We start from the raw sequence: 57,671 nt of genomic DNA on the forward strand, positions 1-57,671 counted from the left end.
CTTCGGAAATGTAGGGGTACGGGGGAACCGGCCGCTGGGGGCGGGCCGGGGGGCCGAGCGGTCCGCGGCTCAAAGTGAGTCCGAACGTATGCCCGGACTGCCGGAAATCTCCCACGATGGCCCCGGCCGACTCGTCGAGCCGGCCGACGAAACGCGCATCACCCGGCGCATCCGGGATGCCGAATTCCACCCGGCCGGGTTCGGCCACGACCCCGGTGAGCGGGCGGCGGGTCATCCCCTGGGCGGGGATATCGATGACCCCGCTGTGGTTGCCGGTGATATCCACCGCCACCGCCACGGGCGCCACGGGCGCCCCGGGCACTTCGATGGCACCGTGCCACTGCCCGGCCAGCCGTTCGTCGGCCCCGCGTTCGGCGCAGCCGACGAGGACAGCGACGACCACCGAGACAACCGCAACCAGTAACGCTCCCCTGCGACGGCGCATGATCCGACTGTATCCCCGCGAGCCCGCGTAACCGGCGCCGAGTACCGGACACGCGGCCGGACGGTTCGCCCGGAGCCGGTGTCAGCCGAAGAACGCCTGCGCTTCCTCGTAGCGGTCGGCCGGCACCCGCTTCAGCTGTTTGGTGGCCTCGTGCAGGGGGACCAGCCCGATTTCGGTACCGCGCAGCGCCACCATCTGCCCGAAGTGCCCGGCGTGCACCGCCTCGGCGGCGTGCAGGCCGAACCGGGTCGCCAGCACGCGGTCGTACGGGGAGGGGCTACCGCCGCGCTGCACATGCCCCAGGACGGTGGTGCGGACCTCTTTACCGATCCGGCGTTCGATCTCCACACCCAGCTGCTGGGCGACGCCGGTGAACCGTTCGTGCCCGAATTCGTCGATACCGCCCTCGCGCAGGGCGAACCCGGAGTCGGGGGCCGGATGCGCCCCCTCGGCGACCACGCAGATGAAGTGTTTGTCCCCGCGCTGGAAGCGGCGTTTGATCAGCGCGCAGACCTCCGTCACGTCGAACGGCTCCTCGGGAACCAGGGTCAGATGCGCGCCCGCGGCCATCCCGGCGTGCACGGCGATCCAGCCGGCGTGCCGGCCCATGACCTCGACGAGCATCACCCGCTGATGGGATTCCGCGGTGGTGTGCAGCCGGTCGATCGCCTCGGTGGCGATGGACAGGGCGGTGTCGTGACCGAAGGTGACGTCGGTGCAATCGATATCGTTGTCGATGGTCTTGGGCACGCCGACCACCGGCACGCCTTCTTCGGACAGCCAGCTGGCAGCGGTCAGGGTGCCCTCGCCGCCGATCGGGATCAGGGCTTCGATGCCGTTGTCGTCGAGGGTCTGCTTGATCCGCCCGAGCCCCGCGCGCAGTACATCCGGGTTGGTCCGGGCGGTCCCCAGTATCGTGCCGCCCTTGGCGAGCAGGCGATCGGTGCGGTCATCGTTGTGGATTCGGATCTTGCGATCCTCGAGTAACCCGCGCCAGCCGTCTTCGAAGCCGACGATCGCGTCCCCGTAGCGGCCGTTCGCGGTGCGAACGACAGCGCGGATCACCGCGTTCAGTCCCGGGCAGTCCCCACCTCCGGTCAGGATTCCGATGCGCATGGCGCCCATCTTGCCCGTTCTCGGCCGCCCGCGCCGCTCCGGCCCCGTGAACGTCCGGTAACGGCCGGGAACCGCGTGACCCGAGCGGTATCAGGCCGCGCAGGAACCACCGGTGAATTCGCTCAAATGCTCCGAGACGAGTCCGGCCATCTCGTCGAGAAGATCCATACCGTCGGCGAAAGTGCCCGAATCAGCTTGTGCGGCAAGGGCGATCGCGATGGAGCCGCCGTTGGCCGGGATCAGCCCGAACTGGCGCACCAGATAGGCACCGTCCGGGTCGGGGCCCCAGCCGCCTTTGAACTCGGCGGTGCTGAACACCGATCCCAGACCCCACTGCTGGTTCACCGATACCGAACCCATCAGTTCGACCACCTTCTTCGAACCGGGCAGGCACGGCAGTTCGGCGGCGAACCGCACCTGGTCGGCGAGCGACCATTCCGACTGCCCGAACGACGAATACTCCGATCGGCTGCTCTTCTCCTGGACCACGGTGACCATGTCCCCGCCCTCACGAAGGACGGCCTGCACCGACTGGGCCGCCTCCCGCGGGGTGCCCAGCGCGGACCACAGGGCATCGGCCGCCGCGTTGTCCGAGGCGGTGATGGCAGCCGAAGTGGCGTAGGCCTGCCCGCCCGGATTCTTGCGTTCGGCCGCCACGACCAGCGGAACCTTCATGGTCGACCAGGCCGGCCCGGTGGTCCAGTCGCCCAGATCCACCAACTGGTCCCCACCGACCGGCATGATGGCCAGGCCCAGCTTCCCCTTCTCGGACTGCTCCAGGGCGGCGAAATCGGCGGCGAGAGTACCGGGAATGGTGATCGATACCGCGTCGTCGGCCGCTACCGCCGCCTGGGTGATCGAGGTGGACAGCGGGCGCCGTTCGGTATCGGCGCCGCATGCGGGCACGAGGACCGCGATCGCGAAACATACGGCGAGCGCGCCCAGCCGCCGGGCCGGTGAGAGTTCCCGTTTCGTCTCGGTCGACACTTCGCTCCGCATGACTCTTGCGATCTCCCACAGTCCCGATGAATTCGTACCCGGTCGAAAAACCGTACTTTAGCGGCGACCCTAGCCCGGCCCGGATCGGACCGCGAAATATACGGTGGGGCGGTCCTTTCCGGGCTCGTCGGCAGGTCAGTAGATGTAGACCACCGCGTTGTTCCCGCCACGGCAGGTGACCAGGCCGGCCTCGGCGACGCATTCGAGTGTGTAGGACCGGCCGGTGACCGGGCTGGTCGCCTCGATCGAAACCGGATCCCCCTCGGCGGAGACCACCGTGAGGTCCAGGTAGGCCTGCCGCACCGCTTCGGCGAATTCACAACTGGTCACCGTGGTGCCGGCCGCCGCCGCACCGTAACGCGAACCGCCGGCCGCAGCGGCCGAACAGGTTTGCGCGCCGGCCGGTAGCTCGGCGCGCGTAGTGGTCGTGGCGGTGGCCGTCGTGGTGCCGGAACGGGTCGGGATGGGCGCGGCCGTACTGCGCGCGGGGGTGGTCGTGGCGGCGCCGGGGGTATCGGCCGCGCTCGGCGCCGGCTGGTCACCGGAACCGAGGAACTGGATGCCCAGCACCGCGAGGATCACGACGAGCGCGAAAACACCGATACCGGTCAGGATCGGCACGGCCTTCGACCGGCCGGGCTCTCCGCGTGGCGGCTCCGGCCGCGCGGCGGCGTTCGCGGCGTAGCTGTCCCGGTACCCCGCTTCGTACGCGGCGGCGTAGGGATCGTGCGGCGCGGCGCCCGTGGCGCCGGGTGCGGGGTCGTCGGCGCGGTAGCCGTACAGGCCGCCGAGACCGGGTGAGGTGCCCGGACCGGGGGCGTCGTAACGGCTGGTCGCATCGGCCGCGGGATGATCGCCGGGGCTGGGGGCCGGGTATTCGGCCGATCGGTGGGAATAGGCGCGAGTGGGATCGTCCGCCGGATACTGCGGGGCCTGGTCCAGGGGCGGGAGGACCGTGGTGGCCTCCTCGGACCGGAAGACCGTGGTGGCCTCCTCCGGTGTCGGGGTCGCGCTGTAGATCCGGGTCGCCTGATCGGGTGGGTAGAAATCGGCCACCGGCATACCACCGGTCGCCGGCGCCGAGTCGGCGTGCAGGGCCGGATCCACGGCCGGGTGCAACTGCTCGTTCTGGTACAGGTGGGCGTCGGGGAACGGGCGGATACCGGTTGCCGGAACGGCCGGCTCCTCCGCGGTGAGCGGCATGAGTTCGGTATCGGTCGGGCGGATGGAGGTGGGGTCGCCGGGAATGATCGCGGGCAGCGTGGTGGTGGGGTCGGGGGCGCCGTCGTCGTCACGGCTCGGTATCCGGACCACCAGGGTGGGAATGCCACCGGTCGGCGGCGCGGACCGCGGATCGGGCGACGGGGGAGTTGCGGCGGGTTCGCCGGGCCGGGCGGGGGATGGCCCACCGGGATGCGGCGGGCGCGCCGGGGAATTCAGCACGGTACGGGCCGCTACCGCGAGTTCGCCTGCTGTGGTGAAACGCTCGTGGGGGTCCTTGGCCATACCGTATGCGATCACATCGTCGAGCCCGGCCGGTAATCCGGTTCGCTGTTCGCTTGCCCGCGGCGGTGGTTCGGTGAGATGAGCGCGGATGAGCACGCCCATATCGGTCGCCGGGAACGGGGGTGCGCCGGTGAGGCATTCGTACAGGACACAGGCGAGGGAGTAGATATCTGCGCGTGGGGTGACGGGTACCCGGTCGAACCGTTCCGGCGCGGTGTAGGTGTAGGAGCCCGGTGCCACCCCCGCCTGGGGGATCCCCGGATCGCCTTCGTGGCGGGCGATCCCGAAATCGGTGAGATAGGCGAAATCGGCGGCGGTGACCAGGATGTTCGCCGGTTTGACATCCCGATGGACCAGCCCGTTCTCGTGCGCGGCGTCCAGCGCGGCGGCGATCTGCTCGATCACCGAGACGGCTCGCTGCGCGGTCAGCGGCTCGCCGCCCCGCAGGATCGTCCGCAGGTCCGTGCCGGGCACCAGGCGCATATCGATGAACAGGCGCCCCTCGATGACCCCCCAGTCGTGGATCGGGATGATGTGCGGTTCGGCGAGGCGGGCGGCGGCCTGCGATTCGTGGCGGAAACGGATCTGGTAGTCGGGGTCGCCGGCGAGCGCGTCGGAGAGAAGTTTGAGTGCGACCACCCGATCCTTGACGGTGTCGTAGGCCTCGTAGACCTCCCCCATCCCGCCTCTACCCAGCAGCGAACGCAGTTCGTAGGGACCGAACCGCCTACCGACTTCGGAGCCAGGCGCCTCCACCCGTCCATCCTCTCCACGTCGCGGGCACCGTCTCCTCGGGCGCGCTCTCGCACCCGGCTGCCCGTCAAACCCTGGATTGTCCAGGGGAGACCACACCGTGGTCAAACGCGTACACGATGGCCGCGGCCCGGTCGGTGGTGAGAGCGTGCCGGGCGGCGGTCACGTGCAGGAGGGTGACCGTGAGCGAATGCGCGATCACATCGTGCACCTCGCGGGCGATCCGGCCGCGCTCGGCGGCGGCCGCCTGTGCGGCGCGCGGCCGGGGCGGGTCTCCGACCACGGTAGGACAACGACGCACGTCCGCGGCACGACGATCCACCGGCGCGGAATTCGTAATGTCGATCGTGCCGGCGCCACACCGGATCGGCCGGCACACCGGGACCCGACCGGAAAGGACTCACCTCATGTCCTGGACAGATCAGCATCTGCGCACCGAAATCCTGCACACCGTGCTGGACCGCGCCGGCCACGACCCGGCACGGCCGGACCTCTTCGACGATATCCCGCATCTCCACCGGCTGTTCGGCGGTCCGGAAGGAGTGCTCGCGGCACTGCGCTATCGGTGGAACATCCATCTGGACGCCAAGCTGGAACTCGCCCGATTCCGCGGCTGCCCCGCGGCGCAGGCCTACGCCGAGCTGGCGGCCGAACAGCCCGTGCTGCGCGCGGTACTCGAGGCCCGGACGCAGGCGCGGGTTCCGGTCGCGTAACCGGTTCCGGAGGAACGACCATCCGTTGATCCTCCTCGGCGACGGCCGGATCGAATCGGATCGGACGCGCGCGGCGCGCGCCACGGGCACCCGAGCCCGCGCCCCGTCACAGCGGGGCGTCGGCCCACCACTGCTCGACAGCCTCCCGAGCCGTGGCACCCCAGTAGCGGACGAACAGCAGCGAGTTGCCGCGCGGCGAAGCGATTCCGGTACCGAAACCGACCACCATATTGGCGGTGGACCGGCCGCGGTCGCCGGGTTCGTCCCAGAAATGCGCGGTGTGGATCTCACCGCTCTTCCTTCCCGGCACCGGGTCGTTCGGGGGCAGCGAATCGACCACCTCGCGCGCGTCCGCGGCGGTGGGATAGGTGATGATCGTGTAATCCATCCGGTCGGCGCCCAGGGACTGCTGGCGGCAGTCCCAGATGGATCGCCAGGGCCGGGTTTCCAGTGTCTCCTCGAACGCCGGTACATCGTCGAGTACCGGTATCCGGTCGTCCGGCTCGTACCAGCTGCATACGGCGTCCTGGTACCCGAACCCATCCAGCCGCGACCCCTGCGGCAGCAGGGTCGGGAACAGGCGCCGGGTGCGGTCGTCCGGCTCCTCTGCCGTCTCCGCCGGACCGGGGGCACCGGTCGGTTCCCGCTCCAGTGTCGCGGTCTCCGGGGCGGCAGGTGCTCCGTCCGGCGCGGAATCGTCGCCGCCGAGGATCACCACCACCGCGACCACCACCAGGGCGAGCACGATCAACGGCACCAGGATCGCCACGGCGACCAGGGGGGCCCGGTTGCGCCGCCGGAGCGGCGGAGCGGGGTTCCGGTCCGGGTGGTAGGCGGGATACGGCGCCGCCGGACGAGCGAACCCGCCGGTGTGCTCCACACCGGGCACCGCCGCGAAACCACCCGTCTGTTCGACGGCGGCACCGGGCCGGGCGGGTGGCGGTGTCCCCGGCTCGGCCATGGTGACCGCCGGCCGAGCACCGGTCTGCTCGATCTCCCCCGCCCGACCGCTCGCGTTCGCCGCCACGGTGCCCGGCCCTGCGGGTGGCGGTGTCCCCGTCGCCGGAACTCCGGGAGGTCCTGGGGGCGGACCGGACGGCGGTACCGCGGCACCCGGCGGCGCCGGCGCTCCCGCGCCGGCCGGGTAGCCGGTCTCGGGGGCGGCGGGTACGGCCTGCGGCCCCGCGGGATACCGCACCGTCGCACCGGGATACGCCCCGCTGCTCTCGGGGGACGGTGGATAGCTCTGGGTGGGCGCGGTCCCGGTGAGTGCCTGTTTCGCGGCTTCCGCGAATTCGAGGCAGGTACGGTACCGGTGCCCGGGGTGTTTGGCCATCGCCTTGGCCAGCACCGCGTCGAGCCCCGGTGGCAGGCCGCGCCGTTTGACCGCGAGCGGCGGCGGCGCCAGCTGCAGGTTGCCGTGGATGATATCGGCCGGATTGGGCGAATCGAAGGGCGCCATACCGGTGAGCAGCCAGTACAGTGCACAGGCCAGCGAGTACTGGTCCGAGCGCCCGTCCATTTCGCCGCCGGTCATCTGTTCGGGCGAGGCGAAGGCGAGAGTGGCGGTGAACATTCCGGTCTGCGTCAGCCGCACCGTTTCCGCCCGTAACCGGGCCAGGCCGAAATCGGTGAGGAACACCCGTTCGCCCCGGCCGGCGCCGGCGCGGGCGAGCAGGATGTTGGAGGGCTTCACGTCCCGGTGCAGCACTCCCCGGCCGTGCGCGTAGTCGAGCGCGTCGGCGACACCGTCGATGATCTGCACCGCCTTCTCCGGCGGCAGGGTGAGCGAGTTGACCGTTCCCGCGTCGGCGCCGTCGATGTACTGCATGCACATCCAGAGGTGGTCGCCCTCGGCCCCACGGTCGTAGACCGTGACGATCCCCGGATGGTCCAGTGCCGCCGCCAGATCGGCTTCCCGCTCGAACCGGGTACGGATGGCGGCATCGGCGAAGAGTTCCGGCTTGAGCAGTTTGAGCGCGGTCTGTTTACCGAGCCGGGGGTGGCGGGCGAGATAGACGGCTCCCATTCCGCCTTCACCGAGTAGCCGCTCGATGGTGAAGCCGGCGAACACGTCACCGCTGTTGAGCAAACCGACCCCCTTCGGGTGACTGACAGACCTGTGAGCCTACCGGGCACGGGGCGCCGGTTCCGCCGCGACAACGGGAATCGAGGCAGTTCATCGCGAATCCGGCGAGCCGATCAGCCGGGGGTGACCAACCCGGATTCGTAGGCCAGCACCACGGCCTGCGCGCGGTCGCGCAGATCCAATTTGGTGAAGACCTTCGATACATGGGTTTTCACGGTCTGCTCGGCGATGAACAGCGCCGTCGCGATCTCGGTATTCGACATTCCCCGGGCGAGGAGTTCCAGGATCTCGCGCTCCCGCGGGGTCAGCGACGCGAGCGCGGGCGCGGGGGTGCGACGCGCGGCCCGGCGGGTGGTCACCTCGGCGATCAGCCGCCGGGTCACGGTGGGGGCCAGCAACGCTTCCCCGGCCGCCACCACCCGCACCGCGCGCACCAGTTCCTCGGCGGGAGCGTCCTTCAGCAGGAAACCGCTGGCGCCGAGCCCGAGGGCCTCGTACACGTAGTCGTCGATATCGAAGGTGGTGAGCATGAGCACGCGCACCGGGGGGTCGAACCCGGCCGTGAGAATCGAACGGGCGGCATCCAGCCCGTTCATCTCCGGCATACGTACATCCATGAGCACCACATCGGGCCGCAACCGCGCCGCTTCGGCGACCGCCACCTTCCCGTCGGGCGCATCGCCGACCACGCTGATATCGGGCTGGGCGGCGAGCAACGCCCCGAATCCCTGCCGCACCATCGCTTGATCGTCGGCGATCAATACGGTTATAGCCACGCGCTCAGCTTAATTCCCGGACGCGGCAGGCGTGCGCCGCGAACCCGGGTGGGACCGGGCCGCCGGAATCAGGCGCATACGAGGGCGCCGATCCGGCTCCCGCCGAAAGCCGCGGCAGGGCAGCGGATGACGTGCGGTGGTGGGAAACACCGCGCGAACGGCGAACCGCACCGCGGCAGCCCGCGCCGGGGGACCGGGCTCACGCGGTCCCCACCGATTCCACCGGCAGCGGCGGCAGGTCGGCGGCGACGGGGAACGGAAGATGGGCGCTGACCCGGAATCCGCCGTCCGCGGCCGGTTCGGCGCTGAGCCGGCCACCGACCGCCAGCGCCCGCGCCTGCATACCGGGGATGCCGTGTCCGCCGGATCCACCGGTGACCGGGCCGGTTCCCGGACCGTTGACCACCGTGAGCCGAACCCCCGCCACACATTCGATCGTCACCCGTACCGGCGCGCCCGGCGCATGCCGCCCGGCGTTGGCCAGCGATTCCTGAACGATCCGGTACAGCGCCGAGCCGACGGTGTCCGGCACCGCCGCGAGGGTCCCATCGATCGACCAGGTGAGGTCGACCCCGGCCCGGGTGGCGCCGAGGAACAGCGCTTCCAGATCGGCGGCGGTGGGCTGCGGGGCGTGTTCGGCGAGCTGCCCATCGCTGCGCAGCACTCCCAGTAGGCCGCGGATCTCGTTGAGCGCCTCCCGCGCGGTGGCGCCGATCGATTCGAATTCCGCTCGCGCCGCCTCGTTCACCCCGTCCACGCGGTAGGGAGCGGTCTGCGCCTGGACCACCACCAGCGACATATGGTGTGCCACCACATCGTGCAGATCGCGCGCGATCCGTGCCTTCTCCTCCAGGATGGTGCGCCGTGCCCGTTCCAGATCGCTGAGCTCGGTCTGCCGGTTCAGTTCGGAGCGAGACCGGATCAGCGAGCGCAGCAGCATCGCCACGAACACCAGCCCGCCCAGGGAAAGCGGCCAGGCCCACGGGTCGGCGCCGATCTCCTCCGCCGACATGGCGGCTCCCAACAGCAGCGATGTGGCCGCCCACACCACCATCGTCAGCTGCAACGGCGCCCGCAGGGCCACCGCGAACACCAGAAAGTTCAAGGCCACGATATGCACCACCTGGAACGGCATGGCCTCACCGGGCATATTGGGCACCGTCAGCGCGATCAGCAACGCCGAACCCGCCGATACGGCCCACCCCATGGGCGCGTTCACCCGCATCAGCAGTACCGGCAGCCCGGCGAAGGCGGCGAACAGCGGAGCGAGCGCCAACGGCACATCGTGGGTGAGATGCAGGGTCGACCACGCCACGATGAACAGCACCAGCGCCACCAGGGCCGTCCCGGCATCGAGCCACGGGCGTAGCCCCCACCGGGCGGCCCGCTTCCAGATACCCGTTCGGTCCGATGCCGGTAGCGCGACGCTCGTGTCCTCCATACCCACGACACTAGGAACCGCCGCCCACGCGCACCTCATACCGTGGGGTGAATTCCGGCCCCTACACCGGAGGTAGCGACGGGCGCGTCTCGCCTCCGGGCCGGGGTCGGAAAACCCTCCTGAGCGGGACGACCACGGGCATCGCCGGTTCATAACGTCCTCGGCCATGGCTGTCTCGAACGACGTCGCGTCCCGCCGGGAGTCGCGGCATCCGCGGTTCCCCCGACGTGCGCTGGCCGCACTCGCCGGGCTCGCCGCGGCGGTATCACTGCCCGCCGGTGCCGCTGCGTCCGCTACGCCCACGACCCCGGCCGCGGCCGCGATACGGGCCCTCGACACCCCCGGCGCCACCGCCGCCGTACCGGACGATTTCCGGGCCGTGGCGGGATACCGCCCGGCGCTGCTGGACGGGCTGCTGATCGCCCCGCACGGTTCGTGCTCATCTCCCGTACCGCTGCCGGCCGAATTCGAGACCGCCTGTAAAGCCCACGATCTCGGCTACGACCTGCTCCGCTACGCCGACCGCACCGGGAGTCCACTCGGTCCTTGGGCGCGCCGGGAACTGGACAGCGCCCTCGCCGGCCGGATGCGCGCGGCGTGCGCGCGGCGGACCGCTCCGCTGTCCCGCCTCCGCTGCGAGGTCATGGCCGAGGTGGCGGCGATCGCCGTGGACCTCAACTCCCGGCGGCAACACTACGGCGTTCCGGTCGTGGAGCATTTCTCGCTCGCCGGGCTCACCACCACCTGGCCGGCGCGGACGGCCGCCCTGCTCCTCGTCGTCTACACGGTGCTGCTGCCGGCCCGTGCCGCGGCGCCGTCCCCGTACGCGCCGCACCGGATCGGCCGCCTGCCCGCGCTCCACCCGGCCACCGTCGCCGCCGGAGGTTCTCATGACTGAGTTCGCCGCGGGCCGGTCGCCGCGGGCCGCCGGAGTCGGCGCATTCGCCCGGCGCGTACGTGCGGCCGGTGACCGCTTCCCGCTCCGGTGGCCCCCGGTGGGCACGACCCTGCTCGCCGGCACCGCCACGATCGTCTCGCTGGCTCCCGGTCTGTTACCCCGGACCGCCACCACGCAGGCCGTCCTCACCGGTCTGCTCATCGGAGTGCTGCTCGGCGCGGGGCGGCTCGTCCGGTGCGTGACGCGCGGCAGGTGGCGCCGGAAGACGACGGTCCGGGCCCGGCAGCTCGCGCTCGCCGCCGTGACCGCGGGGGTGCTCGGCGCGGCCTGGTATGCCGACGGATGGCAGAACACCCTGCGCGCGGCCATGGGCTTCGCTGCGACCGGACCCGGGTACTGGGCCGGGTGGGCGGCCGGTGCCGCACTGGTCGCCGTGGGGCTGGTGGCCCTCACCACCGGCACCGGCCGGGCGCTGCGCCGCCTCGGCTGGTCCCGGGCGCTGGTGATGGCCGTGGTCGCGGGTCTACCGGTGGCACTGTCGGGGGTGCCCCCGGCAGTGGGATGGAGCGAGGCCTTCTACGGCGCCACCGGCCCGGAACCGGTACGGCCCGCGACGGTGACCCGGGCGGGAAGTGCCGTATCGCTGGTGAGCTGGTCCACTCTGGGGCGTGAGGGCCGGCGCTTCGTCACGGCCGGACCGCCGGGTGCGGTGCGGGTCTACGTGGGGCTCCGCTCCGCGTCCGACCCGGCCGCCCGCGCCGCCCTCGCCGTACGGGAGCTCGAGCGTACGGGCGGTTTCCGGCGCGCCCACCTGGTGGTGGCGGTTCCGACCGGTTCCGGCTGGGTGGACGGGCACGCGCTGCGCGGTTTGGACACCCGGTTCGGTGGGAATGTCGCGGTGGTGGCGCTGCAGTACTCGCAGGCACCGAGCTGGGCCACCTTCCTCTTCGGCCGCGAGGCCGCCGCCGTTTCGGCGCGGGCGCTGCTGGCCGCCATCGAGGCGCATACGGCGACGCTGACGCGGCCGCCGCGGCTCCACCTGTACGGGCAGAGTCTGGGAGCCCTCGGTGGTAGCGCGGTGTTCGCCGGGGCCGTCGAGCAGAACCACCGGGTGTGTTCGGTGCTGTGGGCGGGCCGGCCGGGCGGCGGCGGCGCCGAGCCCGGGGCGCGCACGGCGCTCCTGGCCAATGCCTCCGATCCGGTGGTGCACTGGTCGCCCCGCCTGCTGTGGCGGCCGCCCGATCTGCGGTCGGCCCGCCGCGACGCGCCGACCCCGCCCTGGCTGCCCGTGATCAGCTTTCTGCAAACCACCGCCGACCTGCTCGGGGCCTTGGGGGTACCCCCGGGACACGGTCATCGGTACGGCATCGATCAGGGCACGGCCCTACCCGCCTGCGGCTCCCCGCGGTGAGCTCTCCGCTCGGGATAGCGGCCGTTTGCCCGCGGGATGCGGGCGAGCGCTGCGGGTGTGGCGAGCGGCGCTCCCGGGCCCTGCCATGCGAACGCATACACGTGTTGGCCTTAAGGTGTCCCACCATGGCTTCACCGAGTTACGACCACCCCCGCCCGAAGCGCTGCCGGTTCCGGCGCGTCTCGCGGCCGGTATGGGTGGGGGCCGCGCTGGTCGGCCTGACGTTCACCGCGGTGTCGCCGCCTGCCTCCGATGCCGTCGCTCTCGACGGATCGGTCGCTGCCCCCGCCGGCTCGGCGGTGGTGAGTCTGACCTCCGGTGATCCGGGTGCGGCCGCCGCGGCGGCGATACCCCGGGATTTCGGAACGCGGATGGGTTACGAACCGGTCGTCCGGCAGGGCCTGCTCGTGGCTCCCGACGGTAACTGTTCTTCCCCGGTGGAGCTACCCCGGGAATTCGATACCGCCTGTATGGCCCACGATCTGGGCTACGATCTGCTCCGCTACGCCGAGCGCACCGGCACGCCGCTCGGCCCGTGGGCCCGCCAGGCGCTGGACCGGGCCCTGGGGGTGCGGCTGCACCAGGCCTGTGACGCGCATACCGCGCCGATGGTGCGCACCCGGTGCGAAACCCTCGCCGAGATCGCGGCCACCGCGGTGGACCTGAATTCCCGCCGCCAGAACTACGGTGTTCCCGTGGCCGAAACCTTCACCCAGGCGGCGACGCAGGCCGCCACCGCCCAGCCGACCCGGCCCTGGTTGCTGCGCGGTATCGCGCTGGGGACGGCGGCGATGGCCGCGCTGGTGCTGGGTATGCGCCGGCTGCATCGGCGGGTGCGGCGTACCGCCGCCCCGGGCATACCGGCACTGCGGGGCCGCGCGGTGGTGGTACCGGCGACGGGAATTCTGCCGCGTGTCCCGCATCCGGGTTCGGGGAAGTCGCTCGCGGCCGGGCTCACCGAGCCGGTTCCGCTGCCGAGCCTGCGTCTTCTACCGGGCACCGCGCACCGCACGGCCGATACCCTGGCCGGACCCGGTTGACCCCTGCTGTAACACGTTCTAGTTTGGGTTCGTGCTCGTTGTGGACGATGTGGTCGAAGTGGACGCCCCCACCGAGGTGGTGTGGTCGGTCCTCACCGATTTCGACCGGTACGCCGACTGGAATCCCTTCATCGGCCGCTGCCGGGCGGATCTGACGGTCGGCGCACCGATCGATATGGAGGTCCGGCAACTGACCCCCCGGCCGATCCACATGCGCGAATGGATCAGCGACATCACCCCTGGGCAAGCGTTCACCTACTCCATGAAACCCCTCCCCCTGGGCGCCCTGCGCAGCAAACGTTCGCACACCCTCACCCCGCTGGCGGACGAACGTACGCGCTACGAATCCCATTTCGAACTCGCCGGCTGGCTGGCACCACTGGTCGGTCTCCTGTTCGGCCGTGGTTTCCGTCGCGGCTTTCCCGGTATGACCACGGCACTCGGCCGAGAAGCCGAACGCCTACACACCCACTGACCTCCCCCGGAACCGGAAACGACAATGGCGGCGCCCCCTTCCGGGGGCACCGCCATCGGTCGTCTACGGGCCGGGGTCCGGCGCGATCAGGCGATCGGGCCGCGGGCCACCTCGTAGGCCGCGCCCACCCGGTACAGCCGGTCGTCGGCCAGCGCCGGGGCCATGATCTGCAAGCCCACCGGCATCCCGTCGTCACCGCTCAGCCCGGACGGTACCGACATCGCCGGATGACCCGCGAGGTTGGTGGGCAACGTGCACAGGTCCGACAGGTACATCGCCAGCGGATCGTCGACCTTCTCCCCCAGCTTCCACGGGGTGAACGGGCTGGTCGGCGAGACCAGCACATCGACCTGCTCGTAGGCCTTCCCGAAATCACGCGCGATCAGCGTGCGCACCTTCAGCGCCTGACCGTAGTACTCGTCGTAGTACCCGGCCGAGAGCGCGTAGGTGCCGAGCATGATGCGGCGTTTGACCTCCGGGCCGAATCCGGCGGCCCGAGTGGCGGACATGACCTGTTCGGCACTGTGGTTACCATCGTCGCCGACCCGCAGGCCGTAGCGCATGGCGTCGAAGCGGGCCAGGTTGGAGGAGACCTCACTGGGCATGACCAGGTAATAGGACGAGAGCGCGTACTCGAAATGCGGGCAGGACACCTCGACCACCTCGGCGCCCAGATCCTTCAGCACACCGACCGCGGCGTCGAAGGAGGCCAGTACGCCGGGCTGGTAGCTGTTCGAGTGCAGTTCCTTCACCACACCGATCTTCAACCCGCTCAGATCGCCCGCCGCGCCCTGTCGCGCCGCCGCGACCACCGGAGCGACCGGTACATCGCGGGAGGTGGAGTCACGGGGATCGTGCCCGGCGATCACCTCGTGCAGCAGCGCGGTGTCCAGAACGGTCCGCCCGCAGGGGCCGCCCTGGTCCAGCGAGGACGCGCAGGCGACGAGCCCGTAGCGCGATACCGTGCCGTAGGTCGGTTTGGTCCCGACCGTCGCGGTGAGCGCGGCCGGCTGCCGGATCGACCCACCGGTATCGGTACCGATGGCCAGCGGCGCCTGATAAGAGGCGAGCGCCGCCGCGGAACCACCCCCGGACCCACCCGGAACGCGAGCGGGGTCCCAGGGGTTGCGGGTCGGCCCGTAGGCCGAGTTCTCGGTGGAGGAGCCCATGGCGAACTCGTCCATATTGGTCTTGCCGAGAATCGGGATACCCGCGGCGCGCAACCGGGTGGTCAGCGTGGCGTCATAGGGCGCCACCCAGTCCTCGAGGATCTTCGACGCGCAGGTGGTGGGCATATCAGTGGTGGTGAATACGTCCTTGAGCGCCACCGGAACCCCGGCCAGCGGGGAGGCCGGCGCGTTCCCGGCGTCGAGCGCGGCGTCGACCTCGGCCGCGGCCGCCAGCGCCTGTTCGCCCGCCACATGCAGGAAAGCGTGATATTCACCGTCGACTTCGGCGATCCGGTCCAGGTGCGCCCGGGTGACCTCCACCGAGGACACCTCGCGTGCGTGGATCCGGCTCGCGAGCTCGGCCGCGCCGAGGCTCGTCAGTTCGCTCGCGCTCATTCCCCCTCCCCCAGGATCTGCGGGACCAGGAAACGCTGGTCCTCGGCGGCGGGCGCACCGGAGAGCGCCTGCTCCGGGGTGAGCCCGGGGCGCACCTCGTCGGGCCGGGTCACGTTGGTCACCGGGTCCGGCGACGAAGTGGCCGCGACATCGGCGGCGGCGACCTCGGAGATGGTCCGCACATGGCTGAGGATCGAATCCAGCTGTCCGGCGAACTGATCGAGTTCGACCTCGGACAGGGCGAGCCTGGACAGCCGGGCGAGGTGTGCGACCTCGTCGCGGGAGATGGCGGTCACCGCGAACCCCTTTCGGCAATAGTTTCGACTACGGATCACGAGCACCGAACAGCCTAATGGTGTGGCCCTCCGATGCCGGTCGGCAGGCCGCGCACGACCGGTCCGCAACCCCGGCCCCACCGCCGGGCCGGCGCCCGGAAGGGTTCCGTCCGGTCCGTCCGGTGCTACCTCGCCTGCCGGAAGGTAATCAGAAAGCTGTACATTTCACACGATCCGCCCCGGTGAACCCCGGTCGGCGAGGAGAATTCGAGTCGATAACCCACCAAAATGGGTGTAAGGATGAGCAGACCGGGTATCCGTTGAGAGCCTCGGTCGCAGAAGGAAAGGGAAACGCACGTGTCATATCTGCTCCGCGTGCAACTTCCGGATCGTCCGGGAAGCCTCGGATCGCTAGCGGTAGCGCTGGGGACCGTCGGCGCGGATATCCTTTCGCTGGACGTGGTGGAGCGCGGCGCCGGATTCGCGGTCGACGACCTGGTGGTCGAAATCGCCCCGAACGCGCTTCCCGATACGCTCATCACCGCCGCGGAATCACTCAGCGATGTCCGAGTCGATTCCATCCGGCCCTACTCCGGAGTGCTGGACACCCACCGCGAACTGGAACTCATCGATACCGTGGCCAGCGCCCGCGACGACCGATTACAGGTACTTGTCGACGGAGTGCCGCGCATCCTGCGGGTCGGCTGGAGCACGGTGCTCGATATCGGCGAGCACGGCGTCTACCGGGTGGTCGGCAGCCAGAGCGCGCCCCAGACCCAGGCGGCGTCGGTGCCGTGGATGCCACTGCAGAAGCCGACCGCGCTGGACGGCAACGCCGAATGGGTCCCCGAGATCTGGCGCGATATGGATACCAAGCTCGCCGCCGCCCCTCTGGGCACCTCGAGCAAGGCCCTGCTGCTGGGCCGGCCCGGCGGACCCGAGTTCCGGCCGTCGGAGGTCGCGCGGCTGGGTTACCTCGCCGGGATCGTCGCCACCGTCCTCAACTGACCGGCCGCTCCTACGCTACTGCCCGCTCCCGGGCTCCACGATCCGCCACCTGTCCGGTTTACCCGGTGGGTAGGCCACGGTCAGGGTATCGCCCACGGCCGGCCAGTAGGCGGCATCCCAGACCAGGCGCCCGTACACCACCCGCCCCGGCTCGGTCGGACCGGTGAGATTTCCGGTGATGGTGACGAACTGTTCGCCCATCGCCTCGGGCCGCGGACTCACCCCGGTGAGGTGCAGCGACCCGAATTCCGCCTCGGCGGGCAAGGTACCGCCGCGCCGGCCCCGGAACACCAGGACGAGCATTCCCACCAGTGCGGCCACCATGATCGCCAGCATCGCCAGTTCGAACACCCCACCATGCTAGGCCTCCGCCGCGATACCGCGGAGCCCACCACTGGGCGCCGCCGGACCCCGGGGCCGCCATGAGCCTGCGCGCCGAACATTCACGGCGGGTCCCGCTGGATCCTCGCTCCGCTCGGCCGAATCGGAACACCACCGTGGCCCAGAGGAGCACGGCCGTGTGGGTGACCGAGCCGGAACCGGGCGGCACCCCGGAAACCGGCCCACCCGCGGGGCCGGACACGCAGCGCATGAGTCGACCGTAACGGGGTATTTCACATTCACCGGATGTGGAAGGAACGGATCGACATGCCGGAAACTACGATTCGAGCAGGTGTCATGGGAAGCCGCGTAGTCAGCCTTGTCGTACTCGTCTGGTTCGTGGCGGGGATTCTCGCCGCATGGCAGCGGGGTTATTTCAACGAACCACCAGAGGAATGCTCCCACCTCGCGACGCTGGCGGTCACCGTGGTCGCCGGCCCGCTCAACTACGTGGGACTCAATCCGCGGATGGGATGCACACTGCCGGAGCCCAGTAAATAGCCCGGAGTCCGGTCGCCCGAACGGCGGCCGGACCCGAGGAACGGCTCAGGAAACCGTCAGTGTGCTGGTGCCGGCCTCGGAGCGGCGGACGCTCCACACCCCCGTACGGGTTCGCGAGGAACGTCCGTTGCCTCGGTCCACCAGTGTGCGATCACCGGTGGTGTACACCAATTGCGCACCGCGCGTATTGGTTTCCGGGTTCTGGAACAGCTGGATCAGCCGATCGGTCTCCTCGGCCGTCAGGCCCGCGCCGATATCGTCGACCACAAGCACTTTCCCCGCGTCGAGAGCGTCGAGCAGGACCGGCAGCAACCGCAGCAGGGCCAGGGTCGCCGACGATTCCTCGGCGAGGGTGAACACCGGTTCCACCCCGGTGTGCACCAGCCGCAACCCCACGCCGCGACGGGCCACCATCCGCGCGTACAGGGCGTCGCGGGCGTTGCGCATATTGGTCAGCTCACGGGCCAGCTGGGCCGAGGTGAGCCCGGTGTCCTGTTCCAATTGCGCCGCGTGGGCGGCGGACAGGGCCGCGTGATCGGTCTGCGCGCTCAACTCGGCGATATCGGCGTCGAGATCACGCAGATAGTCGGCGTAGACGGGATCGTTCTGGGCGATGAGCAGATCGGTGATCCCGAGATCCGCGGTCTGCAGCAGGGTCAGCAACCGGGCCGCGTTCTCGGTGGACCGGGACAGATGCGAACCGACCCGCAGTTCCGTCGAGTCGATATCACCGGGCCCCTGCAGTACCTCCAGTACGGTCTCGAACCACCGGTACGCTGGGACCAGTGCCTCGGCATACATCTGCCCCGCCAGGCCGAGCAGCAGCGCGTTGGGCCGCACCAGCGGTACCAGCGCGGTGATACCGAAGCGCGCCGCCTCGAACATGGGCCCGACCCGGACGGCCTCCCCTTCCCGTTCGAAGACGATACGTTTCCGCGACCGGGGATGGCTGTACAACCATTCGGCCGCCACATCGGCGGTATCCAGGCGGAATCCGTAGGTGTACGGGATACCTTCCGCGATGAACACCGCCTCGAATTCCGAGGGCTGTCCGGTATGGGCGAGATGCGGTGTGCGCACCGGCCCCGCGTACGGATCCCATCCGGTCACCGACCGCAGTACCGCGTCGCGCATATGCCCGAGTGCGTCGACCAGGTTCGACTTTCCGGCCGCGGGCCCGCCGTGGACGGCGGTGACCGGCACGGCCACCGGCGCGACGCCGCGGGTCAACCGCAGTTCCTGAAGATCGGCCAGTGATTTGTGGTTGGACACCCGAAAACTGCGCAGCATGCCGCCATCCTGCCGTGTCCGGGCGCCATCCCGCAGAACCACGAGCGGTTCCCGTGTCAGACGCCGCGGGATGGCCGCCGCTACTCGTCCGCCTTCGGCTCGGCGGGCGGGCGCACCGCCTCGGGCCCGGATTCGAGCAGAATCCGGAAACCGTCCTCGTCCAGGATCGGAACCCCGAGCTCTTCGGCCTTGGCCGCCTTGGAGCCGGGGGCATCGCCGACCACCACGAACGCCGTCTTCTTGGATACCGATCCGGCCGCTTTACCCCCGCGCTGCAGAATTGCTTCTTTCGCGCCGTCGCGGGAGAAACCCTGCAACGATCCGGTCACCACGATGGAGAGGCCCTCGAGCGTGCGCGGTATCGATTCGTCGCGCTCATCGGCCATCCGCACCCCGGCCGCCCGCCACTTGTCCACGATGGCGCGATGCCAATCCACGGTGAACCATTCCGCGACGGCGGTCGCGATGGTCGGCCCGACCCCCTCGGTGGCGGCCAGATCTTCCAGCGAAGCCTGTTCGATCCGTTCCAGACTGCCGAACTCTCCCGCCAGCGCCCGCGCGGCGGTGGGCCCGACGTGCCGGATGGACAATCCGACCAGCACCCGCCACAGCGGCCGGTCCCTGGCCGCCTCGAGATTCTTCAGCAACCGGTGGCCGTTGGCCGAGAGGCTACCGTTCTTGTTGACGAACAGGGTGACCTGCCGTAACCGGTCGGCATCGAGGTCGAACAGATCGCCTTCATCGGTGATCGCCCCGGAATTCAGCAGCGCGATGGCCGCCTCGTACCCGAGCGCCTCGATATCGAAGGCGCCGCGCCCGGCCACATGGAACACCCGTTCCCGGAGCTGGGCGGGGCAGGTGCGCTGATTGGGACAGCGGATATCGGCATCGCCTTCCTTCTCGTAGGCGAGTTCGGTACCGCACTCCGGACAGTGGGTCGGCATCACGAAGGCGCGCTCCTCGCCGGTGCGGGCGTCGACCACCGGACCGAGCACCTCGGGAATCACGTCACCGGCCTTGCGGATGGTGACCGTGTCCCCGATCAGCACACCTTTGCGCACCACCTCCGCGGCATTGTGAAGAGTCGCCATGGCGACCGTGGAACCGGCGACCACCACCGGCTCCATCACCGCGAACGGAGTGACCCGCCCGGTACGCCCGACGTTCACCGCGATATCGCGGAGTTTCGTGGTGGCCTCCTCGGGCGGGTACTTGTAGGCGATCGCCCAGCGCGGCGCCCGGGAGGTGGATCCGAGCCGGCGCTGCAACAGCAGTTCGTCGACCTTCACCACGAGGCCGTCGATCTCGTGCTCGATATCGTGCCGGTGCTCGGCCCAGTACGCGATCCGCTCGAGTACCGCGTCGATACCGCTCACCAGCCGGGTGTGCGGGGAAACCGGCAGCCCCCAGGCCGCCAGCGCCCGGTAGGCCTCGTGCTGGGAACGCGGTGTGTACCCCTCGGTGCGACCCAGGCCGTGGCAGATCATGCGCAACCGCCGCCGGGAGGTGACCGCGGGATCCTTCTGGCGCAGCGAGCCGGCCGCGGTGTTGCGCGGGTTCGCGTACGGGGGTTTGCCCTGGGCCACGATCTCCGCGTTCAGCGTTTCGAAATCCTCCAGCCGCAGGTACACCTCCCCCCGGACCTCGAGCAGTTCCGGAATGGGAAACTCCGTATCGCGAACCAGTTCGCTCGGTATGTCCTCGATGGTGCGGGCGTTGAGGGTGACGTCCTCGCCCGTGCGTCCGTCGCCCCGGGTCGCCCCGCGCACCAGTTTGCCGTTGCGGTACACCAGATTCAGCGCCACCCCGTCGATCTTCACCTCGCACAGGTAGTGCAGATCCGGACCGGTCTCCTCCTCCACCCGGGCCGCCCAGGCCCGCATATCCGCCTCGGAGAAGGCGTTGTCCAGGGAAAGCATGCGCTCGAGATGGTCCACGGGGGTGAAATCGGTGGCGAAGCCGCCACCCACCAGCTGGGTCGGCGAATCGGGGGTGCGCAGATCGGGATACCGCTCCTCCAGCGCCAGCAATTCCCGGAAGAGTTCGTCGAATTCGCCGTCGGAGATGATCGGCGCATCGCGTACGTAGTATCGGAATTGATGCTCGCGCACCGTTTCGGCGAGTTCCTGCCAGCGGGCACGCTCCGCACCGGCGGCCGGTGCGGGAGCGGCTTCTCCGGTGGCGGTATCCGGTTCGGTGGGGCTTCCGATCTCACTCACACCACGCAGATTAGCCCAGCCCACCGACACTTCCGCGCACCGTAACCGCACGTCGCCGCCCATGACCGGAGCGGCGGCGCGGGCCGCGCCCACCGGTCCGGCATCCCGCCGGCCGGCGAATCCGGCCCCGGTACGCGCCGGCGCCGGAACAGGGGAAAACCGTTGCACCGGAGGGGCTTTCGAGACAACGACCCGACGATGGGCCACCGAGCCGGCCGTTCGACCCGCGGGCAGGGTGTGTGACCCCGGCACGGAATCAGCGCGCGGCGAGCGATTCCGGATCCTGCGCGAAGGCCCGCGCGGTATCGGCGGCCAGGCGCAATGCCTCGCGTGCCCAGCTCAGCGGCGCACCGGCGAGTCCGCAGGCCGGGCTCACCGACACCCGCCGGGCCAGTTCGGCCCGCGGGAAACCGAGGCGGTCCATCAGCCGCGCACCCGGTTCGGCGAGTTCCCGCCAGGTCACCGGCACCCCGGGGCGCGCGGTGGGAACAACGCCCAGCACCAGGTGTTTGCCCTGATCGATGGCGGCCCCGAGGGCATCCAGGCCCGCGGTCCCGGAGAGGGTCGCGAGATCGAAGCCGAGCGCGCCCGCCGCGGACCGGGTCAAGAAGGCCAGCGGCGGCGGACTCGCACAGGTGTGCACCAGCACCGGCACCGACCGGTCGGCCGATACCGTATCGAGAATCGCCAGCGCCTCCGGCTCGGGCATCGCGGGGACGGTGTTCAGCACACTGGCACCGCGCAGCGAACCCGCGAGCACCTCACCCAGCGACGGTTCGTCCACCTGCAGCACGACCTCGGTTTCCAGCCGCGCACCCACCTCGGCGAGATGGGCGGCCAGTCCCTCGGCCAGCGAATCCGCCAGGTCCCGCACCGCTCCCCGATCGGTGAGCACCCGGTGCCCCCCGGGCAACTCCACCTGCGCCGCGAGTGTCAGCGGACCGGCGGCCTGTACTTTCACCGGCCGTCCCGAACCCCGCAGCCCGGCGTTCTCCCAGGCTTCCTGCAGCGCGTCCAGATCGGTGCGCAGCAGATCCCGCGCCCGCCGCGATACCGAACCCGGCCGGGCGGCCAGCCGGTAACCACGCGGGGTGGTGTCGAATGGCATATCCACCAGCAGGGCCGAGGCCCGGCCGATCATATCCGCGCCCACCCCGCGAGCGGGGAGTTCCACCAGATGCGGGAGTTCCGGCAGCTCGCCGACGATCACCGCCGCGGCCTCCCGGGGATCGGTCCCCGGCCAGGACCCGACCCCCGTCGACGCGCCGGCCGGAAAACCGGCCGCGGTCATCGCGACGCGCCCGCCGGCGCGGTCCGCGCGGTCGCGGAAATGGTTCCGCTGCCGATCACCGCGTCCCCGGCGGTATCCGGCCGGTACAGCACCACCGCCTGCCCCCGCGCGACCCCGCTCAGCGGTTCGCGCAACCGCACCGTCAGCCCGGCCCCGACCGCTTCCGCGGTGGCGGGCGCGGTGCCGCCGTGCGCACGGACCTGCACCACACAGTCGACCGGACCCTCGGGTGCCGAACCGCTCGTCCAGACGGCCCGTTCCGCGTCGATGGACCAGACCTGCAGATCGTCGGCCGACCCCACCCGCACGGTGCCGGAGTCGGGATCGATATCGGTGACGTAGCGCGGTTTCCCGTCCGGGCCGGGACCGGGCAGGCCCAATCCCTTGCGCTGGCCGACGGTGAAACCGTGCACACCGTCGTGCCGGCCCAGTTCGGCGCCCTGGGAATCCACGATCGCCCCGGGACGGATACCGATCTTCGCGCCCAGGAAGGCCCGGGTATCACCGGAGGGGATGAAGCAGATGTCGTGGCTGTCCGGTTTGTTCGCCACCGCCAACCCCCGCTCGGCGGCTTCGGCACGGATCTGCGGCTTGGGGGTGTCGCCCACCGGGAACATCGCCCGGGACAGCTGCTCGGCGGTCAGTACCGCGAGCACATAGGACTGGTCCTTGTCGGCATCCACCGCCCGGCGCAGCACCCCGTCGGCGAGCCGGGCGTAGTGCCCGGTGACCACGGCGTCGAAACCCAGCGCGACCGCCCGGTCGGCCAGTGCGGAGAACTTGATCTTCTCGTTGCAGCGCAGGCAGGGATTCGGTGTCTCCCCCGCCGCGTAGGCCGCGACGAAATCGTCGATCACGTCTTCTTTGAAGCGGTCCGCGAAGTCCCAGACGTAGAAGGGGATACCGAGAACGTCGGCGGCCCGGCGGGCGTCACCCGCGTCTTCCTTCGAGCAGCAACCGCGCGACCCCGTGCGCAGGGTGCCCGGCGCGGACGACAGTGCCAGATGCACCCCGACCACCTCGTGCCCGGCATCGACGGCCCGGGCCGCCGCCACCGCCGAATCGACCCCACCACTCATCGCGGCGAGTACGCGCATGCGCTACGCACCTCCTCTCGCACCGGCCAGGCCCGCGGCCCTGGCTCGTTCCACCACTTGCGGCAACACATCCAGCAGGGCCTCGATATCGGAACGCCGCGAGGTATGCCCCAGGGAGAACCGCAGCGAACCCCGCGCCTCCCGGGCCCCGACGCCCATGGCGATCAGCACATGGCTGGGTGAGGCCACCCCCGCCGTGCACGCCGAACCCGTCGAGCATTCGATTCCCGCGGCGTCCAGCAGCATCAGCAACGAATCGCCCTCGCACCCGGGGAAGGTGAAATGGACGTTACCCGGGAGCCGGCGGGCATCGTGCGGGCCGTTGAGTACGGCGTCGGGAATCATCTGCCGTATCCGGGTGATCAGCTCGTCGCGCAGCCCGGTCAGTTCCTTCGCCCGGAAGTCCATTTCCGCCACCGTCTGACGCAGTGCCGCCGCCAAGCCCACCACCGACGCCACATCGGAGGTCCCGGAACGCAGATCACGTTCGTGACCGCCACCGTGTAGCAGCGGTACACACCCCACCTGCCGCCCCAGCAGCAACACCCCCGACCCGTGCGGCCCACCGAGCTTGTGGCCGGCGAAACTGGCCGCCGCCAGCCCGGAGGACGCGAAATCGATCGGCAGCTGCGCCGCGGCCTGCACGGCGTCGCTGTGCATGGGCACACCGGCCGCCTGTGCCACCGCCGCCAGTTCGTGTACCGGCTGGATCGTCCCGACCTCGTTGTTCGCCCACATGACGGTGACCAGCGCCACCTCGTCGGGATACTCGGCCAGCGCCGCGCGCAGGGTTTCGGGAGTCACGATGCCCTCGGCGTCGACCGGCAACCAGGTGACCCGAGCCCCTTCGTGCCGCTCCAGCCATTCGACGGCATCCAGTACCGCATGGTGCTCGGTGGCCCCTGCCAGGATCCGGGTACGGGCGGGATCGGCGTCGCGGCGGGCCCAGTAGATACCTTTGATCGCGAGATTGTCGCTTTCGGTGCCCCCCGAGGTCAGGATCACCTCGGATGGCCGCGCCCCCAGATCCGCGGCGATGGACTCCCGCGCCTCCTCCAGCCGCCGCCGGGCCGCCCGGCCCGATCCGTGCAGCGAGGAAGCATTACCGACCTGCGCGAAGGCAGCGGTCATCGCCTCGACGGCGGCGGGCAGCATCGGTGTGGTCGCCGCATGATCGAGGTAGACCGTCGTGGGCACACCGCTGACAGCACCCGGGAAAGCCGACTTCATGACCGACAAAGCCTATCCCACCGTTGACCTGGTCATCTTTGGGGTCTCCCCCCTCCTTCTACAATTTTTCTACAAATTCCACACGATTCATAACAGTGCAGGCACCACCGACATTCCTCCATTTACCTGCCCGGATGACAGAGATGGCGCCGGCATAACCGTGGCCTTGAACGCCACAGACTGTGCCGTCGGGCCGGATGGGCCCACCCCCGGGAGCAGCGCGGTTGGAGCCGACTGACCAAGTGGGGTTTCCCATCCCGCTGGTGGAAGGGAAACGGCGTCTGTCACTCCGCACGCCACGCCGCGCGGAATACCCGGGGGTGTCGCTGTGCGGGCTCAGGACATGCTTGACCGAACGTCATCAGCTGATACTTGACCGTTGGTCGGGTGTTGAACAGTGTGCCCGTTCCCGATGGTGCTGACACGGAAACGCCGCCGGGTCGGGGAGCCGGCGGCGTTCTGGTGAAGAGTCGACGCCCGACATGCGCCTCTCGGCAAGTGGTCGCTCGCAGCGACAAAAGGGGTGGGGCCCGGGGCTGTCCAGGACGCCGACAATGGATTCAACCCCGATGGTGGGTCTGCTGTTCCGCTTCGCCGCTGTGATACCTACTACCAGGCCGTTGGGCCTCGGATACGCCTGGGTGGCCCGGCGGCCGCGACCTCCGGGCTCGGCCGCCGACGTCCGGCTGCGCACCGGCTTCGGCCACCTGCTGCTCACCGTGCCCGAAGACCGCCCTACTGCTCCCGGGTCGATGCCGGGTCAGGGCTTGTCGGGGTCGAGTGCGTCTTTGACTTTGCCGACGAGTCCGGCCTGGGTGCCCAGGGCGGTGGAGCGGGGTTTGCCCTGGGAGCCGTCGTAGGTGGCATACAGCTTCGGGTCCGGCGGCGGCGGCGCCGACGCCTTGTCCCCGAGGGGCTGGGGGTCGGCGAGGAAACCGTTCTCGTGCACGCCGTCGGGTGCGGTGCCCGAGGCCCACCTGCCCTGGTCGGCTTCGGCTCCATCGGACAGGTGCCAGAGGCTGGTGGCGTGTTCGGAGTGTTCTTGGTCGAACAGCGCGTTGGGGGCGACGGCGCCTTCCAACCCGTCGGCTTTGAGCTGTTCGATACCGGACAGCCACATGTTCTGGTGGTAGGTGTCGCGGGCGAGGTTGAACTTCAACATATCTTTGACACCTGGGTCGTCGGTCATGTGATAGAGCCGCGCGGTCTGGACCCTGCCCTGGGCTTCGGCGGTGACGTTGGCGTAGAAGTCGGCGAGCAGGTTGCCGCTGGCCACGATGTAGCGGCCGTTCCAGGGCACCCCGTGGTGCGTAACAGATTAGCCGTCGCGGCAAGCGGTGATCTACTGGCTCGACGGGCTGGGAGTGGGTGGTCAGAGCAGGAGGTGGAAGATGTCGAAGGCGACCTTCCATTCGGCGGTCCCGGGGTTCTTTCGGTCCGGCTCGATCGTGACGAATGTGTGCGCCAGTGCCACGCTCAAGCCGCCTGCAATCAGCGGCAGTCGCTGCTCGGTCGCCTCGGAAAGGGTCATGTCCAACGGTGGCCGGGCCGTCAGTTGATCGAGTATGGGCTGTAGTTCGATCTCCTGGTCCAGTTTCTCGAACCGGTGGATGCTCTCCTGTAGTCCTTTGGTGATCGGGAGGTCCCCCGGTTCGATCACATCCCTCAGATTCGCCTTCGCCGAGGCCTTACCGATGAGGATCAGGTCGTAGATTTTCTCGTCGACGAAATCCGTATACCGCTCGAGATCGTTCCGGTCGACTTGCAGGCCGGCCACTGCCCGGAAGAATTGCTGGAATTTCACGGTACCCATTACTGGCATATCGTCAGCTCCTGTCGAAGTATTCATGGATTTGGCGAACCGCCATCGCGCCTTCGCCGACAGCGGATGCGACCCGCTTCACGGAGCCGCTACGGACATCGCCCGCGGCGAACAGGCCGGGCAGGCTTGTTTCGAGCGTCCTCGGCGACCGGGCACCGGTCCGCTGTGTGCCGTCGCCTCGGGCGGGGACCGCGCCCATGCCTGTGAGGACGAAGCCGTGGTCGTCGAGTTCGATCGTGTCGGCCAGCCACCCGGTGTAGGGCATCGCCCCGATGAAGACGAACAGGGCGCGCACCCGGAGAGTGTCCTGCTCCCCCGTGTGATTGTTCTCGACCACGATCTCTGCGAGGTACTTCTCCCCGTGGACCGTACGAACCTCGGTATTGCGGTGCACGGTCACCCGCGGATGGCGCTGTATCTGGTCGACCAGATACCGGGACATACTCTTCTCGAGGTCACCGCCGCGGATGAGCAGGTGGACACGGGAGGCACTGCCCGCGAGAAACACGGTGGCCTGTCCGGCGGAGTTTCCGCCGCCGACGATGGCCACTGGGTCGGTGCCGCACATCCGCGCTTCCTGATGGGTCGCGGCGTAGTACACGCTCGTGCCCTCCATCGCCTCGATCCCCGGAACCGTCAGCTTGCGGTATCGCGCCCCGGTGGCGAGCACGACGGCCCGGCCGCGAACCACACCGCCGTCCGCGAGCCGGAGCGCGTGATGCCCGCCCTCGGGCACCAAACCGGTCACCTCCGCCGACACCAGCAGCCCGGCACCGAACTTCCCGGCCTGGATCACGGCCCGCTCCGCCAATTCGGCACCGGAGATACCGGCCGGGAAGCCGAGGTAGTTCTCGATCCGGGAGGAGGTACTGGCCTGCCCGCCCGCGGCGATCGATTCCAGTGTCACCGTGTTCAGCCCGTCCGAAGCGCCGTACACCGAAGCGGCGAGACCGGCCGGTCCCGCCCCCACCACGACGAGGTCGGACACGTCCTGGGTCGCGTCCCGGACGGGATCCGGAGCCGGAAGCCCGACGATGCGGGCGAGTTCGGCGTTCGGCGGATTGCGCAGCACCTTCTCGCCGTGCCAGATCACGACGGGAGTGTCCTCGGGCGCGACGTCGAGGCTGCGCAGCAACTGCTCGGCCCTTTCGTCCTGCTCCAAGTCGATCCACCTGTGTGGCAACCGGTTTCGCATGGCGAACTCGCGAAGCCGCAGCGTATCGGGTGAATAGCAGGAGCCGATTATCCGGAATCCCGAACCGAGCCCGATGAGCAGGTGCCGGCGGACCAGGTAGGCACGCAGGATCAGATCGCTGAGCACGAGATCGTGAGCCACCAGTTCGCGCACCCGGGCGGCCGGCACGACGAGTATCTCACCGTCCTCGATCGCCTCGGCGGTAAAGAACGCCACCTGGCCTTCCAGCAGCCCGAGCTCGCCCAGGAATCGGCCGGGACCGTGCACCCGCAGTATCCGGCGTTCGCTTCTTCCCTCGCCCTCGTCGATGATCGCGACCTTCCCCGAGAGGATCACGAAGAAGTCCTTGCTGGGTTCGCCCTCTCGGACCAGCACCTCGCCGGCGCGTACCGGCCGACGCGCGCCACCGGATTCGAGCGTCGCGACCTGGTCGTCCGTCAGCCGCGGAAATGCTCCCAGCTCATCCGGGGTCTCGTCGTCGACCTGCGGGATGTCGCGGAGGGAAGTCGCGTCCTCAGACGAGGTTCTGGTCGACATAACACCAGCGCCAATCTTCGCCCGGCTCCATCGACTGCACGATCGGATGACCGATGACGCGAGCGTGCGCGCTCGCGTGCTTGCCCGGTGAGGAGTCGCAGCAACCGACGTGTCCGCACGTCAGGCACAGCCTCAGATGTACCCACGGGGTGCCGAGGCGCAGACATTCCTCGCAGCCCTGCGGGGTCCGTGGTGCGACGGGGCGGATGGCGGTCACGTGTGGGTCCACAGGGACAGAAGTCATGACTTGGTCTCCTGGCCTGCCTTTTCCGAGAGTGCCTGATCGAGCCAGGCGCGCAGTTGTGGTACCGGAGCGGCTCCGGCCTGACGTGCCAGGACCCGGCCCCGGTCCACCACGAGCAGAGTCGGCACGGCGCGGACGGTGAATCGTTCGGCGGTCGCGGGCGCAGCATCCACGTCGGTCTTCACTAGCTTGATCCGACCCGCGCGTTCCCGGGCGAGCTGCTCGAGTGCGGGGCTGACCATGCGGCACGGGCCGCACCAGGTGGCCCAGAGGTCGACGAGCACAGGCACCGAGGAATTCTCGGCGATCTCCGCGAAATCGTCATCTGCTGCCGAGGCGATCCAGGGCAGCGGCTCATGGCAGTTACCGCAGCGCGGTATGCCTGCTCCCGCTGCGGGGACCTTGTTCATCTTCCCGCAGTGCGCGCATTTCACCGTTTCGGATCTCATGACGGCGCCCTTCTCAGGCCGCCGCCACAGCGGGTTCGGCGTAGGCGACAGCGAGCTCGCCGCCGTCCACCGTGACCCGGATGACGCCTCCCGGCTCGATCTCGCCACGCAATAGCGCGCGACCTATCTTGGTCTCGACCTCGTGGGCGATGTATCGCCGTAGCGGCCGCGCGCCGTAGACCGGGTCGAATCCGTGTTCGGCGATGAGCCGGCGTGCTTCCGCGGTGATATCCAGGCGTATCTGCCGCTGCTCCAACCTGTTCCGGAGGTCGATGAGTTGTAGATCCACAATGTGTTCGATCTGGGGCAGGGTGAGCGGGGTGAACAACACGATGTCGTCGACCCGGTTGAGGAACTCGGGACGGAAGTGGCCGCGAAGTTCCCCCAGCACCCGCTCGCGTGCGTCCGGCTTGATCTCACCGTTGGCTGTGACGCCGTCGAGGAGGTGATGGGATCCGATATTGGAGGTCATGATGATCACGGTGTTGCGGAAATCGACCTGCCTGCCCTGGGAGTCGGTGATCCGGCCGTCATCGAGCACCTGCAGCAGGGTATTGAAGACGTCGGCGTGGGCCTTCTCGATCTCGTCGAAGAGCACCACGGAGTACGGCTTGCGGCGCACCGCCTCGGTGAGCTGGCCACCCTCGTCGTAGCCGACGTACCCGGGGGGCGCGCCGATGAGCCTGCTCACCGTGTGCCGCTCCTGGTACTCGCTCATGTCCAGGCGCACCATATTGTCTTCGCTGTCGAAGAGGGCGCCGGCCAGTGTTTTCGCGAGCTCGGTCTTGCCCACGCCCGTCGGGCCCAGGAAGATGAACGAGCCGATGGGGCGGCGCGGGTCGCGGATCCCGGACCGCGCCCGGATCACCGCGTCTGCGACCAGTTGTACCGCCTCGTCCTGGCCGACGACCCGTTCGTGCAGAATCTCGTCGAGCTTGAGCAGCTTCTCGCGCTCACCTTCCTGTAGCCGGGCGACGGGGATGCCTGTCCATGCGGCCACGATCTCCGCGATCTCGTCTTCGGTGACAACTTCGCGCAGTAGCGGATTCCCGCCTTGCCTGGTGGTCAGTTGCTCCTCTGCCGCCTCGAGCCTGCGTTCCAGCTCGGTGATCTCGCCGTAGCGCAGCTCGGCGGCCCGGTTGAGGTCGTAGTTGCGCTCCGCTTCCTCGGCTTCGTGGCGCAGTCGTTCCAGCTTTCCGCGCAGTTCCTGCACCCGCCGGATCGCCTGCCGCTCCGCCTCCCACTGAGCGTGCCGGGCGTCGGCTTCGGCGCGCAGGTCGGCCAGTTCCTTGCGCAGCTCTTCGAGGCGCGCCTTGCTGGCCGCGTCCGCCTCCTTGGACAGCGCGGCCTCTTCGATCTCCAGGCGGGTGACTTTACGGGTGAGTTCGTCGAGTTCGGCAGGCATCGAATCGATTTCGGTGCGCAGCCGCGCGCAGGCCTCGTCCACCAGATCGATCGCTTTGTCCGGAAGGAAGCGGTCGGTGATGTACCGGTGCGAGAGGGTCACCGCGCCCACCAGTGCACCGTCCTGGATCTTCACGCCGTGAAACACCTCGAGGCGTTCCCGGAGACCACGCAGAATCGAGATCGCATCCTCGACGGTGGGTTCGTCGACCAGAACCGTCTGGAAGCGGCGCTCCAGTGCCGCGTCGGATTCGATGTGCTTGCGATACTCGTCGAGTGTGGTGGCACCGATCATGTGCAGTTCGCCGCGGGCGAGCATCGGTTTGAGCATATTGCCCGCGTCGAGCGATCCCTCCCCGCCGACCGATCCGGCGCCGACAACGGTATGCAATTCGTCGACGAACAACAGGATGCGGCCCGCTGCCGCCTTGACCTCGGACAGCACCGCCTGCAGTCGCTCTTCGAACTCGCCGCGGTATTTCGCCCCGGCTACCAGGGAACCCATATCGAGCGAGAAGATCGTCTTATCGCGCAGGCCCTCGGGCACATCGCCGCGGACGATGCGCTGGGCCAGACCCTCGACGATCGCGGTCTTGCCGACGCCGGGGTCGCCGATCAGTACCGGATTGTTTTTCGTCTTCCGGCTCAGGATCTGCGTTACCCTGCGGATCTCGGCATCCCGGCCGATGACCGGATCGAGTCTGCCTGCCCGTCCTTCGGAGACGAGGTCGCGTCCATACTTCTCCAAGGCCTCGTACGCACCTTCCGGGGTCGCCGAGGTGACGCGCTGATTGCCACGCACCGCGGTCAAGGCAGTGAGGAACGACTCTCGCGTGATCCCATGACTCGCGAGGACCCGTCCGGCCGCACTGGCCGACCCCTCCTCGGAGAGGGCCATCACGAGATGCTCCACCGAGACATAGGAATCCTTGAGCCGCTTCGACTCCCGCTCCGCGGCATCGAGCAGCTTGGCCAGCCGCTGAGTGATCATCACCTGACCGGGCGTCGCACCGGGTCCGCTGACCTTCGGCCGGCGCGACAGTTCACGCTCCAGATCGGATCGCAGGGCATCGACATTCGCCCCGGCCTGCTCGAGCAGTCTGGGCACCAATCCTTCCTGCTGGTCGACCAGCGCGAACAGCAGGTGCTCACCGTCGACCTCGGTGTGCCCCATTCTGGTCGCTACATTCTGCGCTTCCTGCAGGGCTTCTCGTGACTTCTCGGTCAGGCTGCCGGTGTCCATGGGGGCGTCCTCCTTCTGCGGGAAGCGGCTTCGAGTTTCTCGATTCGATCCAGCAGATCGAGCACGAGCCCGATTGCCGAGTAGTTCAGGCCCAGACCGGTTCTCAGCCGTTGGATGCGGGCCGCATGGGCCACTGCGGATGGTTCGAACGACATCTCGCCGCCGGCATCGCGGTGGGCGTCGAGCAGTCCGAGAGCGACCAGTTTTCGGGCCAGGTCGGGGTGTAGCCCGGTTCGTGCGGCGAAGGCATCCGGCGACAATCCGGTACGGCGAACCAAGACGTACCGGGCGCCCGGCAGTGGTGTGCTCATTTCACTTTCCTCGGATCGAAGTTCGATTCGGCGGCCAGTTGCTCGAACAGACCCCGTTCGCGTGCGGTCGGTTTCGACGGCACCATCACCTTGATCTCGGCGTAGAGGTTGCCGGCGGGGCCCCGTGGATTGGGCATTCCTTCTCCGCGTAAGCGCAGCTTCCGCCCCGTCGAGGAGCCCGGCACCACTTTGACTTTCGCCTCCCCGCCCGGGGTGGGCACGACGACGGTCGCGCCGAGAACCGCCTCCCAGGGTGATACGGGCAGGTCGACGTAGATGTCGCGGCCCTGTATCCGGAATCGGGGATGCGGCCTGATCCGCACCACGAGGTACAGATCCCCGGGCGGCGCGTCACCACCGCCTCGACCGCCCTGCCCGGCCAGCCGGATTCGCTGCCCGTCCAGGACACCGGCCGGAATGTCGACGTCGTACTGTCGTCCGTCCAGTCCGAGAGTGCGTTTGCCGCCCCGATACGCCTCTTCCAGCGTCAGTTCCAGTTCCGCTTCCTGATCCGCCCCGGGAATCGGCCCATACCCGCCACCGCCGGTGAACATCTGCCCGAAGAGGTCCTCGAAGTCGACGGGGCCTTGGCCACCGAAACCACGACCGAAGTGCACCCTTGCGCCCCCGCCGCCATAGCCCCTGCCACCGTATCCACCGGCGCTTGCCCGGACCCGTCCCTCGTAGTCCTCGGGCACCCGCCGGAAGTCCTCACCGAATCGGTCGTAGCGTTTGCGGGTGTCCGGGTCGGACAACACCTGGTAGGCCTCGTTCACCTCCTTGAACGTGTCTTCCGCAGTGGGGTCCTTGTTCACATCGGGGTGATATTTGCGAGCCAGCTTCCGGTACGCCTGCTGGATCTCGTCGGCGCCGGCGCCACGCGGGACCCCGAGAACTTCGTAGTAATCGCGCGCCATCGCTGCTCATCCCTCGGGCCGGCTGACGACCACCGCGGCGGGACGCAACTGCCGCCCGTTTTCGCCGTAGCCGGGGCGCACGACCTCGGTCACGGTCCCCGAGTCGAGGTCCGGGCGATCCACCACACCCACCACTTCGTGCAGTTCCGGGGAGAACGGCACACCGACCTCGTCGTGGCGCTCGAAACCGAACTGTGACAGCACCTGCACCGCCTGATCCCGGATCGCCTTCACACCCTCGACGACAGCTTGCGGATCACTACCGGCGTGGGCCAGCGCGAGCTCCAGATTGTCCAGAACCGGCAGCCACGCCGCGGAAACCTTCGCCACCTCCGCAGCGCGTTCCCGGCCCAGATCCTTGGCATAGCGTTTGCGCAGGTTGTCCAGATCCGCGAGGGCCCGGCGCCAGCGGTCCTCGAGTTGAGCCGACGCGGTCTCCGCACCGGTGGGATCAGGCGGCGCCGCGGCCTGATCCCGATCGGTACCCTCGGTGGCCGGCTCGGTCGTCGAACGATCTGCAGAGCTCTCCATCGCGTACCTCAGCTCCGGTCGAATTCGGCGTCGATCACGTCGTCGTCCTCCGACGACGCGGTGTCTGCGCTGCCTGCCCGGTGTCCGTCGCTACCTGCCTGGGCCGGTGCGAGCCCGTACAGCAGCTGCTGCAACTCCGAGGTGAGTGGCTGCACCTCCGCCGGTGAAGCACCCTCGTTCACAGCCTTCCTCGCGTCGGCGATCAGCATCTCGGCGCGTGCCTTGTCGTGCGGCGGGGCACTGTCACCGAGTTCGGCGAGCCGCCGTTCCACCTGATAGGCCACCGAATCGAGCGCGTTGCGCGCATCGACCGCTTTCCGTAGCGCCTCGTCCTCACTCCGGTTCCGTTCGGCCTCGGCCAGCATGCGCTCGACCTCGCCCTGGTCCAGATTGCCCTGCTCACTGATCGTGATGCTCTGTTCCTTACCGGTGTCCTTGTCGCGAGCGGTGACATTGAGGATGCCGTTGGCGTCGATATCGAAAGTGACTTCGACCTGGGCCTCGCCCCGTGGCGCGGGGCGGATGTCTTCCAGCCGGAACCGTCCCAGCACCCGATTGTCAGCGGCTCGTTCACGTTCGCCCTGCAGCACCACGACATCCACTGCCGACTGATTGTCTTCCGCGGTGGAGAACACTTCACTGCGCCGAGCCGGGATCGTGGTGTTGCGCTCGATGATCTTGGTCATCACCCCGCCCTGGGTTTCGACGCCGAGGGACAACGGAGTGACATCGAGCAGCAGCACATCGGAGACCTCGCCCTTGAGCACGCCCGCCTGGACCGCGGCACCGAGCGCCACGACCTCGTCGGGGTTGACGCTCATATTGGGGTCCTTGCCGCCGGTGAGCCGGCGCACCAGCGCCTGCACCGCCGGAATACGTGTCGAACCGCCGACCAGGATCACCTCGTCGATATCGTTGGCGGTGACCTTGGCGTCACTCATCGCCTGCTTCACCGGACCGAGGCAGCGTTCCACCAGATCGGCCGTCAGATCCTCGAACTTCGACCGCATGATCGTCGTGGTGAGATGCTTGGGACCGTTCGCGTCAGCGGTCACGAAAGGCAAATTGACCTGCGCCTGCGTCACCGAGGACAACTCGACCTTGGCCTTCTCGGCCGCCTCGAACAGGCGCTGCAACGCCTGCGGGTCCTTGCGCAGATCGATATTCTCCGCACGCTGGAATTCGTCGGCGAGGTAGTCCACCAGACGCCTGTCGAAGTCGTCACCGCCGAGGTGGGAGTCACCGGCCGTGGACCGCACCTCGACCACCCCCTCGCCGACATCGAGCAGACTCACATCGAACGTGCCGCCACCGAGGTCGAAGACCAATACGGTCTCATGGGTCTGCTTGTCCATGCCGTAGGCCAGAGCCGCGGCGGTCGGCTCATTGATGATCCGCAGGACTTCGAGGCCTGCGATACGACCGGCGTCCTTGGTGGCGTTACGCTGGGCGTCGTTGAAATAGGCAGGAACGGTGATGACCACTTCCTTGACCTTCTCACCGAGGAATTTGCTCGCGTCGTCGACGAGCTTGCGCAGCACCAGGGCACTGATCTCCTCCGGCGCGTACTTCTTACCCCGCACGTCGAATCGTGCCTCACCGTTGTCCCCCGGCACGACGTCGAAACTCACCGCTTTGGCCTCCTCGGAGATCTCGTCGAAATGACGTCCGATGAAGCGTTTCGCCGAGTAGATCGTGCCCTTCGGATTCAAGATCGCCTGCCGACGGGCGAGCTGACCCACCAGGCGCTCGCCGCTCTCGGTGAACGCCACCACCGACGGCGTCGTCCGTGCTCCTTCGACATTGGAGATCACCACCGCCTCGCCGCCTTGCCAGCTCGCGATGACCGAGTTGGTGGTGCCCAGATCGATACCTACTGCAGTTGCCATGACTCATTCCCTTCGATCGGTCCGGCCGGTGAGCAGGCAGACGGCTTCGTCCGCGGCGGCGACGTCGGCGAGGACCTCGTAGCGACGTATTTGTAATGACTGGATAGAGGTCAAGTCGTGCCGACCGTCCGGCAGCGCCTGACGAGCGGGCCGAGCACAGCGCCGACAACAACACCAAACACCAGCCCGAAGAAGGCGAGCGTGAGGCTCGTGAGCAGCGGCTGGACTCACCCGGGTGAACAGCCGAACGGTACGCCGGCAGCGGCGACTGGCGGCGCTTCTCATCCGTAGTCGCACCGGCCCGCGACGGCTCGGCCGACGATCACCGGTCGTGCACCGCGCCAGGTCGGCCGGAGAGGTATCGATGTCGCTTCCGGCGGCGGCACAGCTGTCCACGTCGGCAACCGACAATGCTGGTCGCCTCGGAACCGCCGCGGAGGTCCCGGCACTGAACTCTGACATCACGCCCCCTCGGCGTCGATGGTTCGAGGTTCACCGAACCGCGCACGCGTACCGGCTCGGCGGTCCGGGCAGTAGGGTTGAACTCACGCACGGTCCAACCGCATAAAGTTCTTCATCCGCCTGTGGACATACGATGAGACAGGAGACGGCTACGACCACACTCCACACCGGCGCGGCTCCAGACCGACCGTTCAAGCGGCTCGTGTCTACGGGCTCAACGCATTAGCCGCTACATGGTGCTTCCGTAAGCAGAACTCCCGATACGCAAAATTATTGCAGCCGACGCATCCTGTGACAAGGTTCCGATCGAGTCGAAAGCAAAGGCGATTAGGCCTAGACAAACCCTCCCCCGGAACCATACGAAATACAACTGCCTCAGCTTCAGGTAGAGAGTCAGGTCGTCGGCAGGGTGTCCATCCCGCCGGGTCGCGGGCCCAATTCGGTTTCAGGCCGGCGGTCACTCGGGCATCGCTGTCCCAAACATCGCCAACCGATCGCATGGATGCCGGATAAGCTCGCAAGACAATCGTTTCAGGGAGTGCCGCCAACGTGCATCGGCGGCTCATGAGCGAATCCTTTAACGCCCCCGCGATCTCATCACGACAGCCACAGCATGGTGCGACGCGGTGACTACAAGCCGGAAATCTTTTTCGACTCGGTCGGATTCGAGTCGTCAGTTATCGGCGGCCGGCGTGAAAATCCGTTGTCCGGCAACCAAGTTTTTCCTCGATGACTCGATCGACGCCGGAGCGACTTGCATAAACTGAGGCGTTCTGCGCCGGGCAGATCCGAACGAGCGATCAAGACGACACAGAAATTTCCGTCGACCGCTGTGGCACCTGCGATCGTGGAGCTATCGCTACTCCCCGGCCCTATCGAGATACCCTAGAACACACCCGGATTTGCGTTCGTCGCGCCAGCGAACTCGGCTCGGAAACCGCGGCGCACGAGCCACACTCCTGCCGGTCCGGCGAGGCCTGTCGTGTGCTCGAGCTCCTCGCCTCTGCTTCAACCGCTGGCGGTCGGTTCGAGCTGCTCCCACCGATGGCGTGCAGTACGGGTAAGGACGTGAGATGTCCATCCTAGAAGTGCGGGTCATCGCCGTGACATAGATCTTGGTCTCGCATTCACCAGAGACGCCGTCATGGTGTGATTCGGTGAGTACACCCTCCGAGACGGAGAAGATTCACCGAGGGCCTCGGGCCACCAGTCGTCGCTGCCGGCGATCAGTATGTGCTGCTGGTCGGGGCCGAGGGTCTGCCACCAGGACGTGAGCCGGTCACGGGCGACGTCGTAGCGGCTCGGCCGCCTCCGCTGAGAGCCGGTACCGCGCCGGTATCCGATCAGCACTGGGGACTGCTGTGAGTTTGGTTGACTCGCGGGTTTGGTCTTTCAGGCCGCGAGTGCGGGCCGGTTTATTGTCTCAAACTCGATCGGGGTGAGGCGGCCGAGTCGGCGTTGCCGACGGGTGCGGTGGTAGGTCTTCTCGATCCAGACCACGATCGCCATCCGGAGCTCGTCGCGGGTCGCCCACCGCTCCCGGTCGAGAACATTCTTCTGCAGCAACGCGAAGAACGACTCCATAGCAGCGTTGTCACCACACGCCCCGACTCTGCCCATCGAACCTCGTAATCCATTGCTCGACAATGCGTTCACGAACTTCCGAGAGCGAAATTGACTGCCCCTGTCGGAGTGGACGATCGTCGCGGTAGGCGCTCGGAGAGTGACGGCATGGTTCAGTGCCGACACCGCCAACGACGCCTTCATCCGCGAATCGATCGAATACCCGACGATCCGGTTGGAGAACACGTCCTTGACAGCGCATAAATACAGTTTTCCTTCACCGGTGCAGTGCTCGGTGATGTCTGTCAACCACACCGCGTCCGGAACGGCGGCAGTGAAGTGGCGTCCGACGAGGTCGTCGTGGACCGGCGGGCCGGCCTTGCGGTTCAGGCCGCGTTTCTTGGCGAACACACTCCAGATCCGCTGGGCTGAACACAACCGGTGGACCCTGTTCTCGCCCGCACGGATACCGCGGGCAGGCAGCTCGTCGGCGATGAATCGGTAGCCGAAAGCCGGGTCGTCGGCATGGATGTCGAGAGCGGCGTTGATCAGATGGGCGTCGTCCCAATCGCGTTGCGAGACAGGGCATCGTTTCCATTTATAGAACGCTTGGGTGGAGAAGCCGAGTACCCGGCAGGTCACCGCGACGGGGATACCGTCAGCGGCCAGGTCGAGGACCAGCGGGTAACTCATTTTGGGTTGACGTCACGCGAGAAATAGGCGACCGCGCGGCGCATGACCTCGGCTTCTTGTTCCAACTGACGGATCCGTTTACGCGCTTCGCGCAGCTCGGCCGACTCGTCACGGGTGGCGCCGGGCCGGTGGCCGTCGTCGATATCGGCTTGCTTGAGCCAGTTCTTCACACAGCTCTGCGATATTCCGAAGTCCTTCGCGATCTGGGTCAACGAGATCTCGCCCTTACGGGCGACCGCGACGATGTCACGGCGGAACTCTTCGGGATATGGCTTCGGCATGAGGGACATCCTTCCAGCGAGGAGCGATCCTCACAGGTCAGGAGTCAACCAAACCGGGGGCAGTCCCCTGTGTCCGGTGACCTTCTGGAACGGTGCCGACCAGCCGTCAATCGCCGATTTGGGCAGTTCGCGCTGCGGGTCGGCCGGCAATTGACAGACCGCGTCGCGAGGCTGTCCCGAGAAGCAGTGGGCGGCGCGCCACTTTACCGCCAGCGCGCCGCCCGGGCTCGCCGGCAGTCCCCGGTGATGTGCCCTGCGAAACCGCGACCCCGCGCTTCTTCCCTGCACCTAACTCGCCCAGAACGGATCCACAAAGCGTCAGCCGCGCCGGAGAAGGACGTCCGCGGCCGGATCGTTCGATGGAACGCCGACCCGCGGCCGTTCGGCCCAAATCTCCGACGTATTGCGCGCCCGGCACCAGCCGAGGAGATTGCTCAGCGAGTACTCCGCTCATCGACCGGCCGCCGGAACACGGCAAAAGCCGTCGGCGATCGAGTTGGAAGTGCACGCTTCTCACGCCATGATCATCACGCCTCGTTCGACCGATTGCTGTGGTCCTCGAGGCGTTGTCGCTGCCGGACCCCGTACGCCGCCTCCTTGACCGCGGTGTCGTCCTCGAGACCGGACCCGAGCGCCCCACCGATGGTCGCGATAGACGCCAGCAGCCAAGCAAGGGTGAGGTAATCGGAGGAGCTCACCGCGTGCTCCAGAACGCGGGACAGCAGTACCGGGGGCAGAGTCAGGCATACAGTTAACAGCAGCAGGCAGAACAGGGCCACGTGCAGGACGCCGACGCCGATGACCAGAGTGACAACGGTCGCGGCGTTGAAGAGCACCGATCGACTGCGCCCGGTCCGCCCTTTCGGCCGCTCCCAGAGTTCGTGGGCAAGGATCAGCCACAGAACCATTGCCAAAATCGACAGGACCGTCGCCGCGCTCATACGCCAGGGACCCATCGTGTCGGCAAACATCCAGATCGTGCTGGTGGCCAGCGCGATCGCTCCGGTGGCGAAAGCACCGGCCAGCACCTTCGACAGCCCGGTGACCAGCCGCCACGGCCGGTTGGCCCGCACCATCCCCGACAGCAGGCGCAGTCGCTGCAACCCCGGCGAAGTGAAGTACCGGATACCGCCCTCGATCTGCTCCGACGGGAACCGTCGCGCCGCGCCGGGAGGCGTGAGTTCCGGGTCATCGAGTATGTGGGTGATCGCGAGTTCGGTGACAATGCGCAGGCGTCGCTCGATATCGATGCCGCCCACTCCAGGCAGGGAGATGAGCGCGAAGGCGTGGTGGGCACTGACATCGGCTACCACCGGCAGGGTGTCCTCCCGGCGCGGCAGATCGGTGAGGTACACAACGAGGTCTTCCGCTTCGGCGGACGGATTGACCGTGTCGATCACGTCGGCGAAATCTGCTTGCTCGTCGGGAAGATAGGGCTCGCGGCGCACGGATGTCGTCCACCGACGCTCGAGACGGTCACGGCCCAACAGGCGCGCCGGCAAAGACTCCGCGAGGTGTTCCGCCACAGTCGCAGCCTTGCCCGGATCCGCGAGCAGCAACACCGAAACCTGCTCGCCGGCCGGACCGGATCGGCCGACCGCCCCGTGCTCGTTCGCGTTCACCTGCGACGCATACCCTCGCGAGCTGTCCCCAAACTCGACCGGAAGCGGCCTCACGATGGCAACCTGTCCCCGTCGCACTGAGCCGCCTCGGTTATGCAAGCACTGAGAGCGGGGATACGCTCACATTCCAACTCGCCGTGCTACGCCAAGCAACTCGGTCGACCGGCGACGAGGCTGTCGATCACCGGGTATCGTTGTTTTGAGCCAGAAGTATCCTAACCGAGGAACTTCGCGGCGTGGCGGATGATCGCGACCTCGGTTTCGAGTTCTCGTCCCCGGCGGCGGGCAGCGCGCAATTCAGCCGACTCCACCGACGGGTTGCCCAGACGTAGTCCGTGATCGATGTCGTCCTGGCGCAGTCATTTCGACCGCGTGACCGGGTGGATGCCCAGTTCGGCAGCGGTATGCTTGGCGGGTTTACCTGCCTGAACCAGAGCGATGGCTCGGGTCCGGAATTCGGTGGGATAAGCGCGTGGCACGTGGGTCAGCCTTTCGGTAAGGCTGTCAGTCAGCAACCCGAATTGGAACCCAATCGGTGAGGCACGTCATCATTGTGACCTAATCGTGCAGCATTCCCCTTTTGAACTTGTGTAGCGGAGCAGGTCGCTGTATTCGACATCGAGCTCGGCAAGTTGCGTCCATGCCTCGTGCATCTGCTCCGAACGAGCCCCCGAGGCGGCCAGTTCGCGCATCGCCCGCTCGGCGGCCGCGGCCATCCGGTCGATCAATGTGCCGATCGTCCGCGGATGGGCAACCATCCGCGACGGCTCGATGGTGGCAGCCAATTCGTCGATTTGGGTGATGAGTTCGATTCGACGGCCCTCACACTGCGCCGCCGCTGCCGGCATGTCCGTGCACATACGATGTAAACGGACGAGTTCACGTGCCCACGCGCAGATCGGGTTTGAATCATCGGCGTTGGTGCATAGCGCGATCAACAGGCGGTCGCGGGTGGGCAGGTTGGATAGACGCCCGCGAGGGATCGTCAGTGTGCGCGTCAAGTTCTCCTCCCATCCAGAGACAGTCGGGGGATTCCGCCCGCGGAGGCCGCTGTGCGTGCGAAGGCACATCTCACGTCCTCACCGGCTGTCGGAGCGCGGGAGACCTGCAACTGGCCGACGCGCCTGCCGGATAGGCCATTAAGGGCGGGGTGGTGTAGACGATGAACGCCGCCAAGCAGGGCTACACTGGGCACGTTCTGGTAGGGGAGTCGACGCCCAACATGCGCCTCTCGGCGAGTGGTCGCTCGTAGCGACAAAATGGGTGAGGCCCGGGGCTGTCCAGAGCGTCGACAGTGGGTTCAACCCGGGCGGTGGGTCTGCTGTTCCACCTGGCGCCGTGATCCGCGCTACCGGGCCTCGTGGGCCCAGTAGCCGTGGACGCTGGTTCTGCGAGGAACCCGTTCGTGCCCACTCTGCAACAACCGTGTGGCAGAGGAGACAAACACGCGAAGCCGACCGGGCCGGCAGGCGAACCGAAAGTTTCCGGTTCAACGCGGCCGGGCAGCGCTGGGAGCAGTCCATCGGGTTGAGTCCAGCAGGATGGTGTACGACCGGGACGCCGGACCGAGTCTGAGCGTGTCGTAACCGGGAAAGGGGTGGTCACCGCGTGATCCTTCAGAAGACCTACCAAGTCATTCAGAAGGAAGAAGACCACGCGATGACCTCTGTCCAGCGTATCGACTCGAACATCCCTTTCGCCGAGCAACTCGCCGCCGCGAGCCCGGATCTGCTCCGTCAGATGCTCGCCTCGTTCATCCAGACGATGATGAGCGCCGAAGCCGACGCCGTCTGTGGTGCCGAGTACGGCCAGCGCAGCGACGACCGCGTCAACTCCCGTAACGGTTACCGCCACCGTGACTTCGATACCCGGGTCGGCACGATCGACATAGCGATCCCGAAACTGCGGCAGGGATCGTATTTCCCGGATTGGCTGCTCGAGCGGCGCAAACGCGCCGAACGAGCCTGGCTTCGGTGGTAGCGACGTGCTATCTGCTGGGGGTATCGACAAGGCGGATGGAGAAACTCGTCGAGTCCCTGGGGATCACTTCGTTGTCGAAGTCGCAGGTGCCGGTCATGGCTGCTGACCTGGATGCCCAGGTCGAAGCGTTCCGCACCCGGCCTCTGGATCAGGGCCCGTACACGTTCGTCGCCGCTGATGCGCTGGTGCTGAAAGCCCGCGAGAACGGACGTGTGGTCAACGTGCACTGTCTGGTCGCGACCGGCGTCAATGCCGATGGCTACCGTGAGATCCTCGGCCTGCAGGTCACCAGCGGTGAAGACGGCGCCGGCTGGCTGGCGTTCTTCCGTGACCTCGTCGCCCGTGGCTTGACCGGGGTCCAGCTCGTCTCCTCCGACGCACATGCCGGCCTGGTGGCCGCGATCGGCGCGACATTGCCCGGCGCGGCCTGGCAGCGATGCAGGACCCATTACACGGTCAACTTGATGCCGGTCTGCCCGAAAACATCGTGGCCCTGGGTGCGGACTCTGCTGCATTCGGTGTTCGACCAAGCAGATCCGGTATCCGTTGCCGCCCAATATGATCGGATGCTCGATGCTCTGTCGGAGAAACTGCCGAAAGTCGCTGAGCATCTCGATGCGGCACGGGCGGATCTGCTGTCGTTCACCGCGTTCCCGAAACAGATCTGGCGCCAGATCTGGTCGAACAATCCCCAAGAACGGTTGAACAAGGAGATCCGGCGCCGCACCGATGTGGTCGGGATCTTCCCCGACCGCGGTTCGATCATCCGCCTCGTCGGCGCCGCCCTGGCCGAGCAACACGACGAATGGATCGAAGGACGTCGCTACCTCGGACTCGACGTCCTCGCCCGCACCCGAGCCATCACCACCACCGGCCCCGATAAACAGGGGGACACCCCCGCAGAACTCACCGCCTGACCAACACCCGGATCAGCGGTGACCACCCCTCCTACACCACGCCACAGGACTTGACCAGGACCACCTGAGGAAACGCTGTGCCGACTTCATGACCAGTAAAGGATAGCCGTCCCACACACCTCGATATTCCCGGCTGGGATTTTCGGCCCCGTCTGCGGTCGGGTGGTTCGGACCACCTCGCGTCCCGGGTCTTCACTCCCGCCGGTCGGTCGCCACACTCCCTCCGCAGTCGGCTCATCTCCTTCATGAGCCGCTCATCCGGCGGCGCCGCAGAGACGGTGAACACAACTTTCGCTATTCACCTATTGAACGTGCCGTTGTTTAGCGGTACGGTAGTCAGTGTTCCGATAGGCGCTCGAAGCAGTGCGACCACCCCGCCCACCCCGGGTGCGTGACCGAGTGAGGACCCACGATGAACCGAAACCCCCAGCAGCGCACCCGCCGCCTCGCCGCCCGGATCGCCGCGATCACCGTCCTCGCCCTCGCACCGCTCACCCTCACCGCCGGCACCGCCCTCGCCGACGCTTCCGGCCACAGCTTCGGCGATAGCAGCAGCTGGAACGACGGCGAGGGCCACGCCTGGAACGACGGCGGCTTCGGCTGGGACGACAACGGCCACTACGGCTACCGCGACCACCACCGCCAGGACTACGACGGCTGGAACGACCACCTCAACAGCGGCCACAACCAGTACCCCGACCGCCACGACCGGGGCCGCGGCCGCGACTACGACGCCCCCGCGCACTGGAACCACGACCGCCCCGGCCCCCGCGGCGGACTGCCCGCCTTCCCCGTCCCCAACCCCCACATCCCCGCCGCCCAGCCCGGCCTGCTGCCACCCCTGCCCCTGCCCGGCCTCCCGGGCCTGCTGCCGGGCACCGGCAGCGCCGGCTGATCACCAAACAAAGCGCCGTTACATAGCGGCGCATATGTCGGCGAGTCGTCATATATGAACAGCAGCGGCCGGATCCGTTCTCGGACCCGGCCGCACGCTCCGGCGCATCACCCCGCGACGGCCCCGGAATCCTGAAGCTGCCCCGAGCCGCAAAGTAGCTTCGTGCTCAGGCTGACTCGGCTACTGTTTCCGGGCGTGCGTCAGGAGTGGTCGACCGAGGGTTCGATCGGGGCGTGGACGCTGGTCGGGGATGACTGGCACCGGTAGGGAACAAGACCGGTGCGACGCGTCTCAGGTTCGGTCTGGTGCTGAAGTTCTCCGAGACCGAGGCCCGGTTTCCTGCCCGTCCGGAAGAACTGTCCACTGTCGCGGTGGCGTATATGGCGGATCAGATGAAAGTTGATCGCGGATTGCTGAGTGAGTATCGCTGGTCTGGGCGCACGATCGAGTACTACCGGGCGCAGGTACGCGATGCGTTCGGGTTCCGGGAGCTCTCCCGCGGTGACGAGGACAAGCTGGCGGCCGAGGTGTGCCCGGTTGAGCTGCGCGACGAGCAGTTGCGTGAAGCGCCGCTGGTGCGGTGCCGCGGTGAGCGGATCGAACCGCCGGGGCACATTGAGCGGATCATCGGGTCGGCGCGGGCGAGTTTCGAGAAACAGTTCTTCGAGCGGACCGTTTCACGGCTGAGCGAGCTGTCGGTCGACCGGTTGAACAACTTGGTCGCTGTCGGTGCTGCGCCGTTGGAGTCCGACCCGGGTAAGGTCAGTCTCGATACGCTGTTGCGGGAGGTGGACAAGCTGGCCGCGTTGCGAGCCCTCGAATTGCCCACGGACTTGTTCGCCGACGCCAGTGACAAGCTGGTCGATGCCTGGCGGGCGCGGGCGGCACGCATGTTCGGCTCGGATTTGGCTCCGCTCGATGGTGTGGTGCCCAAGGCGTGGCGGAAGGCGGTGGTTGATGAGAAGGGTCGGGTCGAGCGGATCCCGTACGAGCTGTGTGTGCTGGTCGCGTTGCGTGATGCGATCCGCCACCGCGAGATCTACGTCGATGGCGGCAACCAGTGGCGCAACCGCGAAGACGATCTACCCGGCGATTTCGACACCGCCCGCGAGGTGCACTACGCCGCGATCCGCCAGCCCCTGGATCCAACCGAATTCATCGCCGGGCTCCGCCAGCGCATGACCGATGCCCTGACCCGCCTCGATACGGGCCTGGCTGAGAACACCACCGGCGGTATCCGGTTGACCCGGTGGCGCGGTGAGCAGTGGATCAGCGTGCCGAAGCTGGAGAATCTGGAGAAGATCAAGGCCGAGGTCGCACGGCGTTGGGGCACCCTCGATCTCCTCGATGTACTCGAAGACGCCGACTTTCTCACCGACTTCACCGCCGAGTTCACCTCCATGGCCTCCCGGGAGGTGATCGACCGCGACACGCTGCGAAGACGGCTCCTGCTCGACCTGTTCGCCTTGGGAACGAACATGGGAATCCGGGCGATCGTCAATACCGGCGAGCATGCGGAGTCCGAGGCCGCGTTGCGGCATATGCGCCGCGCGCTGAGCCCGCTGTTCTGGTCCAACATCAACCCCTACGGCCGCTTCCGGCTCGACATGAACACCCGCCTGGATCTCACCCAGGAACGGGTCGCGGGCTGAACTTCCCGAGTCTCCCGGTGAGTGGTGAGGGAAGTCTTCTCGGCTCTGTCACACGCCGCTTGGCCATGGGGTTGGGCGAGAAGGTGGAGCAGGCCACGCAGGCGCTCGTTCACTTCTATCGAACCACGGGCGGTCTCATGCGTGAGGGCGCTTATCGGATCGAACGCGCTGACGGGGGCTCACACATTCTGTGGCAGCTCCCCGACGGTGAGATGTGGGAGCGCCCGGATCGGGCCGGTATTCGGCGCCATCGGCCCAGTGCAGCCGAAGCGGCCATGGCCGGGCGCCGATTGGACGCCGACGTCGAGTTCAGCGACGAAATGCTGAAGGACGTCCGCGAAGCCTCCAGCGTGTCGATTCGGAAGATGCGCTCGACCGATGGGGAGTTGAACATCTACAAACCCGAAGCGGGTGAAGATTACGAGGGTTTGTTCCATTTCCGGCCGTATCGGGGTGCGCAGACAGATCGGGAAGTCTCAGCCTATCGCCTCGACGAGGCACTCGGCTTCGGCCGGATTCCGCCGACTGCCCGGACCGAGGGGGTGGCAGGCGCGGACAGCGAGCACACCGGCTCCGGCATGATCCAGCAATTCGTCGAATCAGGCCCCGGGCGCGCGGCCCGCGAGTACGGCAAACTTCAGCAGCAGCAAGTTGCCGTGCTCGATTACGTCATGGGAAACTTGGACCGGCGCCCCGCGAACTTCCGCACCGTGTACCACGGCGATGGCACGTTCGACCTGCTCGCCATCGATCACGGCCGCGCTTTTCCCGAGTCGTTCGATCCGTTCGAGGTGCCGATGAAATCGGACTTCCTCGAGTTGTGGGCCGGAAAAGGCGAGGACTTGCAGCCAGAGATCCTGGCAGCCCTCGATCGAGTCGACGCCGCCCAGCTTCACTCCGCACTCTCGGACGCGGGCTTGAGCGAGAACGCGACTCGAGGCGCGGTCGAACGATTCAAGCACCTGCGTGAACTGCGCAGCATCCCGCAGTACATACCGCACGGCTGATCCAGTGCCATCCCGAACCAGTTTCCGGCACGAATGTCCAGCGCCGCCCCAAGAGGCAGCGAGCAGCCGAACCTGCGGGATCAACAGTCATATCGCCAGGTACATGAAGCCCTGTTCGGCCAGGTAGCCGCCGGGATCACTGTTCTGGTTCAGCCGCTGACGTGAGGTAGCGGTGCAGTGGGGTCTTCGGGATGCCGGTCCGGAGATGCTTGCGCTGCGGTCCGCCTCGGGAGAGGAACCCGCACCCGCTACTTTGCGGCTCGCGCCAGCTTCAGGATTCCGGGGCCGCGACAACCGCTCCGGTCAACTGCCGACCGGCCGCCGCGAGCACCGCATGCGCGGCATCCGACAATTCCTCCGCACGGACCGCACGTTCACACCGGCGGGCCAGATCCGCGCGGTCCGCACCGGCCGGCTCGACCGGCGCGAGGACCACCTCGGCGGTGAGGCCCCGCGCCCGCAGCACCCGGGTAATCGAGCCCAGCAACGTATCGTCACCCACGAACCCTGGAACCGTGGACCGGTTACCGTGCTGGTCCAGGTAGCGCAGCCGGACCGGTTGCACAGGGACTCCCGTATCCACCGCGGCCTGGAAGAGCGCGGGCCGCAGCCGCCCGTACGCACGACCGCACCAGGTGGTGCCCTCCGGGAAGAAGCCGATCCGCTCGCCCGCGGCGAGCCGCCGCCCCACCTGCTCCACCACCTCGGGCAGCCGGCGCAGCCGTTCCCGCTCGATCGGCACGATCCGCATGACCCGGGCGAGCCGCCCGAGCACCGGCCAGTCCACCAGATCCGCTCGCGCCACGAACGCGAGCGGCTGGACCGAAGCGAGGACGACGATATCCGCCCAGCCGATATGACCACAGGCGACCAGCACCCCGGTGCCCGGTGCGGCGTAACGCGGCCGGGCCGAGCCGGACCCGGCTCGCCGGTCCACCACCCGCAGGCGAATACCGCAGGCGCGCAGTAGTGTCCGCGCGAAACACCGCTGCACACCGGTCCGCCGCGACGGCGGCGTGACGATATGCGCCACCGGATACGCGAGCAGTACCGAGACCGCGCCCGCGGCACGCAGCCCCGCCCGCAGTACCCCGGCCTCGGGCCGCTGCCGCACACAGCCCGTCCCGCACGGGCTCGCCGGCATCCAGGCGTGCGCGACCGTGCGGGCCGGCGCCCGGTCCACCACATCGACAGCGAATACCATCGCAGCTCACCGCCCACCGTCGAAATTCGCGGTAGCGCCGCGTAACCGTTCCAGATACCGGGTGTTGACGGTGTCCAGACCCAGGAGCACCACGAAATCGGCCACCGCGAAATCCGGGTCGTGCGCGGGTTCCCCGCAGATTTCCGCACCCAGGCGCAGGTACCCGTTCAGCAGCGGCGGCAGCTTGGGCCGGGCGGGGGCGGGCAGATCGTCGAGCGGCACACCATCGACCACCACGGGACGATAGGGCCGGACTCGCCGGTCCGGTGCGCAGGCGTGCTTACCCAGTAGGAAATCGCGTACGCCGCGGACATTGACTCCGGCCGGTTCGCCGGGAGTACTGCGCATCGGTACCGAGGCACAGCCCATCACCCGGTCGTAACCGGCGAGTTGGATGTAGTGCAGAATTCCCGCCCACATGAGAGTGAGCACCGACCCGTTGCGGTGCTCGGGGACCACGCACGCCCGGCCCATCTCCACGATCCGCATACCCACGGGATCGAGGGGGGTGAGATCGAATTCGGTGGCCGTGTAGTACCCGCCCGCGGCGGATACCCGGTCCGGTGCCAGCATCCGGTAGCAGCCGACGAAATCGCCGGAGAGTTCGTCGCGGACCAGCAGGTGATCGCAGTGTTCGTCGAAATCGTCCGCGTCCGCACCCGTGCCGTCGTCGGGGATCCGGAAGCCTGGTTCGTTGGCGAAAACGTGGTAGCGCAACCGCTGGGCCGCGCGCCGATGGTCGGTATCGGAGGAGACGAGCAATGTGTAACGGGACCGGTGATCCTCGCCGCCGGCCGGGCGAGCCGGAGCCGTCAGCACGGACGTAGTAGCCATAGAGCTAAGGAGGCCACCCGTACACTGCGCCGGAGCGTCCGTGACGTGTCGCCGGTATGCCGGTTCGGTTAACGAGACGTAGGTCATACCGGTTGTTCACTCCGGGGTTCCCACCCGTTGGCCCGGACGGCGATTCCGGCCCTGGAGTCGGGCCGGAATCGTTATCGAATTCGCGCGATCGTCCGGACGGTGCGCCGAGGACAGGCGGATTCGTCCCGCCCACCGGAGGCTACGCGACGAAACGCTCGGGTTCCCTGACCCGGTCGCGCCGCTCCTGATCCACTTCCTGGAATCCGGGACGGCCGGTCCCGATGAACGCCACCAGCCACGACAGGACCGCGGCGAACCGGTTCCGGAAGCCCACCAGATAGAACAGGTGCACCGCCAGCCACATGAGCCAGGCGATGAACCCGCGGAAGGTGATGCGCTCGTTCAGTTTCGTGACCGCGCTGAACCGGCTGATCACGGCCATACTGCCCTTGTCCCAGTACACGAACGGGGTACCGGGGTGTTTGGCGCGGCTGATGATATCGGCGGCGTGGCGACCCTCCTGCATGGCGACCGGCGACTGCCCCGGGTAGCCGTTGAGCGAGGTCATATCGCCGACAGCGTAGATATCGGCGTAGCCGCCGACGGTGAGGTCGGGGTTGATCAACAGCCGGCCGGCGCGATCGGTTTCGCAACCGGTGGCCTCGGCCAGCAATTTCGCGAACCCACCGGCCTGCACACCGGCCGACCAGACGATGGTCTCGGCCTCGATCCGCCGCTGCTGTCCGTCTTTGTCCTTGACGGTGACCTGCCCGTCTTCGATATCGGTGACGAACGTGTTCAGCAGTACCTCGACACCGCTGCGGGTGAGCGATTTCTTCGCGTATTCCGAGAGCCCGCCGCCGAACGGCGGCAACACCGCGCCCGCGCCCTCGACCAGGGTCACCGTGACTTCCTGGTGGAAGTGACGCTCGGCCAGTTCTTTCAGCTGTCCCGCGACTTCGACACCGGTCGCGCCGGCGCCGACCACCACGAACGACAGCAGCCGCCGGCGGGTTTCCTCGTCGGCCCCCGAGGCTTCGCGGAAGACCCGTTCGATCTGCGCCCGGAGCAGCTTGGCGTCGTCGATGGTTTTCAGTGAATAAGTCTTCTCGGCGAAATCGTCCCGGCCGAAATACGACTGGCTCGCCCCGGTCGCCGCGATCAGCGAACCGTAGCGGATCCGCCGGGTGCCCTCGGGGGTTTCGTAGGTCAGGATCGCGGCGTCGGGTTCGATCGCTGTCACCTGCCCGAGCCGGACGTCCGCTTCCTCGTGACGTCGCAGGATATTCGCGATCGGGGGTGCGATCTCCTCGGACGCCAACACCCCGGTGGCGACCTGGTACAGCAGCGGCTGGAACAGGTGTTCCGGCGTGCTCGAAACAAGGACATAGTCGACACCCGCCTTGGCCAACTGCTTGGCCGCGGCGAGACCGCCGAACCCCGAACCGATGATCACGACATCCGCGTATTCCACTCCGGCGCCGATCTCACTGACGTTGTGCATGACATCCTCCTTCACTCATGAGGAACCGTCATCGGGAAGGAAGATATTTCAAGGTTCAGGGCGCATAATTGAGATGACTCTTATCTGGTCTGGTCATGAATGGAGGCGGGGATGGAACTTCGCCAGCTCACGTACTTCGTCGCGGTGTGCGAGGAGCTCAGTTTCAGCCGGGCGGCGGCCCGATGCTTCATCTCACAATCGGCGATCAGTCATCAGATCGCCCGGCTCGAGCACGACCTCGGCGTCCAGCTCTTCGAACGCTCCACTCGATCGGTCGTCCCCACCGACGCGAGCACAAGGTTACTACCGCTAGCAAAGCAAATGCTAGGTCTGGAATCGGCCATTCGAGCTTCCATTCGCACCACCGGTCCCCGGATCCGGCTCACCGCGAATATGTCCTTCGCTACCCGATCGCTGTCGGCCATCGCCGGCGCCCGCGAGGCACACCCGGGTGCGGAGATCGAATTCGTGATCAAACCCTTCCGGCAACGAGTCGCGGCGGTGTCCGACGGCGATTGCGATCTCGCCCTGATCCGCGGCAGCGTGCAGCAGGCGGGCCTGATCGTGGAACAACTATGGGTGGAAGACCTCACCCTCGCCACCGCCCCCGCGCATCCCCTCGCCGGCCGCACCGACGTCACCCTCCCCGAACTGAGCGCCTATCCGCTGCTACTGCCCCCGGAGTCCGAACAGGTCCTCATCCACAACGTGATCCGCGCGGCCTTCGCCGATCTCCCCACCGGTCCCACCTACGGGCCCCCCATCCCTCCCGATCACACGGCCACCATGGAACTGATCAACCACCCCGACGCGTGGACGGTGCTGTACGCCAACAGTTCGACGGAGGGTATCGCCACCCTCACCCTCGCCGACCACCGGCTCCGCATCCCGGTTTCCGCCGTCCTGCGCGCCGATACCCGGCGCACCCCGATCCTCACCACCCTCTTGGACGGACTGCGCGAGAACTAGTGCCCGGCGCCCCGGGACGGCGAGGGATACTCACCGGATCGGCTCAGCCGCAGCAGAACGGATCGTCACACGGTTGCCCCACCTCACTGCCGTAGACCACCAGATGCGCTATCGGCGCGAGCACGGCCGCCGCGATCGCGGGAGCCAGCATCGGCGCCGAGCCCACCCTCGGCCTCCCCCAGGCAGCCGGTATTTCCTCGAGGTCGTAGCGAACGGCACCATCCACGAACAAGGTCCACATGCAGTGATCGGGGAAGGAGTTCATCCGTAACACCCACCAGGCCCCCTCCATCTCGGCGGCCAGCGGGAACCGGGGGTTTGCGGTCTGCTTCCACTCCGGTACGAGCTGTGCTTCGCGAGATGACATATCCCCAGTATCTTCCGTTCACGCACCGGGTTGCGCGGTCACCGCGATCCGGGCGCCGGAGACAATCATCACGTGACCGATGCACCGATCGACGGATCCGCGGCCGGCGGAACGCCCTACCTCGCCCTCCTCGTCTACGAGATAGGGAAACCGGGTGGTCTGGGTGTGTACTACCGCGAGGATTTCGTCCTGATCCGGGCAGCAGATCCGGAGCAGGCGAGGGTCTCCGCCGAGGAACACGCCGCCCGGGAAGTGGCGCAGTTCCCGGACGGCAGCTACGTCGAGCTCCATGCCGTGATCGACGTGAACGAGGCACTGGAACCCCTGGATTCCGGCCCCACAGTCGACCTGTACTCCCGGCACTTCGCCCGAATCGAAGATTACGAGTCGTTCGAGATGTTCCGCGGGGGAAAAGATCCCTTCGAATAGCCGGAAGTTCGAGCTACTCGGCTTCGGATGACCGCGGGGTTCAAGTGGGAGTGCCGAAGGATTCCAGGATGGTGTTCATCCGGTCCCGTGCCGCCACCGCCATACCCGGATGGGTGGTTTCGTACAACTTCCCGGCCTCGACGGCGGCGATGATGATCTCGGCCGCACGCTCGGCGGGCAGCGTTTCCCGCGCCATCTCGGTGATGGCCTCCATCATCGGCGCGAGCTTCGCCCTGATCTCCGGCGGGAACACCTCCGATTCCGGCTTCGCCGCGTCGAACCGGGCCGCGGCGTCGACCAAACCACTCAGCATCCGGGTATCCACCGGACCCGGGCATATCACTGTGACCCCCACGCCCGGCGCGGTCAGATCCAGTTCGGTACGCAGTGATTCGGAAATCGAGATGATCGCACTCTTACTCGCCCCGTAGGGCGCGTTGAACGGACCGGCGGTCAAACCGGCCAGGGACGCGGTGTTCACGATATGGCCGCGGCCGGCGGAGACGAGATGCGGAGTGAAGACGTGGATGCCGTTGACCACACCGCCGACGTTCACCGCCCAGACACGATTCCAGTCCGCGGGCGCGATACCCCACACCGGTCCGCCGGCGCCCATTCCCGCGTTGTTGAAAACCAGGTCGACCCGGCCGAATTCGGCCAGGGTCCGGTCGGCCAGCGCCCGCATCTGATCGAGATCGGCCACATCGGTGGGCACGGCGATCGCCAGGTCGCCGAGTTCGGCCGCAGTCGCCGCCAGAGTGTCCGCGTCGATATCGGCCAGCGCCACCCGCAGGCCGCGCTCGATCAGTGCCGCCGCGAGGGCCTTACCGATACCGTTCGCGGCACCGGTGATCACGGCGACCTGCCCGGCTTCCGGTTTCATGAATCCTCCCTTTCTCCTCACCCACCCGGCGGCAGGCGACAATCCCATCTTCCCGGCGCCGATCCGCCGGCCGCATCGGTCTCCGGGCCGATTTCCACTCCGCACCGGGCGTGGTTCGGTTACGTGTCGACCCGGTCCACGGCCGCGCCGTACACCTGCGGTGAGGTATCGCATTGCGCGACGAATTCCGCGGGGAACCCCGGGTCGAACGGAGCCGCGGCCTCGAGCGAGGCAATCGCCTCGGCGGGCAACACCACTGCTGCCGCGGCGAGATTCGCCCGGAGTTGTTCGGTACTGCTCACGCCGATGATCGGCAGGACGGCCCGCGACCGATGCCGGGTCCACGCGATCGCGACCTGCGCCGGTGTGATCCCGAGCTCGCCGGCCACCTCGGCGACCGCGGTCGCGGCCGCGCGTTCGGCGGCATCGAACGCCGTCGGGTCCGCGCGCCGGCCCGCGGCCCCGGCGAGCCTGCCCTGGGCCATCGGCGCCCAAACCGTCACACTGATCCCGAATGCCTCGGCCATCGGCAACAGTTCCCGCTCGATATCGCGCTGCAGCAGGTTGTAGGGCACCTGTAGACCGGAGAACGGTGTCCAACCCCGATGCTGCGCCAGCGTATTGGCCTGGGCCACCACCCAGGCCGGCGCATCCGATATACCGATGTGCAACACCTTCCCCGCCCGGACCGCATCGTCGAGGGCCCGCATCGTCTCCTCCACGGGAGTGTGGCGGTCCCAGACGTGCACCCAGTACACATCGATGTAGTCGGTGCGCAGGCGCCGCAGGCTCCGCTCCAGTGAGCCGATCAGGTTCTTACGCTGGTTACCCGCGGCATTCGGATCGGCCGGGTCGCGGGTCAGCGTGTATTTGGTGCCGATCACGAACCGGTCCCGGTCGGCGAGCACCTCCCCCAGCATTTCCTCACTCGCCCCGTACGCCGAAGCGGTATCGAGGAAGTTTCCGCCCGCCGCCGCGAAAACCTCCAGGATCCGCCGGTACTCGTCCTTGTCACCGATAGCCATGGTGCCCAGTACGAATTCCGACACCCGTAACCCGGTCCGTCCGAAAAGCCGGTATCGCATCACGCTGCCAGTCTGACAGCATCCGCCGAAGGGGTCAGATCACACCGAGTGCGAGCATCGCGTCCGCGACCTGGATGAAACCGGCGATATTCGCGCCGGTGACATAGTCACCGGGTGATCCGTATTCGTCGGCGGTTTCGAGGCAGCGGTCGTGCACGCTGCGCATGATCTCGGCGAGCCGTTCCTCGGTGTGCTCGAATGTCCACGAGTCACGCGAGGCGTTCTGCTGCATTTCCAGCGCGCTGGTCGCCACACCCCCCGCATTGGCCGCCTTACCCGGCGCGAAGAGGACACCGGCCTCGGCGAACGACCGCACGGCTCCGGGCGTGCACGGCATATTCGCACCTTCGGCGACTATCCTGCACCCGTTCCCGGCCAAGGTGCCGGCAGCGGCGGCATCGAGTTCGTTCTGGGTGGCGCAGGGCAGCGCGATATCGCAGGGCACATCCCAGACCGACCCCGTCTCGATGAAACGGGCGGAACCCCCGCGTTCGTCGGCGTAACAGGAAACCCGGGCGCGGCGCCGTTCCTTGATGTCCTTGAGCAGCTGGAGGTCGATACCTTTCTCGTCGACGATATAGCCGCCGGAATCGGAGCAGGCGATAACCGCGCCGCCGAGCTGTTCGACCTTCTCGATCGCGTAGATCGCGACGTTTCCGGATCCGGAAACGACGACCTTCTTGCCTTCGAAACTGTCACCGCGAACCCGCAGCATTTCGTCGACGAAGTACACGGCCCCGTACCCGGTGGCTTCGGTCCGGACCCGCGACCCGCCCCAGGCGAGGCCCTTCCCGGTGAGCACACCGGATTCGAAGCGATTGGTGATGCGTTTGTACTGGCCGAACAGGTAGCCGATCTCGCGGCCGCCGACACCTATGTCACCGGCCGGCACATCGGTGTATTCGCCGATATGCCGATAGAGCTCGGTCATGAACGCCTGGCAGAAGCGCATCACCTCGCCCTCGGACCGGCCCTTGGGGTCGAAATCGGAGCCGCCCTTGCCACCACCGATGGGCATACCGGTCAGCGAGTTCTTGAACGTTTGCTCGAAACCCAGGAATTTGACGATGCCGAGGTACACGCTGGGGTGGAAACGCAGCCCGCCCTTGTACGGCCCGAGCGCGGAGTTGAACTCCACCCGGAATCCCCGGTTGATCTGTACGCGGCCGGCGTCGTCGACCCACGGCACCCGGAAGATGATCTGCCGTTCCGGTTCGCACAGCCGGCGCAGCACCGCGGCGTCGGCATAGGCCGGATGTTTGTCCACCACCGGTCCCAGGCTGTCCATGACCTCGCGTACGGCCTGATGGAACTCGATTTCGCCGGGATTGCGCTGTAAGACCTCCGTGTAGATGTCTTGCAGCTTCTCGTGTAGCTGGGGCATAGCTCGACCCTATCCCCTGCGGGGTCCACCCGGTCCGCTACACACTCGATCACCGACTCTGTTCGGTGGAGTATGAGATCGTTGAGCATGCCATGGAAGCTCGGGGAGGAGGCCGCGTATGCAGGCACCCATTTCCCGGGCCGTCACCGCGGCCGCGCGTAAAGCGGCGGCGCGGTCGTCGATACTCCTCAGCTCCGCGTCGAGGGGGACCGCGAACACCTACCGCCGCTTCTCCTCGGGGGCGGTCGCGGGGGCGAATCGGCTGAACGCGGCGAGCCGCAGAGCCGACGGCCTGTTGAGGCGGTCCGTGGTGGTGGGCGGGCTGGGAGGCCTGGCACTGGTACAGATCCAGAACAGCAACTCCGGCCCGGATATCGAATCCGGTCTCGATTCGACCGTGCTGGAATATACCGAGATGTCCCCTTTCCTCCGCGAACATCTCCATAGATTGCAGGCCACGGGATGGCGGATCGGATACGGCGACAGCCGATACGTCGGGGAGACCATAGGCGGCACCACCAAGAAGATCATCATCGACAACGACCTGAAAGACGATCCGTTGTGGTCCACCGCGGTGCTGGCTCACGAGGTGGGCCACGCGTATCCGGGCGCCTTCGAGAAGGTCACCGATCCGCCGATACCGGGTGAGAAGTACGGCCCGTGGCTCGAACGGAATATGCGTACGGCTTATCTCGCCGAAGCCGAGAGCGGGCTGGTCACCGCCAAGGTCCGGCGGGAAATCCTGGACCGGGGCGGGCCCGATATCGGGAATATCAGCGATGAAACCATCGACATCTACGAGCTGGAGCTCGCCGGCGAGCTCTCGCACGACAAGGCTCGGGACCGGCTGGCGGATGTGCTGAGCAGGGATCCCTACGCGCATTACCGGTCCGAATACAAAGCGCATTGGGACGAGAACTATGCCGATTCCCACGGGCCGTCGGTGGTGGAGAACGGAAACACGGGAGTTCCGAACCTCCCCGACGGGTCTGTGATGGGCCCGGAAGCGGGCGTCCGAGAGGAGAAGCCGAAAGAGCTTCCACCGGATTCGACGGGCAGCGACGGCTACGAACCCGCCGGCCCCGACGCCGATAAGCCTCCGGACCCACCGAATTGACTGTGCCCGTACCCGCTCCGGCAGGCGACCCGGCCGAGCGTCGGGTGCGGGCCGGCCCGGGCTCGTAGGCGAGCGTGCCCGGCCGGTCGGCCGGGCACGCTCCTGAGCTTTTCGCGGCGAGACCGCGGGAGCTCAGCCCTTGTGCTTCTTGACCTCTTCGGTCAGCTGCGGGGCGACATTGAACAGGTCGCCGACGATGCCGTAGTCGGCGATCTCGAAGATCGGCGCCTCTTCGTCCTTGTTGACCGCGACGATGGTCTTCGAGGTCTGCATACCGGCCCGGTGCTGGATGGCGCCCGAGATACCGAGGGCCACGTACAGCTGCGGGGATACGGTCTTACCGGTCTGGCCGACCTGGAACTGGCCCGGGTAGTAACCCGAGTCGACCGCGGCGCGGGAAGCACCCACGGCCGCGCCGAGCGAATCGGCCAGCGCCTCCACCACGGAGAAGTTGTCGGCCGAGCCGACACCGCGGCCACCGGAGACGACGATGCTCGCCTCGGTGAGTTCCGGACGGTCACCGCCCACGATCGGCTCGCGCGAGGTGATCTTGACGACGCCCTCTTCCTGCGCGGGCACCTCGACGGTCACCTTCTCACCGGCACCGGCCTGCGGGGCCGCCTCGACGGCGCCCGGCCGGACCGAGATCACCGGCACATCACCGGTGGCCTGGGCATCGACGGTGAAGGCGCCACCGAAGATGGAGTGCACCGCGGAGCCGTCGGAGTTGATCGCGACCACATCGGTCAGCAGGCCGGAACCGATGCGCGCGGCCAGCCGGCCGGACACCTCTTTGCCCTCGGCGCTGGCGGCGGTGAGGATCGCGGCCGGAGCGGCCTGCTCCGAAAGCGCGGCCAGCACATCGACCTTGGGGGTGACGAGGAAGCTTTCCGCGTCGTCGGACTCGGCGACGTAGATCTTCTCGGCACCGGCCGCGGTCAGCGAATCGGCCAGTTTGTCGGCGGTGCCGGGAGCGGCGACCACGACGGCGGCGGGCTCGCCCAGCGCGCGGGCGGCGGTGATCAGTTCGGTGGTGACCTTCTTCGGGGCACCCTCGGCGTGCTCGACCAGCACGAGTACTTCAGCCATGTCTCTTCTCTCCTGAAAAAGTCCGTGTGCGGCGGGCCCGGATCAGATGATCTTCTGGCCGACCAGGTACTGGGCGATCTTGGTGCCGCCGTCGCCCTCGTCGGCGATCTTCTCGCCCGCCGTGCGCGGCGGCTTCGGGGTCGCCGCGGTGACCTTGGAGCCCGCGTTCTCGACACCGACGGTATCCGCTTCCACGCCCAGGTCGGCGAGGGTGAGGGTCTGCACTTCCTTCTTCTTGGCGGCCATGATGCCCTTGAAGGACGGGAAGCGCGGCTCGTTGATCTTCTCGTTCACGCTGACGATGGCGGGCAGGGTGGCCTCCAGCTTGAACACGCCCTCGTCGGTCTCCCGTTCGCCGGTGATCTTGTCGCCGTCGACGGTGAGCTTGCGCAGGTGGGTCAGCTGCGGCAGGCCCAGGTACTCGGCGATGATCGCGGGCACCGCGCCCACACGGCCGTCGGTCGCCTCGTTACCGGCGATGACCAGCTCCACGCCCTCGACCTGGCCGAGCGCCGCGGCCAGTACGTACGCGGTCTGCACCGCGTCCGAGCCGTGGATGGCCGGATCGTTGATGTGGATGGCCTTGTCGGCGCCCATGGACAGCGCTTTGCGGATGGCTTCGGTGGCGCGATCCGGGCCGGCG

General features: G+C 67.7%; 49 protein-coding genes and 4 pseudogenes (2 of these 53 cut by a window edge). 14 read left to right on the top strand and 39 right to left on the bottom strand.

What is annotated here, in order from left to right; all coding sequences use genetic code 11:
• The 5 genes and pseudogenes from ACYR7D_RS27235 to ACYR7D_RS27255 all read right to left on the bottom strand — a co-directional run.
• Positions 1–445 carry the 5' portion of an alpha/beta hydrolase family protein gene (locus ACYR7D_RS27235; protein ID WP_459547359.1) on the bottom strand. The gene continues 947 nt to the left of window position 1, outside the view, so 445 of the gene's 1,392 nt are visible here — the first part of the coding sequence; it begins with the start codon at positions 443–445; its stop codon lies beyond the left edge, outside the window.
• A gap of 81 nt (positions 446–526) precedes the next feature.
• Positions 527–1,561 (bottom strand): ATP-dependent 6-phosphofructokinase, encoded by a 1,035-nt coding sequence (locus ACYR7D_RS27240; RefSeq protein ID WP_459547360.1) that lies wholly within the window; start codon positions 1,559–1,561, stop codon positions 527–529.
• 90 nt (positions 1,562–1,651) lie between these two features.
• Complete coding sequence (locus ACYR7D_RS27245; RefSeq protein ID WP_459547361.1) at positions 1,652–2,560, bottom strand: serine hydrolase; 909 nt, start codon at positions 2,558–2,560, stop codon at positions 1,652–1,654.
• 135 nt (positions 2,561–2,695) lie between these two features.
• A complete protein-coding gene (locus tag ACYR7D_RS27250; RefSeq protein WP_459547362.1) occupies positions 2,696–4,822 on the bottom strand; it encodes a serine/threonine-protein kinase in 2,127 nt (708 codons plus the stop codon).
• Positions 4,823–4,949: 127 nt separating this feature from the next.
• Positions 4,950–5,078, bottom strand: a pseudogene (locus tag ACYR7D_RS27255) (histidine kinase); the annotation flags it as partial.
• A gap of 148 nt (positions 5,079–5,226) precedes the next feature.
• Between ACYR7D_RS27255 and ACYR7D_RS27260 the strand changes: the two are divergent.
• Positions 5,227–5,532: a hypothetical protein gene (locus ACYR7D_RS27260; RefSeq protein ID WP_459547363.1), complete on the top strand. Its 306-nt coding sequence runs from the start codon at positions 5,227–5,229 to the stop codon at positions 5,530–5,532.
• 106 nt (positions 5,533–5,638) lie between these two features.
• On the opposite strand, the gene ACYR7D_RS27265 is transcribed toward ACYR7D_RS27260, so the two are convergent.
• The 3 genes from ACYR7D_RS27265 to ACYR7D_RS27275 all read right to left on the bottom strand — a co-directional run bounded on the left by ACYR7D_RS27265 (position 5,639) and on the right by ACYR7D_RS27275 (position 9,838).
• The gene (locus ACYR7D_RS27265) at positions 5,639–7,624 is read right to left on the bottom strand and encodes a serine/threonine-protein kinase (protein ID WP_459547364.1); all 1,986 of its coding nucleotides are present in this window, start codon (positions 7,622–7,624) and stop codon (positions 5,639–5,641) included.
• 110 nt (positions 7,625–7,734) lie between these two features.
• The gene (locus ACYR7D_RS27270) at positions 7,735–8,397 is read right to left on the bottom strand and encodes a response regulator (protein WP_459547365.1); all 663 of its coding nucleotides are present in this window, start codon (positions 8,395–8,397) and stop codon (positions 7,735–7,737) included.
• Between the two features lie 199 nt (positions 8,398–8,596).
• Complete coding sequence (locus ACYR7D_RS27275; RefSeq protein ID WP_459547366.1) at positions 8,597–9,838, bottom strand: sensor histidine kinase; 1,242 nt, start codon at positions 9,836–9,838, stop codon at positions 8,597–8,599.
• A 166-nt stretch (positions 9,839–10,004) separates the two neighbouring features.
• On the opposite strand from ACYR7D_RS27275, the gene ACYR7D_RS27280 reads away from it, so the two are divergent.
• The 4 genes from ACYR7D_RS27280 to ACYR7D_RS27295 all read left to right on the top strand — a co-directional run bounded on the left by ACYR7D_RS27280 (position 10,005) and on the right by ACYR7D_RS27295 (position 13,662).
• The gene (locus tag ACYR7D_RS27280; protein WP_459547367.1) at positions 10,005–10,736 is read left to right on the top strand and encodes a hypothetical protein; all 732 of its coding nucleotides are present in this window, start codon (positions 10,005–10,007) and stop codon (positions 10,734–10,736) included.
• Positions 10,729–12,147, top strand: coding sequence for an alpha/beta-hydrolase family protein (locus ACYR7D_RS27285; RefSeq protein WP_459547368.1), 1,419 nt, complete (start codon positions 10,729–10,731; stop codon positions 12,145–12,147). Before ACYR7D_RS27280 ends, ACYR7D_RS27285 begins: the two co-directional genes overlap by 8 nt.
• A gap of 125 nt (positions 12,148–12,272) precedes the next feature.
• On the top strand, positions 12,273–13,187 hold the full coding sequence (locus tag ACYR7D_RS27290; RefSeq protein WP_459547369.1) for a hypothetical protein: 915 nt from the start codon (positions 12,273–12,275) through the stop codon (positions 13,185–13,187).
• 31 nt (positions 13,188–13,218) lie between these two features.
• Positions 13,219–13,662 carry an SRPBCC family protein gene (locus ACYR7D_RS27295; RefSeq protein WP_459547370.1) on the top strand — a complete coding sequence of 148 codons (444 nt, stop codon included), beginning with the start codon at positions 13,219–13,221 and terminating at the stop codon, positions 13,660–13,662.
• Positions 13,663–13,748: 86 nt separating this feature from the next.
• Here the strand turns inward: ACYR7D_RS27295 and gatA are convergent, their stop codons facing one another.
• Positions 13,749–15,227, bottom strand: a complete 1,479-nt coding sequence (gene gatA / locus ACYR7D_RS27300) for an Asp-tRNA(Asn)/Glu-tRNA(Gln) amidotransferase subunit GatA (protein ID WP_459547371.1) — start codon at positions 15,225–15,227, stop codon at positions 13,749–13,751.
• Complete coding sequence (gene gatC / locus ACYR7D_RS27305; RefSeq protein ID WP_459547372.1) at positions 15,224–15,523, bottom strand: Asp-tRNA(Asn)/Glu-tRNA(Gln) amidotransferase subunit GatC; 300 nt, start codon at positions 15,521–15,523, stop codon at positions 15,224–15,226. Before gatC ends, gatA begins: the two co-directional genes overlap by 4 nt.
• A gap of 336 nt (positions 15,524–15,859) precedes the next feature.
• Between gatC and ACYR7D_RS27310 the strand changes: the two genes are divergently transcribed.
• Positions 15,860–16,510: an ACT domain-containing protein gene (locus ACYR7D_RS27310; protein WP_459547373.1), complete on the top strand. Its 651-nt coding sequence runs from the start codon at positions 15,860–15,862 to the stop codon at positions 16,508–16,510.
• A gap of 15 nt (positions 16,511–16,525) precedes the next feature.
• Here ACYR7D_RS27310 and ACYR7D_RS27315 read toward each other — a convergent pair whose 3' ends face one another.
• Positions 16,526–16,861 carry a hypothetical protein gene (locus ACYR7D_RS27315; RefSeq protein ID WP_459547374.1) on the bottom strand — a complete coding sequence of 112 codons (336 nt, stop codon included), beginning with the start codon at positions 16,859–16,861 and terminating at the stop codon, positions 16,526–16,528.
• 327 nt (positions 16,862–17,188) lie between these two features.
• On the opposite strand from ACYR7D_RS27315, the gene ACYR7D_RS27320 reads away from it, so the two are divergent.
• Positions 17,189–17,392 (top strand): hypothetical protein, encoded by a 204-nt coding sequence (locus tag ACYR7D_RS27320; RefSeq protein WP_459547375.1) that lies wholly within the window; start codon positions 17,189–17,191, stop codon positions 17,390–17,392.
• A 45-nt stretch (positions 17,393–17,437) separates the two neighbouring features.
• On the opposite strand, the gene ACYR7D_RS27325 is transcribed toward ACYR7D_RS27320, so the two are convergent.
• From ACYR7D_RS27325 to ACYR7D_RS27415, 19 genes and pseudogenes are all read right to left on the bottom strand, one after another.
• On the bottom strand, positions 17,438–18,682 hold the full coding sequence (locus tag ACYR7D_RS27325; RefSeq protein WP_459547376.1) for an AAA family ATPase: 1,245 nt from the start codon (positions 18,680–18,682) through the stop codon (positions 17,438–17,440).
• Positions 18,683–18,762: 80 nt separating this feature from the next.
• Complete coding sequence (ligA, locus tag ACYR7D_RS27330) at positions 18,763–20,964, bottom strand: NAD-dependent DNA ligase LigA (RefSeq protein ID WP_459550311.1); 2,202 nt, start codon at positions 20,962–20,964, stop codon at positions 18,763–18,765.
• A 193-nt stretch (positions 20,965–21,157) separates the two neighbouring features.
• Positions 21,158–22,192, bottom strand: a complete 1,035-nt coding sequence (locus tag ACYR7D_RS27335) for a methionine synthase (RefSeq protein WP_459547377.1) — start codon at positions 22,190–22,192, stop codon at positions 21,158–21,160.
• Positions 22,189–23,289: a tRNA 2-thiouridine(34) synthase MnmA gene (gene mnmA / locus ACYR7D_RS27340; RefSeq protein ID WP_459547378.1), complete on the bottom strand. Its 1,101-nt coding sequence runs from the start codon at positions 23,287–23,289 to the stop codon at positions 22,189–22,191. Before mnmA ends, ACYR7D_RS27335 begins: the two co-directional genes overlap by 4 nt.
• A gap of 3 nt (positions 23,290–23,292) precedes the next feature.
• On the bottom strand, positions 23,293–24,519 hold the full coding sequence (locus tag ACYR7D_RS27345) for a cysteine desulfurase family protein (protein WP_459547379.1): 1,227 nt from the start codon (positions 24,517–24,519) through the stop codon (positions 23,293–23,295).
• Between the two features lie 760 nt (positions 24,520–25,279).
• Positions 25,280–25,825, bottom strand: a pseudogene (locus ACYR7D_RS27350) (manganese catalase family protein); the annotation flags it as partial.
• Positions 25,826–25,891: 66 nt separating this feature from the next.
• Positions 25,892–26,332, bottom strand: coding sequence for a DUF1931 family protein (locus ACYR7D_RS27355; protein WP_459550312.1), 441 nt, complete (start codon positions 26,330–26,332; stop codon positions 25,892–25,894).
• A gap of 13 nt (positions 26,333–26,345) precedes the next feature.
• The gene (locus ACYR7D_RS27360) at positions 26,346–28,073 is read right to left on the bottom strand and encodes an FAD-dependent oxidoreductase (RefSeq protein WP_459547380.1); all 1,728 of its coding nucleotides are present in this window, start codon (positions 28,071–28,073) and stop codon (positions 26,346–26,348) included.
• Positions 28,051–28,317, bottom strand: a complete 267-nt coding sequence (locus tag ACYR7D_RS27365) for a UBP-type zinc finger domain-containing protein (RefSeq protein WP_459547381.1) — start codon at positions 28,315–28,317, stop codon at positions 28,051–28,053. Before ACYR7D_RS27365 ends, ACYR7D_RS27360 begins: the two co-directional genes overlap by 23 nt.
• Positions 28,314–28,766, bottom strand: coding sequence for a thioredoxin (gene trxA, locus ACYR7D_RS27370; protein ID WP_459547382.1), 453 nt, complete (start codon positions 28,764–28,766; stop codon positions 28,314–28,316). The genes ACYR7D_RS27365 and trxA overlap by 4 nt, the downstream gene beginning before the upstream one ends.
• Positions 28,767–28,779: 13 nt before the next feature.
• On the bottom strand, positions 28,780–31,413 hold the full coding sequence (clpB, locus tag ACYR7D_RS27375) for an ATP-dependent chaperone ClpB (RefSeq protein WP_459547383.1): 2,634 nt from the start codon (positions 31,411–31,413) through the stop codon (positions 28,780–28,782).
• Positions 31,395–31,724 (bottom strand): chaperone modulator CbpM, encoded by a 330-nt coding sequence (locus ACYR7D_RS27380; protein WP_459547384.1) that lies wholly within the window; start codon positions 31,722–31,724, stop codon positions 31,395–31,397. The genes clpB and ACYR7D_RS27380 overlap by 19 nt, the downstream gene beginning before the upstream one ends.
• A complete protein-coding gene (locus tag ACYR7D_RS27385; protein WP_459547385.1) occupies positions 31,721–32,641 on the bottom strand; it encodes a DnaJ C-terminal domain-containing protein in 921 nt (306 codons plus the stop codon). The genes ACYR7D_RS27380 and ACYR7D_RS27385 overlap by 4 nt, the downstream gene beginning before the upstream one ends.
• Before the next feature lie 6 nt (positions 32,642–32,647).
• Complete coding sequence (locus ACYR7D_RS27390; RefSeq protein WP_459547386.1) at positions 32,648–33,172, bottom strand: nucleotide exchange factor GrpE; 525 nt, start codon at positions 33,170–33,172, stop codon at positions 32,648–32,650.
• 8 nt (positions 33,173–33,180) lie between these two features.
• Entirely contained in the window at positions 33,181–35,061 is a 1,881-nt protein-coding gene (gene dnaK, locus ACYR7D_RS27395) for a molecular chaperone DnaK (protein WP_459547387.1), read from the bottom strand.
• A 3-nt stretch (positions 35,062–35,064) separates the two neighbouring features.
• A pseudogene (locus tag ACYR7D_RS27400) lies at positions 35,065–35,523 on the bottom strand (general stress protein).
• A 1,392-nt stretch (positions 35,524–36,915) separates the two neighbouring features.
• A protein-coding gene (locus ACYR7D_RS27405) for an IS3 family transposase (protein WP_459545742.1) occupies positions 36,916–38,060 on the bottom strand; the annotation gives its coding sequence in 2 pieces (ribosomal slippage) (positions 36,916–37,781 and positions 37,781–38,060; 1,146 coding nt in all).
• Positions 38,061–38,587: 527 nt separating this feature from the next.
• Positions 38,588–39,682, bottom strand: a complete 1,095-nt coding sequence (locus ACYR7D_RS27410; RefSeq protein ID WP_459547388.1) for a hypothetical protein — start codon at positions 39,680–39,682, stop codon at positions 38,588–38,590.
• A 548-nt stretch (positions 39,683–40,230) separates the two neighbouring features.
• Positions 40,231–40,683, bottom strand: a complete 453-nt coding sequence (locus tag ACYR7D_RS27415; RefSeq protein ID WP_459547389.1) for a hypothetical protein — start codon at positions 40,681–40,683, stop codon at positions 40,231–40,233.
• Between the two features lie 739 nt (positions 40,684–41,422).
• Between ACYR7D_RS27415 and ACYR7D_RS27420 the strand changes: the two are divergent.
• From ACYR7D_RS27420 to ACYR7D_RS27435, 4 genes and pseudogenes are all read left to right on the top strand, one after another.
• Positions 41,423–42,579 (top strand): annotated as a pseudogene (locus ACYR7D_RS27420) (IS256 family transposase).
• A 412-nt stretch (positions 42,580–42,991) separates the two neighbouring features.
• On the top strand, positions 42,992–43,474 hold the full coding sequence (locus tag ACYR7D_RS27425; protein WP_459547390.1) for a hypothetical protein: 483 nt from the start codon (positions 42,992–42,994) through the stop codon (positions 43,472–43,474).
• 254 nt (positions 43,475–43,728) lie between these two features.
• Positions 43,729–45,126 carry a DUF4158 domain-containing protein gene (locus ACYR7D_RS27430; protein WP_459550313.1) on the top strand — a complete coding sequence of 466 codons (1,398 nt, stop codon included), beginning with the start codon at positions 43,729–43,731 and terminating at the stop codon, positions 45,124–45,126.
• Positions 45,127–45,191: 65 nt separating this feature from the next.
• The gene (locus tag ACYR7D_RS27435) at positions 45,192–46,133 is read left to right on the top strand and encodes a protein kinase family protein (RefSeq protein ID WP_459547391.1); all 942 of its coding nucleotides are present in this window, start codon (positions 45,192–45,194) and stop codon (positions 46,131–46,133) included.
• A gap of 271 nt (positions 46,134–46,404) precedes the next feature.
• Here the strand turns inward: ACYR7D_RS27435 and ACYR7D_RS27440 are convergent, their stop codons facing one another.
• From ACYR7D_RS27440 to ACYR7D_RS27450, 3 genes are all read right to left on the bottom strand, one after another.
• Positions 46,405–47,337: a lysophospholipid acyltransferase family protein gene (locus tag ACYR7D_RS27440; RefSeq protein ID WP_459547392.1), complete on the bottom strand. Its 933-nt coding sequence runs from the start codon at positions 47,335–47,337 to the stop codon at positions 46,405–46,407.
• Positions 47,338–47,343: 6 nt separating this feature from the next.
• A complete protein-coding gene (locus ACYR7D_RS27445) occupies positions 47,344–48,171 on the bottom strand; it encodes a GNAT family N-acetyltransferase (RefSeq protein ID WP_459547393.1) in 828 nt (275 codons plus the stop codon).
• A 229-nt stretch (positions 48,172–48,400) separates the two neighbouring features.
• A complete protein-coding gene (locus ACYR7D_RS27450; RefSeq protein ID WP_459547394.1) occupies positions 48,401–49,705 on the bottom strand; it encodes an NAD(P)/FAD-dependent oxidoreductase in 1,305 nt (434 codons plus the stop codon).
• Positions 49,706–49,816: 111 nt separating this feature from the next.
• Between ACYR7D_RS27450 and ACYR7D_RS27455 the strand changes: the two genes are divergently transcribed.
• Entirely contained in the window at positions 49,817–50,674 is an 858-nt protein-coding gene (locus ACYR7D_RS27455) for a LysR family transcriptional regulator (RefSeq protein ID WP_459547395.1), read from the top strand.
• 43 nt (positions 50,675–50,717) lie between these two features.
• On the opposite strand, the gene ACYR7D_RS27460 is transcribed toward ACYR7D_RS27455, so the two are convergent.
• Complete coding sequence (locus tag ACYR7D_RS27460) at positions 50,718–51,041, bottom strand: hypothetical protein (protein WP_459547396.1); 324 nt, start codon at positions 51,039–51,041, stop codon at positions 50,718–50,720.
• A gap of 72 nt (positions 51,042–51,113) precedes the next feature.
• On the opposite strand from ACYR7D_RS27460, the gene ACYR7D_RS27465 reads away from it, so the two are divergent.
• Positions 51,114–51,470, top strand: a complete 357-nt coding sequence (locus ACYR7D_RS27465; protein ID WP_459547397.1) for a DUF4288 domain-containing protein — start codon at positions 51,114–51,116, stop codon at positions 51,468–51,470.
• Between the two features lie 40 nt (positions 51,471–51,510).
• Here ACYR7D_RS27465 and ACYR7D_RS27470 read toward each other — a convergent pair whose 3' ends face one another.
• From ACYR7D_RS27470 to gdhA, 3 genes are all read right to left on the bottom strand, one after another.
• Positions 51,511–52,353, bottom strand: coding sequence for an SDR family oxidoreductase (locus tag ACYR7D_RS27470; RefSeq protein WP_459547398.1), 843 nt, complete (start codon positions 52,351–52,353; stop codon positions 51,511–51,513).
• A 119-nt stretch (positions 52,354–52,472) separates the two neighbouring features.
• Entirely contained in the window at positions 52,473–53,438 is a 966-nt protein-coding gene (locus ACYR7D_RS27475) for an aldo/keto reductase (RefSeq protein ID WP_459550314.1), read from the bottom strand.
• A 34-nt stretch (positions 53,439–53,472) separates the two neighbouring features.
• A complete protein-coding gene (gdhA, locus tag ACYR7D_RS27480; RefSeq protein ID WP_459547399.1) occupies positions 53,473–54,822 on the bottom strand; it encodes an NADP-specific glutamate dehydrogenase in 1,350 nt (449 codons plus the stop codon).
• Positions 54,823–54,940: 118 nt separating this feature from the next.
• Between gdhA and ACYR7D_RS27485 the strand changes: the two genes are divergently transcribed.
• A complete protein-coding gene (locus tag ACYR7D_RS27485) occupies positions 54,941–55,939 on the top strand; it encodes a hypothetical protein (protein WP_459547400.1) in 999 nt (332 codons plus the stop codon).
• A gap of 132 nt (positions 55,940–56,071) precedes the next feature.
• Here ACYR7D_RS27485 and ACYR7D_RS27490 read toward each other — a convergent pair whose 3' ends face one another.
• Complete coding sequence (locus ACYR7D_RS27490; protein ID WP_459547401.1) at positions 56,072–57,028, bottom strand: electron transfer flavoprotein subunit alpha/FixB family protein; 957 nt, start codon at positions 57,026–57,028, stop codon at positions 56,072–56,074.
• Between the two features lie 42 nt (positions 57,029–57,070).
• Positions 57,071–57,671, bottom strand: partial view of an electron transfer flavoprotein subunit beta/FixA family protein gene (locus ACYR7D_RS27495; RefSeq protein WP_459547402.1) — the 3' portion only. 185 nt of this gene lie beyond the right edge of the window; only the last 601 of its 786 coding nucleotides appear in the window; the start codon falls outside the window, past its right edge; it ends in the stop codon at positions 57,071–57,073.

The organism is Nocardia sp. X0981, assembly GCF_977089955.1.

What these genes read in the sequence shown, in the direction of transcription:
- ACYR7D_RS27240 (WP_459547360.1), bottom strand. Translation starts at nt 1,561, where the DNA reads ATGCGCATCGGAATCCTGACCGGAGGTGGGGACTGCCCGGGACTGAAC.
- ACYR7D_RS27245 (WP_459547361.1), bottom strand. Translation starts at nt 2,560, where the DNA reads ATGCGGAGCGAAGTGTCGACCGAGACGAAACGGGAACTCTCACCGGCC.
- ACYR7D_RS27260 (WP_459547363.1), top strand. Translation starts at nt 5,227, where the DNA reads ATGTCCTGGACAGATCAGCATCTGCGCACCGAAATCCTGCACACCGTG.
- ACYR7D_RS27275 (WP_459547366.1), bottom strand. Translation starts at nt 9,838, where the DNA reads ATGGAGGACACGAGCGTCGCGCTACCGGCATCGGACCGAACGGGTATC.
- ACYR7D_RS27280 (WP_459547367.1), top strand. Translation starts at nt 10,005, where the DNA reads ATGGCTGTCTCGAACGACGTCGCGTCCCGCCGGGAGTCGCGGCATCCG.
- ACYR7D_RS27285 (WP_459547368.1), top strand. Translation starts at nt 10,729, where the DNA reads ATGACTGAGTTCGCCGCGGGCCGGTCGCCGCGGGCCGCCGGAGTCGGC.
- ACYR7D_RS27290 (WP_459547369.1), top strand. Translation starts at nt 12,273, where the DNA reads ATGGCTTCACCGAGTTACGACCACCCCCGCCCGAAGCGCTGCCGGTTC.
- gatA (WP_459547371.1), bottom strand. Translation starts at nt 15,227, where the DNA reads ATGAGCGCGAGCGAACTGACGAGCCTCGGCGCGGCCGAGCTCGCGAGC.
- ACYR7D_RS27320 (WP_459547375.1), top strand. Translation starts at nt 17,189, where the DNA reads ATGGGAAGCCGCGTAGTCAGCCTTGTCGTACTCGTCTGGTTCGTGGCG.
- ACYR7D_RS27325 (WP_459547376.1), bottom strand. Translation starts at nt 18,682, where the DNA reads ATGCTGCGCAGTTTTCGGGTGTCCAACCACAAATCACTGGCCGATCTT.
- ligA (WP_459550311.1), bottom strand. Translation starts at nt 20,964, where the DNA reads ATGGGCGGCGACGTGCGGTTACGGTGCGCGGAAGTGTCGGTGGGCTGG.
- ACYR7D_RS27335 (WP_459547377.1), bottom strand. Translation starts at nt 22,192, where the DNA reads ATGACCGCGGCCGGTTTTCCGGCCGGCGCGTCGACGGGGGTCGGGTCC.
- mnmA (WP_459547378.1), bottom strand. Translation starts at nt 23,289, where the DNA reads ATGCGCGTACTCGCCGCGATGAGTGGTGGGGTCGATTCGGCGGTGGCG.
- ACYR7D_RS27345 (WP_459547379.1), bottom strand. Translation starts at nt 24,519, where the DNA reads ATGAAGTCGGCTTTCCCGGGTGCTGTCAGCGGTGTGCCCACGACGGTC.
- ACYR7D_RS27355 (WP_459550312.1), bottom strand. Translation starts at nt 26,332, where the DNA reads ATGGGTACCGTGAAATTCCAGCAATTCTTCCGGGCAGTGGCCGGCCTG.
- ACYR7D_RS27360 (WP_459547380.1), bottom strand. Translation starts at nt 28,073, where the DNA reads ATGTCGACCAGAACCTCGTCTGAGGACGCGACTTCCCTCCGCGACATC.
- ACYR7D_RS27365 (WP_459547381.1), bottom strand. Translation starts at nt 28,317, where the DNA reads ATGACTTCTGTCCCTGTGGACCCACACGTGACCGCCATCCGCCCCGTC.
- trxA (WP_459547382.1), bottom strand. Translation starts at nt 28,766, where the DNA reads ATGAGATCCGAAACGGTGAAATGCGCGCACTGCGGGAAGATGAACAAG.
- clpB (WP_459547383.1), bottom strand. Translation starts at nt 31,413, where the DNA reads ATGGACACCGGCAGCCTGACCGAGAAGTCACGAGAAGCCCTGCAGGAA.
- ACYR7D_RS27380 (WP_459547384.1), bottom strand. Translation starts at nt 31,724, where the DNA reads ATGAGCACACCACTGCCGGGCGCCCGGTACGTCTTGGTTCGCCGTACC.
- ACYR7D_RS27385 (WP_459547385.1), bottom strand. Translation starts at nt 32,641, where the DNA reads ATGGCGCGCGATTACTACGAAGTTCTCGGGGTCCCGCGTGGCGCCGGC.
- ACYR7D_RS27390 (WP_459547386.1), bottom strand. Translation starts at nt 33,172, where the DNA reads ATGGAGAGCTCTGCAGATCGTTCGACGACCGAGCCGGCCACCGAGGGT.
- dnaK (WP_459547387.1), bottom strand. Translation starts at nt 35,061, where the DNA reads ATGGCAACTGCAGTAGGTATCGATCTGGGCACCACCAACTCGGTCATC.
- ACYR7D_RS27425 (WP_459547390.1), top strand. Translation starts at nt 42,992, where the DNA reads ATGAACCGAAACCCCCAGCAGCGCACCCGCCGCCTCGCCGCCCGGATC.
- ACYR7D_RS27435 (WP_459547391.1), top strand. Translation starts at nt 45,192, where the DNA reads ATGGGGTTGGGCGAGAAGGTGGAGCAGGCCACGCAGGCGCTCGTTCAC.
- ACYR7D_RS27440 (WP_459547392.1), bottom strand. Translation starts at nt 47,337, where the DNA reads ATGGTATTCGCTGTCGATGTGGTGGACCGGGCGCCGGCCCGCACGGTC.
- ACYR7D_RS27445 (WP_459547393.1), bottom strand. Translation starts at nt 48,171, where the DNA reads ATGGCTACTACGTCCGTGCTGACGGCTCCGGCTCGCCCGGCCGGCGGC.
- ACYR7D_RS27450 (WP_459547394.1), bottom strand. Translation starts at nt 49,705, where the DNA reads ATGCACAACGTCAGTGAGATCGGCGCCGGAGTGGAATACGCGGATGTC.
- ACYR7D_RS27455 (WP_459547395.1), top strand. Translation starts at nt 49,817, where the DNA reads ATGGAACTTCGCCAGCTCACGTACTTCGTCGCGGTGTGCGAGGAGCTC.
- ACYR7D_RS27460 (WP_459547396.1), bottom strand. Translation starts at nt 51,041, where the DNA reads ATGTCATCTCGCGAAGCACAGCTCGTACCGGAGTGGAAGCAGACCGCA.
- ACYR7D_RS27470 (WP_459547398.1), bottom strand. Translation starts at nt 52,353, where the DNA reads ATGAAACCGGAAGCCGGGCAGGTCGCCGTGATCACCGGTGCCGCGAAC.
- ACYR7D_RS27475 (WP_459550314.1), bottom strand. Translation starts at nt 53,438, where the DNA reads ATGCGATACCGGCTTTTCGGACGGACCGGGTTACGGGTGTCGGAATTC.
- gdhA (WP_459547399.1), bottom strand. Translation starts at nt 54,822, where the DNA reads ATGCCCCAGCTACACGAGAAGCTGCAAGACATCTACACGGAGGTCTTA.
- ACYR7D_RS27485 (WP_459547400.1), top strand. Translation starts at nt 54,941, where the DNA reads ATGCAGGCACCCATTTCCCGGGCCGTCACCGCGGCCGCGCGTAAAGCG.
- ACYR7D_RS27490 (WP_459547401.1), bottom strand. Translation starts at nt 57,028, where the DNA reads ATGGCTGAAGTACTCGTGCTGGTCGAGCACGCCGAGGGTGCCCCGAAG.